This window comes from Vibrio sp. SCP2 (assembly GCF_059295395.1).
In genome coordinates this window covers 461374-519044 of record NZ_JCAFVV010000002.1, presented here as the reverse complement: position 1 = coordinate 519044, position 57671 = coordinate 461374, and the positions used below count along the sequence as shown (strand labels likewise).

At 44.4% G+C, this 57671-nt stretch carries 53 protein-coding genes (2 of these 53 only partly in view); 17 read left to right on the top strand and 36 right to left on the bottom strand.

What is annotated here, in order from left to right:
- The 8 genes from AC5O63_RS10250 to AC5O63_RS10215 form a co-directional block, all read right to left on the bottom strand.
- Positions 1-298: the 5' end (the start) of a 2OG-Fe(II) oxygenase gene (locus AC5O63_RS10250; protein ID WP_494504878.1), read on the bottom strand. The gene continues 305 nt to the left of window position 1, outside the view; the window shows 298 of its 603 coding nt (coding positions 1-298); it begins with the start codon at positions 296-298; the stop codon falls past the left edge of the window.
- A 113-nt stretch (positions 299-411) separates the two neighbouring features.
- Positions 412-750, bottom strand: a complete 339-nt coding sequence (locus AC5O63_RS10245; protein ID WP_494504877.1) for a DOPA 4,5-dioxygenase family protein — start codon at positions 748-750, stop codon at positions 412-414.
- Positions 751-847: 97 nt separating this feature from the next.
- Complete coding sequence (locus tag AC5O63_RS10240; protein ID WP_004746224.1) at positions 848-1486, bottom strand: response regulator; 639 nt, start codon at positions 1484-1486, stop codon at positions 848-850.
- Complete coding sequence (locus AC5O63_RS10235; RefSeq protein WP_494504876.1) at positions 1479-2840, bottom strand: cache domain-containing protein; 1362 nt, start codon at positions 2838-2840, stop codon at positions 1479-1481. Before AC5O63_RS10235 ends, AC5O63_RS10240 begins: the two co-directional genes overlap by 8 nt.
- A gap of 89 nt (positions 2841-2929) precedes the next feature.
- Positions 2930-4213 (bottom strand): TRAP transporter large permease, encoded by a 1284-nt coding sequence (locus AC5O63_RS10230; protein ID WP_494504875.1) that lies wholly within the window; start codon positions 4211-4213, stop codon positions 2930-2932.
- A gap of 12 nt (positions 4214-4225) precedes the next feature.
- Complete coding sequence (locus tag AC5O63_RS10225; RefSeq protein ID WP_004743974.1) at positions 4226-4759, bottom strand: TRAP transporter small permease subunit; 534 nt, start codon at positions 4757-4759, stop codon at positions 4226-4228.
- A gap of 111 nt (positions 4760-4870) precedes the next feature.
- Positions 4871-5959: a TRAP transporter substrate-binding protein gene (locus tag AC5O63_RS10220; protein WP_004749280.1), complete on the bottom strand. Its 1089-nt coding sequence runs from the start codon at positions 5957-5959 to the stop codon at positions 4871-4873.
- Positions 5960-6335: 376 nt separating this feature from the next.
- On the bottom strand, positions 6336-6710 hold the full coding sequence (locus AC5O63_RS10215) for a MarR family transcriptional regulator (protein WP_171321467.1): 375 nt from the start codon (positions 6708-6710) through the stop codon (positions 6336-6338).
- A gap of 221 nt (positions 6711-6931) precedes the next feature.
- On the opposite strand from AC5O63_RS10215, the gene AC5O63_RS10210 reads away from it, so the two are divergent.
- Entirely contained in the window at positions 6932-7600 is a 669-nt protein-coding gene (locus tag AC5O63_RS10210) for a DUF2982 domain-containing protein (protein WP_494504874.1), read from the top strand.
- Positions 7601-7646: 46 nt separating this feature from the next.
- Here AC5O63_RS10210 and AC5O63_RS10205 read toward each other — a convergent pair whose 3' ends face one another.
- The 18 genes from AC5O63_RS10205 to AC5O63_RS10120 all read right to left on the bottom strand — a co-directional run bounded on the left by AC5O63_RS10205 (position 7647) and on the right by AC5O63_RS10120 (position 25746).
- Positions 7647-8303: an MBL fold metallo-hydrolase gene (locus tag AC5O63_RS10205; protein ID WP_004743871.1), complete on the bottom strand. Its 657-nt coding sequence runs from the start codon at positions 8301-8303 to the stop codon at positions 7647-7649.
- A 77-nt stretch (positions 8304-8380) separates the two neighbouring features.
- Positions 8381-8923, bottom strand: a complete 543-nt coding sequence (gene mepK, locus AC5O63_RS10200; protein WP_171321463.1) for a peptidoglycan L,D-endopeptidase MepK — start codon at positions 8921-8923, stop codon at positions 8381-8383.
- Between the two features lie 183 nt (positions 8924-9106).
- Positions 9107-10678, bottom strand: coding sequence for a L,D-transpeptidase family protein (locus AC5O63_RS10195; RefSeq protein WP_494504873.1), 1572 nt, complete (start codon positions 10676-10678; stop codon positions 9107-9109).
- Positions 10679-10786: 108 nt separating this feature from the next.
- Positions 10787-11863 carry a DUF1513 domain-containing protein gene (locus AC5O63_RS10190; protein ID WP_494504872.1) on the bottom strand — a complete coding sequence of 359 codons (1077 nt, stop codon included), beginning with the start codon at positions 11861-11863 and terminating at the stop codon, positions 10787-10789.
- Positions 11853-12884, bottom strand: a complete 1032-nt coding sequence (locus AC5O63_RS10185) for an imelysin family protein (RefSeq protein ID WP_494504871.1) — start codon at positions 12882-12884, stop codon at positions 11853-11855. Before AC5O63_RS10185 ends, AC5O63_RS10190 begins: the two co-directional genes overlap by 11 nt.
- Before the next feature lie 9 nt (positions 12885-12893).
- Positions 12894-14285: a di-heme oxidoreductase family protein gene (locus AC5O63_RS10180; RefSeq protein WP_494504870.1), complete on the bottom strand. Its 1392-nt coding sequence runs from the start codon at positions 14283-14285 to the stop codon at positions 12894-12896.
- A gap of 121 nt (positions 14286-14406) precedes the next feature.
- On the bottom strand, positions 14407-15669 hold the full coding sequence (locus AC5O63_RS10175) for an imelysin family protein (protein WP_494504869.1): 1263 nt from the start codon (positions 15667-15669) through the stop codon (positions 14407-14409).
- 168 nt (positions 15670-15837) lie between these two features.
- Positions 15838-16485 carry a GTP cyclohydrolase II gene (locus AC5O63_RS10170; protein WP_038197419.1) on the bottom strand — a complete coding sequence of 216 codons (648 nt, stop codon included), beginning with the start codon at positions 16483-16485 and terminating at the stop codon, positions 15838-15840.
- Positions 16486-16645: 160 nt separating this feature from the next.
- The gene (locus AC5O63_RS10165) at positions 16646-16819 is read right to left on the bottom strand and encodes a hypothetical protein (protein ID WP_004746185.1); all 174 of its coding nucleotides are present in this window, start codon (positions 16817-16819) and stop codon (positions 16646-16648) included.
- Positions 16820-16996: 177 nt separating this feature from the next.
- Positions 16997-17956 (bottom strand): GGDEF domain-containing protein, encoded by a 960-nt coding sequence (locus AC5O63_RS10160; protein WP_494504868.1) that lies wholly within the window; start codon positions 17954-17956, stop codon positions 16997-16999.
- Positions 17957-18065: 109 nt separating this feature from the next.
- Positions 18066-18539 carry a DUF2947 domain-containing protein gene (locus AC5O63_RS10155; RefSeq protein ID WP_494504867.1) on the bottom strand — a complete coding sequence of 158 codons (474 nt, stop codon included), beginning with the start codon at positions 18537-18539 and terminating at the stop codon, positions 18066-18068.
- Positions 18540-18558: 19 nt separating this feature from the next.
- Positions 18559-19146 carry an HD domain-containing protein gene (locus tag AC5O63_RS10150; protein WP_272785179.1) on the bottom strand — a complete coding sequence of 196 codons (588 nt, stop codon included), beginning with the start codon at positions 19144-19146 and terminating at the stop codon, positions 18559-18561.
- Positions 19147-19148: 2 nt separating this feature from the next.
- Complete coding sequence (gene rimJ / locus AC5O63_RS10145) at positions 19149-19727, bottom strand: ribosomal protein S5-alanine N-acetyltransferase (RefSeq protein WP_494504866.1); 579 nt, start codon at positions 19725-19727, stop codon at positions 19149-19151.
- Positions 19728-21272, bottom strand: coding sequence for a transcriptional regulator TyrR (tyrR, locus tag AC5O63_RS10140; RefSeq protein WP_171321443.1), 1545 nt, complete (start codon positions 21270-21272; stop codon positions 19728-19730).
- Positions 21273-21372: 100 nt separating this feature from the next.
- A complete protein-coding gene (locus AC5O63_RS10135) occupies positions 21373-22422 on the bottom strand; it encodes a YcjF family protein (RefSeq protein WP_494504865.1) in 1050 nt (349 codons plus the stop codon).
- Positions 22419-23795 carry a YcjX family GTP-binding protein gene (locus tag AC5O63_RS10130; protein WP_494504864.1) on the bottom strand — a complete coding sequence of 459 codons (1377 nt, stop codon included), beginning with the start codon at positions 23793-23795 and terminating at the stop codon, positions 22419-22421. The genes AC5O63_RS10135 and AC5O63_RS10130 overlap by 4 nt, the downstream gene beginning before the upstream one ends.
- A gap of 119 nt (positions 23796-23914) precedes the next feature.
- Complete coding sequence (locus AC5O63_RS10125; RefSeq protein ID WP_004746177.1) at positions 23915-24100, bottom strand: hypothetical protein; 186 nt, start codon at positions 24098-24100, stop codon at positions 23915-23917.
- A gap of 122 nt (positions 24101-24222) precedes the next feature.
- Positions 24223-25746: a fumarate hydratase gene (locus tag AC5O63_RS10120; protein ID WP_004746176.1), complete on the bottom strand. Its 1524-nt coding sequence runs from the start codon at positions 25744-25746 to the stop codon at positions 24223-24225.
- A gap of 169 nt (positions 25747-25915) precedes the next feature.
- Between AC5O63_RS10120 and pabB the strand changes: the two genes are divergently transcribed.
- Positions 25916-27280: an aminodeoxychorismate synthase component 1 gene (pabB, locus tag AC5O63_RS10115; RefSeq protein WP_494504863.1), complete on the top strand. Its 1365-nt coding sequence runs from the start codon at positions 25916-25918 to the stop codon at positions 27278-27280.
- Positions 27281-27577: 297 nt separating this feature from the next.
- Here the strand turns inward: pabB and AC5O63_RS10110 are convergent, their stop codons facing one another.
- Positions 27578-29275 (bottom strand): ATP-binding protein, encoded by a 1698-nt coding sequence (locus tag AC5O63_RS10110; protein WP_494504862.1) that lies wholly within the window; start codon positions 29273-29275, stop codon positions 27578-27580.
- Positions 29276-29280: 5 nt separating this feature from the next.
- Positions 29281-29823 carry a heme NO-binding domain-containing protein gene (locus AC5O63_RS10105; RefSeq protein ID WP_494504861.1) on the bottom strand — a complete coding sequence of 181 codons (543 nt, stop codon included), beginning with the start codon at positions 29821-29823 and terminating at the stop codon, positions 29281-29283.
- Between the two features lie 84 nt (positions 29824-29907).
- Here AC5O63_RS10105 and AC5O63_RS10100 point away from each other — a divergent pair, with 84 nt between their 5' ends.
- The 5 genes from AC5O63_RS10100 to AC5O63_RS10080 all read left to right on the top strand — a co-directional run bounded on the left by AC5O63_RS10100 (position 29908) and on the right by AC5O63_RS10080 (position 37312).
- Positions 29908-30516, top strand: coding sequence for a CoA pyrophosphatase (locus AC5O63_RS10100; protein ID WP_494504860.1), 609 nt, complete (start codon positions 29908-29910; stop codon positions 30514-30516).
- Between the two features lie 289 nt (positions 30517-30805).
- The gene (locus tag AC5O63_RS10095; RefSeq protein ID WP_494504859.1) at positions 30806-32059 is read left to right on the top strand and encodes an aromatic amino acid transport family protein; all 1254 of its coding nucleotides are present in this window, start codon (positions 30806-30808) and stop codon (positions 32057-32059) included.
- 94 nt (positions 32060-32153) lie between these two features.
- Positions 32154-33515, top strand: coding sequence for an L-serine ammonia-lyase (locus tag AC5O63_RS10090; protein ID WP_004746169.1), 1362 nt, complete (start codon positions 32154-32156; stop codon positions 33513-33515).
- Between the two features lie 227 nt (positions 33516-33742).
- Positions 33743-35455, top strand: a complete 1713-nt coding sequence (gene tpdA, locus AC5O63_RS10085) for a cyclic di-GMP phosphodiesterase TpdA (RefSeq protein WP_494504858.1) — start codon at positions 33743-33745, stop codon at positions 35453-35455.
- 249 nt (positions 35456-35704) lie between these two features.
- On the top strand, positions 35705-37312 hold the full coding sequence (locus AC5O63_RS10080) for an endonuclease (RefSeq protein WP_494504857.1): 1608 nt from the start codon (positions 35705-35707) through the stop codon (positions 37310-37312).
- A gap of 62 nt (positions 37313-37374) precedes the next feature.
- On the opposite strand, the gene AC5O63_RS10075 is transcribed toward AC5O63_RS10080, so the two are convergent.
- Positions 37375-38529 carry an amino acid permease gene (locus AC5O63_RS10075; protein WP_494504856.1) on the bottom strand — a complete coding sequence of 385 codons (1155 nt, stop codon included), beginning with the start codon at positions 38527-38529 and terminating at the stop codon, positions 37375-37377.
- Positions 38530-38947: 418 nt separating this feature from the next.
- Entirely contained in the window at positions 38948-39574 is a 627-nt protein-coding gene (locus AC5O63_RS10070) for a hypothetical protein (protein ID WP_494504855.1), read from the bottom strand.
- A gap of 613 nt (positions 39575-40187) precedes the next feature.
- On the opposite strand from AC5O63_RS10070, the gene AC5O63_RS10065 reads away from it, so the two are divergent.
- The 3 genes from AC5O63_RS10065 (at position 40188) to AC5O63_RS10055 (ending at position 43703) form a co-directional block, all read left to right on the top strand.
- On the top strand, positions 40188-41801 hold the full coding sequence (locus AC5O63_RS10065; protein WP_494504854.1) for a methyl-accepting chemotaxis protein: 1614 nt from the start codon (positions 40188-40190) through the stop codon (positions 41799-41801).
- A gap of 180 nt (positions 41802-41981) precedes the next feature.
- On the top strand, positions 41982-43382 hold the full coding sequence (gene asnS / locus AC5O63_RS10060) for an asparagine--tRNA ligase (protein WP_494504853.1): 1401 nt from the start codon (positions 41982-41984) through the stop codon (positions 43380-43382).
- A 129-nt stretch (positions 43383-43511) separates the two neighbouring features.
- Positions 43512-43703 (top strand): hypothetical protein, encoded by a 192-nt coding sequence (locus AC5O63_RS10055; RefSeq protein WP_138922207.1) that lies wholly within the window; start codon positions 43512-43514, stop codon positions 43701-43703.
- Positions 43704-43749: 46 nt separating this feature from the next.
- Here the strand turns inward: AC5O63_RS10055 and AC5O63_RS10050 are convergent, their stop codons facing one another.
- Together AC5O63_RS10050 and AC5O63_RS10045 are read right to left on the bottom strand one after the other, a co-directional pair.
- Positions 43750-43959: a hypothetical protein gene (locus AC5O63_RS10050; protein ID WP_004746160.1), complete on the bottom strand. Its 210-nt coding sequence runs from the start codon at positions 43957-43959 to the stop codon at positions 43750-43752.
- 82 nt (positions 43960-44041) lie between these two features.
- Positions 44042-45430, bottom strand: a complete 1389-nt coding sequence (locus AC5O63_RS10045; protein ID WP_494504852.1) for an aminotransferase-like domain-containing protein — start codon at positions 45428-45430, stop codon at positions 44042-44044.
- A 187-nt stretch (positions 45431-45617) separates the two neighbouring features.
- Between AC5O63_RS10045 and AC5O63_RS10040 the strand changes: the two genes are divergently transcribed.
- The 3 genes from AC5O63_RS10040 (at position 45618) to AC5O63_RS10030 (ending at position 49024) form a co-directional block, all read left to right on the top strand.
- Positions 45618-45917 carry a hypothetical protein gene (locus AC5O63_RS10040; RefSeq protein WP_069666559.1) on the top strand — a complete coding sequence of 100 codons (300 nt, stop codon included), beginning with the start codon at positions 45618-45620 and terminating at the stop codon, positions 45915-45917.
- 208 nt (positions 45918-46125) lie between these two features.
- Complete coding sequence (locus tag AC5O63_RS10035; RefSeq protein WP_494504851.1) at positions 46126-47616, top strand: HD-GYP domain-containing protein; 1491 nt, start codon at positions 46126-46128, stop codon at positions 47614-47616.
- Positions 47617-47833: 217 nt separating this feature from the next.
- The gene (locus AC5O63_RS10030; RefSeq protein ID WP_239855686.1) at positions 47834-49024 is read left to right on the top strand and encodes an amino acid aminotransferase; all 1191 of its coding nucleotides are present in this window, start codon (positions 47834-47836) and stop codon (positions 49022-49024) included.
- Positions 49025-49083: 59 nt separating this feature from the next.
- Here the strand turns inward: AC5O63_RS10030 and AC5O63_RS10025 are convergent, their stop codons facing one another.
- The 3 genes from AC5O63_RS10025 to AC5O63_RS10015 form a co-directional block, all read right to left on the bottom strand.
- A complete protein-coding gene (locus AC5O63_RS10025; protein WP_272785198.1) occupies positions 49084-49737 on the bottom strand; it encodes an outer membrane beta-barrel protein in 654 nt (217 codons plus the stop codon).
- 294 nt (positions 49738-50031) lie between these two features.
- Entirely contained in the window at positions 50032-50409 is a 378-nt protein-coding gene (locus AC5O63_RS10020) for a transporter (RefSeq protein WP_494504850.1), read from the bottom strand.
- 215 nt (positions 50410-50624) lie between these two features.
- The gene (locus AC5O63_RS10015; protein WP_494504849.1) at positions 50625-52970 is read right to left on the bottom strand and encodes a helicase-related protein; all 2346 of its coding nucleotides are present in this window, start codon (positions 52968-52970) and stop codon (positions 50625-50627) included.
- A gap of 156 nt (positions 52971-53126) precedes the next feature.
- Between AC5O63_RS10015 and AC5O63_RS10010 the strand changes: the two genes are divergently transcribed.
- The 3 genes from AC5O63_RS10010 to AC5O63_RS10000 all read left to right on the top strand — a co-directional run bounded on the left by AC5O63_RS10010 (position 53127) and on the right by AC5O63_RS10000 (position 56029).
- Positions 53127-54815, top strand: a complete 1689-nt coding sequence (locus AC5O63_RS10010; protein ID WP_171321390.1) for an NAD-dependent malic enzyme — start codon at positions 53127-53129, stop codon at positions 54813-54815.
- Positions 54816-54953: 138 nt separating this feature from the next.
- Positions 54954-55274: a DUF3392 domain-containing protein gene (locus tag AC5O63_RS10005; protein ID WP_494505009.1), complete on the top strand. Its 321-nt coding sequence runs from the start codon at positions 54954-54956 to the stop codon at positions 55272-55274.
- Positions 55247-56029 (top strand): SanA/YdcF family protein, encoded by a 783-nt coding sequence (locus AC5O63_RS10000; RefSeq protein ID WP_494504848.1) that lies wholly within the window; start codon positions 55247-55249, stop codon positions 56027-56029. The genes AC5O63_RS10005 and AC5O63_RS10000 overlap by 28 nt, the downstream gene beginning before the upstream one ends.
- Here the strand turns inward: AC5O63_RS10000 and AC5O63_RS09995 are convergent.
- The gene (locus AC5O63_RS09995) at positions 56010-57290 is read right to left on the bottom strand and encodes a GGDEF domain-containing protein (RefSeq protein WP_494505008.1); all 1281 of its coding nucleotides are present in this window, start codon (positions 57288-57290) and stop codon (positions 56010-56012) included. The two genes, AC5O63_RS10000 and AC5O63_RS09995, sit on opposite strands and share 20 nt — an antisense overlap.
- A 307-nt stretch (positions 57291-57597) precedes the next feature.
- On the opposite strand from AC5O63_RS09995, the gene AC5O63_RS09990 reads away from it, so the two are divergent.
- Positions 57598-57671 carry the 5' portion of a DUF2797 domain-containing protein gene (locus AC5O63_RS09990; protein WP_272785202.1) on the top strand. The gene runs 751 nt beyond the window's last position, so only the first 74 of its 825 coding nucleotides appear in the window; the start codon lies at positions 57598-57600; the stop codon falls past the right edge of the window.

Sequence of the window (57671 nt, the reverse complement as noted above, 5' to 3'; positions counted from 1 at the left end):
TAGCAAAGTGCGCTTCATACTCAAACAAGCCTAAGAAAAAGTGGCGGTTAGCTTCTAGACGGATCTGCTCCATTTTGGACAGAAAGCTAGCTACTGGCGCTCCCATATCAGAGTGTAACCACTGGATTTTATCGCTACGAATGGTGCTTTCTCGTGTCAATTCGTCATTGCGCCCAATCCGCGCCTTGCTCCAGTCTTGAGGAATACAGCCTCGTAGCTCAGCCACTTCTTGGCTTGAAAGAAAGTCGTCCCAAACGTAATAGCCCTGAGTAAACAAGGCGTCAATCAATTGGTTCATAGATGTTGGAGTCCAGTGATTAAATCAATAGACGCCTTATACACAAGCGTGCCAAGAACCAACAAATCAGATTAATTGTCGTAACGACAAACGAAGGCGCGCTGACCTATTCGCTAAAAGCGAGACAAATCAATTTTGACAGGCTCACCAAGCCAATAGGCGTATTCAGTGTGATCTTTGATATCATCGTCAGTGAGCGCATGAACCAATACCGTTAAGCCTTCACGCTTGTTATCTAGCCATGACACCACTGACTCAAATTCACTTGCCGTAAACGTGATTGAAAAGCTCCACATGGTATGAGGGCCAACTAGCTTCTCGTTAAATCTACCTACTGGCAAATCAAACTGACTCAGCGCTTGCTCTCGGATTTGTCGAGCGAACTCGCAAGTCTGTTGATCAAAGTAAACATGAGCATGGTAATTTTGATGAATATTTTTTGGATAAGACACAGGCAGTTAACCTATTGAGTGGATCATGGCGCTATCCTATCACTGTCGCAGATAAGACTCGCGCCTACTTACAATCATTACAAAAGTTAGGTGACTTTTAAGCTACTATCCCCTGCTCGACCGCGTATTTAGCTAACTCTGCGGTACTATGAAGATCAAGTTTATGTTTGATGTTTTGACGGTGAGTTTCAACCGTTCGGTAACTGATATTTAGTAGTGAGGCGATCTTCTTGCTGCTGTTTCCTTCGGCAACAAGTTTAAGTATCGCTTCTTCACGGCGGCTAAGCGGATTAGGCTTTTGTGCAACGGGCACCACTTCCTGAGAGAAAAGCGTTTGCGTTACAGACTCACAAAAATAAGTCGAACCTTGGTAGACCGTCTTAATGGCTTGCACCATGCGTCGCGCGCAAATCTCTTTGAGCATATAGCCCACAGCCCCGACTTGCATCACCTTCATGATGTATTCGCGGTTATCATGCATAGTGAGCATTAACACTTTTACGTCAGGCATGGACTCCTTAATGACGCGAGTCGCATCGATACCGTTCATCATTGGCATACTGACATCCATCAGCACTACATCCGGCTGCAATGACTTAACGACGTCTATCGCTTCTAGGCCATTACTGGCTGAACCAATCACTTCGATCTCAGGCTCTGTTTGAAGTCGCGCGATAAATCCATCTAAGACAACTTGGTGATCATCAACAATCACCACTTTAATTGGTTCATCCATATACTAATCCATCCAATTCCAGTAATACGGTAATCTCTGTACCAAAGCTCGGTTCACTTTCTATTTCAAAGTCACCACCGATAAACTCAACTCGCTCACGCATATTGCGCAGCCCGATACCACTTTTTCGCAGCGATGTGTTTACATCAAAGCCCACGCCATCATCGCGAATAATCAGCTGAAGCATATTACCCATCTGATGCAATATCACGCTTACTGTATTGGCATGGGCGTGTTTTTCGATGTTAGTCAATGATTCTTGAGCAACGCGATACAAAGTGGTCGCTACTTCTGATTTTAGTTTTCCTGGCTGAGTCGTCAAAGAGGCTTCCACCTCAACGCCAGAGTGTGATTTAAAATCTTGCAGTAAGGTATTCATGGCGGCTTGTAAGCCAATGTCATCCAATGCGCTCGGGCGTAGGTTATGAGAAATATGCCTCACTTCATTAATCGCTGTCATCAAGGATTGTTGAGACTTAGCTAAATGCTGTTGCAAAGGTGCGTCCGTTATCTTGCTTGATAGCAGCTCTAAATGGCATTTACTCGACACTAATAACTGATTGATTCCGTCATGCAGTTCGCGTGCTAGATGTTTCTTTTCGTCTTCCTGAAACATCACTGTTTTATGAGCTAACTCTTTTAAACTTCTATCTGCCAGACGATGTTCATGCAGGTTCACCGCTAACGTGATGACTACGATCACGCCAACCGTCACTATCATAATCACGATTACGGAGAAGAAGGTGGTTTCGATGTTTCTATTCACCTCAGACTTGAGGTTGGCGACCTCATAGGTGATGTCTTCAATGTATAAGCCAGTGCCGATCATCCAATTCCATTTATCAAGCCATGCAGCGTAACTTAATTTAGTCACATTTTCCCCAGTAGAGGGTTTCTGCCACAGGTAGCGATGAAACCCACCACCACTTTGCGCTTGATGCAATAGCGCCTCTATCAGCAAGTCGCCATTTTCATCCTGAAGATCAATCAAGTTTCTACCAATTAGGTCAGGCATAATCGGGTGAACTAGGTTGGTTCCTTGCTCGTCATAAGCGAAGAAATAGCCGTCTTTATCTTTGCCGTAACGAAGCTTCGACAACACCGCTTTGACTTGCTGTTTCGCGGTCTCTTCATCAAGGCTCTCATCATTGTAGATGTGTGAAATCGCATCAAATGCCAAATCTACGTGATCTTTGAGTGCCGTTTCCTTAGAGCGAATCAACCCGTCTTCAAAAATTTGAATCTCTTTTTCACCTAAGGTTTTCGCCTGATGAATCGAAATCCAACTTGTTAACGCGGTGACCAGCAGTAAAGGCAGCAGGCTAAGTAGTATTAGTTTGGCTTGTAGAGGCATCCCTTTCCCCCAATGACAACAGAGGCTGCTCACCGAATGGCAAGCAGCCCCACTTTAACAGGAGTTGTTAATATTACGTAACTAAAGGATCACATTCCGTAGAATTCAGGGAACACGAGCAACGAAGTGAGTACCAGAATCTGAATCGCGATAAATGGCATGACGCCACGGTAAATATCTCTCGTCGTCACACCTTTTGGTGCCACCCCTTTCAAATAGAATAAGCTGAAGCCAAATGGTGGGGTCAGGAACGAAGTTTGTAGGTTCATCGCAATCAGAATCGCAAACCACGTCATGTTAATACCCATAATCTCAGCCACTGGAGCAAGTATCGGCACGATGATGAAACAGATCTCGACGAAATCGATAAAGAAACCAAGGATCAGAATCACAAGCATTGTGATAATTAAGAAGCCCCACTTCTCGCCCGGAATCTGTAGCATCCATTCTTCGACTAAGTAGTCACCACCTGTATAGGTAAATGCCATAGAGAAGGCCGTCGCACCCAGTAGAATAGCGAATACCATCGCAGTCACTTTAACCGTCTCTTTTGATGCCTCATACACCATCGACCAACTAAATTGACGGTACAAGATCGCCAGCACAATCGCACCCGCACCACCTAAAGCTGCAGACTCTGTCGGCGTTGCTACACCTGCGAAAATGGAACCCAGTACCACGACAATCAGTGCCAATGGTGGAACAACCGCTTTAAGCGCTGCAATGATTTCTTGCTTACGGCTTAAGTTGCCATCACTTGGCATTGGCTGCGCTGCTTCAGGGTTAAGTTTGGCGTAGATAAGGATATAAACCACATAGGCACCAACCAGAACTAGCCCTGGCCAAACCGCTGCTTGGAATAGGTCACCGACTGGCACACCCAATACATCACCGAGTAAGATAAGGACAATAGAAGGCGGAATTATTTGACCCAAAGTACCTGACGCACAAATAGTGCCGCACGCTAGTCCTTTGTCGTAGTTGTATTTAAGCATCACTGGCAACGAGATTAGCCCCATAGCCACAACCGATGCGCCAACAACGCCAGTCGATGCAGCAAGAAGCGCTCCAACCAAAACCGTTGAAATAGCTAAACCACCTCTAACGCCACCAAACAGCTTGCCCATAGATTCAAGCAACTGTTCAGCCAATCGAGTTTTTTGCAGAACCAAACCCATGAATACAAACAGCGGCACTGCCATGAGTACCGTGTTTTCCATGATGGACTGGATACGGTAAGGCATGAAAGCAAACATATCCATGCCTTCTGCCCAAACACCAAAAATTAACGCGATACCACCGAAGGTAAACGCAACGGGAAAGCCAAGTAGCAGCGCAAACAAGGCGACGAAAAACATTACTATACCGACCATTTTTAGCCTCCTTTATTTGCGTTCTTGCGAGTAGACAAGGTGTGGATTGACGATTCTATTTAACGAGTGCAGCAGTAAGCCGACGCCGCTGATTGCCATAAAGAAGAATGACAGCGGGATCATTGCTTTAATAATCCAGCGGTAAGGTAAGCCACCTGGGTCACCTGAAGTTTCGCCTAATGCATAGCTCTCTTTAGCAAAATCGATCCCGTAGTAAGCCACCAATAAGCAAAACGGTAAAAGAAATATAAGAGTTCCAAGTAAATCGATAATTGCTTGAGCTTTATTCGAGAGACGTTCATAGAAGAGATCGACTCGGACATGGCCGCCTGCTTTTACTGCGTAAGGAACACCAAGTAGGAATACTGCTGAGAACAGATGCCACTCCATTTCCTGAAACGCGATAGAAACGTCGTTAAACACATAACGCATCACAACGTCGTAGACGACATTCGCCAGTAGCAAGATAAATAATATGCTTGATAACCACCCTAGGAAGTCACCAAAGCGATTAAATACTCGCTCGATATAGATTAGGCTTCTCATTCCCTACTCCATGGAATTTTGAATATGCGCCACTATGAATTTGTGGCGCTTTATTAGATAAGTTTTCTTGGGCTTCGAGATAGGTGACAGCGTCACCCATCCTATTTATTGTTATTGAGCTTGGCTGTTCAGGTACGCGCGGTGAGAAATGTCAGTCCACGAACGTACTTGCTTGAGGTAATCAGCTTGAGATTTTTGAATCTCTTTCGCTAACTCGTCTTTCTCCGCATGTTTCGCTAGTAGGCGATCATTTGCTTCACGAAGTGCGTTCATCACTTCTGGCGGGAAGTCCTTAACTTGTACATCAGGGTATTCTGACTTAATAGATACCCAGTTCTTACCACTTTCGTGAGTCGCTTGAGTGTACATATCGTAAGCGGCGGTGCGCATTGCGACACGTAGAATTTCACGAAGATCTTCTGGAAGACGCTCATAGGTACGCTTGTTAACTAGGAACTGCAGCTCTGAACCTGGCTCATGCCAACCTGTGTAGTAGTAAGGTGCAATTTTGTGGAAGCCCATACGAAGGTCAAGGGATGGACCTACCCACTCCAGCGCATCAATCGTACGACGCTCTAGGGAAGTATAAAGCTCACCCGGTGCAATGTTGGTTGGCTTAGCGCCTAGCTCTGCCAAGATCTCTCCCGCGAAACCAGGGATACGCATTTTCAGACCCTGTAAATCTTCAACCGAGTTAATCTCTTTTTGGAACCAACCACCCATCTGGATATCGGTGTTACCACCAGGGAAAGAAAGAAGGTTATGTGGAGAGTAAACCTGCTCCATCAGTTCCATACCACCACCATGATAGAACCATGCATATTGCTCGGCAGGAGTCATACCAAACGGCATAGAAGTAAAGTAAAGCGTGTTCGGTACTTTACCTTTCCAGTAGTAAGAACCAGAGTGGCCAAGGTCGTACTGCCCTGACTTCACCATATCGAAAATACCGAGTGGCGCTTTGTGTTTATTTGCCGAGTCGATACGAATTTGCAATCGACCATTAGACATCTTCTCAGCCATTGCAGCCATGTTCTTAGTTGCATCACCAAATACTGGGAAGTTTGGTCCCCAAGTTTCAGCTAGCTTCAAGCGATACACTTTTTCAGCTGCAGTAGCCGAAGTCGCTGCCATAACCAAAGCAGCCGCCATCGCGGTTCCTTTTAACACTCTTTTTAGAGATTGTTTGATAAGACTCATGTTCACGTCCTTTGTTAACGGGTCATACCTTTTTAGGCATGTTCTATTTCTCATACAGAGTGGTTCATCAATAACCAATATGAAATAGGCGCGAACACGGACTGGTTTTAACAACAAAGCTGACGTATAGACGAAAGAATTACGTAGTAATACGTAGGAAATATGACAACAAGAATCTTATAGCTATATAAATCAGCTAGATAAAATCAACCACCAAGGTTGACGCTTACAGATTATACGTAGTTATGTGCACAGGAAGGAATTGATGAAAAATGTGACAAAAGTATTAAACATAATTTATAGAAATGAAAAAGCCCCGACACTGTCGAGGCTCCGAAGGTGCTAGAATCCAATTAAGTGGATTTGCTAGTGGCAATTAAACTGCTTTATAGATAACTTTGTTGCCAGCTAGTTGCTCTTTAACCACTAGGTTTTCTTCTAGAAGTTTCTTAAGAGCGCCTGTTGCCCAAGATGCTGCTTTAGCGTCTTCTTGACCAGCCGCTAGGCCGATACCTTTCGGGTTGATACCTTCAGCGTTGTTAACAACGATATCTAGAACTTGTTGCTGCTTTGGAGTAAGCGCAACGTCAGTTGTTTTAGCTGCTGCTACAACTTTCTCCGCTGCTGGTTTTACAGCTACTTTCTTCTCAACTGCAGGCTTAGCTTTCTTTGTCGCTTCAACGTTCGCAACTGTCGCTTTAATGCGTTTTTGCAGTTTAAGCTGCACTTTACGCTTATGAGCAAGTCTCATCGAGTATTTCTCCATTTCACTGCATACGGAGCAGTGGTGAAAATTTGAAGCGCGATTTATACCAAAAATTTGCTCGCATTTACAGGGTATGAGCGGCTTTATGCCACAAAAATACGCGATACAGCGACATGCGACTACAATTTAATCAATAACCCAAGTGATCGAATCTTCAACTACTGATTATATAAACAGATGTATTTGTTGTTGTGAGAAAAGCCTGTATGCAAACCGTACACCTAACCAATCAACCCTTTGTTTTTTCATCTATCACAGTGAGATGGCTTAGTGGAATTTTCACGATTGGCTGTCTTTTTTTGCTGCTTTACGCACCAGGTTGGCAACAAGCTTTACTGACCGCCGTCGCGGTCGCGGCACTGATTGGATTTGGCTATGTGCTCATTCTAAAAAGCACCGTCAAGTTCACCCTTACCGCAACCCATTTCCAGCAACACTTGTTTAAAGGAGGCTGGGTCATACAGTGGAGCAACGTGCAAAAAATTGGTATTTGTACCTATGAGCAAGATGGATGGCATCAACCTTTACCTTGGATTGGCATTAAACTCAAACACTACTCACCCTACTTAACCAGTATCTGCCCGCGGATTGCTACGGAAATCTTACTCAGTCAGCGTGCGCTTTTATACCTTGGCGCTCGTCAACATCAGCAAGGTGAGCAATTCGAGGACATCGTGCTCGACTCACACGCCTATCGCAACTCTGACGGAAAAGAATTTAAAGGGCTGTTAGCTATGTTAGCGAACAGAATGAGATATCAGCGAGAGTATTATGACTATGATATTTTTATCTCAGCCAATGATCTTGACCGCTCACCGGAAGAGTTTGTTGGCTTAGTGCGCCGATATCTCGCAGCGGCAGAAACCGTGGTATAAAAAAGGCCACAAAAAGTGGCCTAGTTCGAAGTCTCATTTCTACTGTTTAATACAGAGGCATTTCATCGGCTACAAATGGGTTTGATGCGCGCTCACGACCAAAGGTTGACTCAGGTCCGTGCCCTGGCACGAAGCGAACTTCACTACCTAGTGGCCATAACTTACCTTTAATCGACGCAATCAGAGTATCGAAGTCACCTTTAGGGAAATCAGTACGACCAACAGAGCCGTTAAACAGAACATCACCAACAAAAGCGAGCTTAGATTCCTCACTAAATAAAACCACATGACCTGGCGTGTGACCCGGCGTATGAATAACATCCATAACCTGATTACCAAACGTGACTTGATCGCCATCGTTTAGCCATTGGTTTGGTTCAAAAGCTTCTGTTAGTGGGAAGCCAAACATCTGGCTCTGCCCCTCTAGGCCTTGTAGCCAAAAGTTATCATCCTTATGAGGACCGACGATTTCCACACCACCTAACTCACGAGACAAAGGCTCTGTTCCGCCAACATGGTCGAGGTGACCGTGAGTTAAAACAAGATTAACAACCTTCACACCAAGCTCTTTGATCAGCATTGCTAGCTGTTTAACATCACCACCGGGATCAACGACAATGCCTTCCATGGTTTCATCACACCAAACAATGGAACAGTTCTGAGAAAAAGAAGTAACAGGAACGACTTGGTACTTAAGTGACATAGCTTAACCTTGATATAAATCTAAACTGGCTGAACTATGACACTTGCCCGCCATTTTGACAACTCTGAACAAGAAGTTTACGCCCAGTAGCGAACTGGCCCTGTATCGATGTGAACAAAGTTACTCTTGGGATAATAGCCCACCCCGCCAAACTTAAGCTCACGTGCGACATCTCGAACTTGTTTTAGGTTAACTCCGTCTAGACGAAAATCTATCGCTTGACCTAGCATGTGGTAGCTCTTCTTTGCCACACCGCTCGACTTGCCGCGTAGCGCCTCGTTTGTTGCAGGCGAACGATAACCAGAGATGATCTGTACTTCAGCTTCGACGCCAAGTTCTTTTTGAATTTGGCTGATGTGATCGAACAAGCGCTTGTCCATTGCGTGCACTTCGTTGCGTCTAAAGTCACGGCATAGATGATTTAAACGACCAAGCTCTTTGTCGATATAGTTGCTGCCATCGAAATAACACGTTTCAAGCGCTTCGCGGGTATGTAGGTTGGTTAAGGCTAATGAGCGAGGTTGATCAGGATAAGATGCCCAAGCCACACTTGGTGCGCAACTCGCTACGACTAAACCACTTCCGGCCAGCTTAATAAAATCTCGTCGGGATAATGCCACTTTAAATTTCCTTCACAATCTTGTTGCCCTAACGTGTCAAACGGCGACACTACCGAACTCTATTGTGAAGTGCAAATGCATAAAACATGCTCAAAGTCGCATTGTATTCGCTATTTTTTGCTTAACTATTGAACCTATTAATAAAATTGTTTTTGGAAAATAAACGTAAAGAGTCTGTCAATTCTAGCCCTTTGTGTAACGAAATCTGTCTAGGCGGTAAATATCTTCCCTGTAGTGGACATTCCCTTCCTCATACCATGCCGTTTGATAAATGATATGTACCGGGATACGGCTTTTTAGCGGAATCGATTGATTCGGTATAGGCTCTACTGGCTCACTCTCTTGCGCTATTTCTTCCTCTTCCATGTTTAGTCCTTGAGACTCAAGCAGTGTCACCGCAAAGAGGTCCGCATTCTCTACTCGGATACACCCTGAACTAAATGCCCTTTGCGTTTCATCGAATAACCCTTTGCTCGGTGTATCATGAAGGTAAATGGCACGTCGATTCGGCGTATTGAATTTATACAGCCCCAACGCGTTGGCATTACCCGACAACTGTGTCATTCGATACGGGAACGAACTCGGCCTTAGATTCTCCCAATCAATTTCTTCAGGATTAATCACCTCGCTAGAACCCCATTTAGGCACAATCTTAATATTTTGACGAGTGAGATACTCAACGTCTTCCTTCACTTTTGGAATTATATCTTCCACCATGATTTTCCACGGTACATTCCAGGTTGGATTCAAAATAAGTGAGTCTAATTTTGTATTCATAACAGGTGTCGGTCGACCTTTACGACCCACCACCACTTTCGATTCAAACAGTTGCTCCCCTTGCGCCCAGTACTTCATCTCGAAGCTTGGTACATTCACTACGATGATGGTGTCACGCTGATTTGGCCAGTATCGAATCCGCTCCGCATTGATAGCGAGTGTCGACAAGCGCTTTTCTATGGGTAGGTTTAACCACTTAATCGTCTCAGGGCCAATAATGCCATCTTCCTTTAGGCCATGCAGTCTTTGAAATTGTTTAATGGCGGTCTCTAGTGTGCTATCAAACCAAGTCACATCCTTTCTGACATCGATCAGGTCAACATCGACAACTTCCAATCGTTGAAGCAAAGCCTCTCTATTAGTGAGTTTGTCTCCGACTTGCTTTAACCCTTGTTGCGCGTACAAGGGGGTATCCAGCTTCTGAAACTTGATTAGGTGGAGGTAGGTATCGATCAGATATTGGTAATCAGCAGAGTCAGGGGTGTAACGGTCAATGAGATCGCCTAATGATTGCTGTGCGATTGCGCGATGAGTAGCAATCAGTGAACTGTTTGGTGGCAGTGGTAAGCTATGAGCCATCTTCTTGTCAAAGAACCATTTATTACCGCTGGTTATAGAGTTCTCCGCATAGCTGAGGTAGAGAAGCAATGTGTCCGTTGCCAGTACATCATATTCAAACCAACGGTTACTCTTACGATAGAATTGCAAATAACTAAGTTGACGGGAAAACAGAGAACTAAAACTGGCGTGATGAATGACTTCGAGTTGAAACTCCAGCTTGCTGCTTTGCTGAAGATCAAACCAGATCATCTGAGAATCATTGTTGCGGTATATATCTTCGACGACAGCGGGATATTGAAGTAAGCGATGCAGTTGACTGTCAGGCTCAAGCCAACCGATTTGGTTAAAGTACTGTGTTGCAAAGGTCGTCGAAGGCGCAAGGCACAACACTAACAACCAACAAGTCCATTTTCCCATTGCTTTGCCCTCCGCCATACTCAGAATATAAAGTATGGCAGAGTTCAAGACCGTGAGTATGACTTGTTTTTGAAACTTTTGTCGGTCTCTCTATTTTTGTTCGATTTATTAACTAATTATCGACCAATGATTATCCCACTGGATTCCAGAGCGGACGACCTGCTTATCACCAGGCTGGCGTTGGCTAACGACTCCCCCTGCTCCCGAACTGACCTTAAAGGTCTCGCCTTGCACTACAACACCCGAAGCGTCAGGCAATGGAGAAAGCTCGACTAACTGTTGGGTATGTTTAGACCAAATACCGTAGCAATTACCGCGAGGTGACGTGGCTAGAATCCAGTCTTCTGTTGCGGCGATACTTGCAATGTAATGATTAAAACGTGCCCACTGTTCTGGTTCCGCTTGAAGTGAGACTAACTCACCTCCTTTGGTATGCATCGCAAGTAGAGAAGGATACTCGTCAGGCTCTCCTCGGTATTGCTGACCACACAAAACCGTCTCAGATCCATCATGCGCTAAGTGGCGAATACTCAGCTTATGGTCACTCAAACCCACTTGTTCAACCAACTCTCCATTACGGTCAAGATAACTCAGGCTCGGGGTCATTGAATCTAGGTTGAGTGGCGCTCTTCCATTGGTATGAACACCACCCACCCCTATCACGAGTGAATCATCTGGCATGACAATCACTTCATGAGGCCCTAAACCGAACCCAGTAAACTCCGCAACCTTTTCATACCCTGCTATGACATCATAAACACCAATAATACCTCGGCTTGTCCCCCGCTCACCTTCGGTCGCGTAGAGCCATTTTCCGTCATTGGAGTACACACCATGACCATAATAATGCCGTTTATTATCGGCAGGTCTGAGCTTTATTGACTCCCCTGTCTGATAGTCAAACACTTGGAAATAAGTACCTGGCCTGCGTGCAAAAGCAACGGCATGTCTTAGCGCTGCATTCGAAGCAACACCATGACCACGTTCAGGCAACGGCACTTGACGAATCGGCAACCCATTTTGATCGGCGACGACCGCATTAAAACGGTCGCGGCCGGAGATTGAACAACCAATTAACGTTGGCGTAGCGCTTTGCGTCGACGTCGAAACACAGCCAGCCAACGGATAAGCCGCCCCCAAAAGAGCGGCTTTTAGTAGTGAACGTCTTGTGTTATCAGTCACCATCGGTTGCGTTAAACCCTATAATGACGCCCAATTCAATCGCGACTTCCTCATGGATCAAATACTTAAGCTGTTCTAGCTTGTTATACTGTGAGTAAACCTTCTGGTAGCCCTGTTTGGTTTGCAACATATCGAACAGACTTTCGTCGCTTGGCCAAGTTTCAACTGTCATCGAAAACTGATTGGAAATGCTGTCTGCTAGCGTCGCTTTGCCTTTTTCACGCAACAACGCGTCTAAACCCTTTCCATTGGCAAAATAGAGTGCTTGCATCGCTTCAACATTTGCCTTCAAGTTTTGCATGGAAGTTTCTGAACGCCATGACTCAGCAAAGTACGGACGTGGCTTGCCAAAATTAGCCAGCGGACGGCTCATCTTTTTCATGCTGTATTCAAGCTGATTCGATAGCAGTGCGATATACTCCGATTCCCACTGTTTCTCATCAAGACCGACCCAAGGGTTCGTTACCCACGCTTGGGCGATTTTTCCCGCATTCAACTCAATGTTAGCGCTAATAGCTTGGGCCGTTTCACACGTCTGTGGATTCCCCGTCAGGTTTGATGCTTTGTCATACAGCAACCACTCAATAGAGCCCAAACCTTGAACTGTCACACTCTGAAGAGCAATATCTTGCTGAGTCCAAGCCTTAGGTTGCTTGATCAGGCTGCTCATCTTGCGACCTGTGGTGTTTTTCTTATCTGGCCAAAATTGAATATTCCAACTTTGCGCCAAAGCCGATTCTGGCCCACGTTCCTGCCCTTGCAACGCCATCCACGCAAGCATGGTTTGATGCCACTGCTCTTTAACCATGTTCAGATCAGAATTAGAAGCGCAGTAGCCTGAAACAGACCGTGCCAACTTAGCTGATTCATTCTTAAAGGCGTACGCTGATGTAAATTCTACTTCATACACACCTTGGCTAAGATGATTGGTGATTTGTGGCTGTGCGTCTTCTGGTTGTGAAGTTTGACAACCACTCATAGCGATTACAGCCGCGGCTGCTAATACATAATGCTTTTGTTTCATCATTGAATCCTATAAAGAGTTGAGGAAAGCAATCAGTGCATCTCTCTCTTTCTGGTTAAACTTCAACACTTTCTGTTTTGCCATTTCTGCTTCACCGCCATGCCAAAGCACAGCTTCCATTAGGTTGCGCGCTCGACCATCGTGCAAGAAATAGGTGTGGTCATTGACTTCTTTAGTGTAACCAATACCCCATAGTGGCTGAGTTCGCCACTCTTGACCATTAGCAAGATATTCCGGGCGGTTATCCGCTAAGCCCGGCCCCATATCGTGCAGCAACATATCTGAGTAAGGATGAATGGTTTGATTAGACAATGCAGGTAAGCCTTCGCGATTGCCAGTTTTCACATTGGTTTTATGGCAGCTATCACAGCCAACTTTAGCAAACAGTTCTTGGCCAAGCTTCACCTCTGGTTTGTCGACATTACGACGAATTGGCACAGCTAAGTGCTGAGAATAAAACTCGACAAAATCAAGAATATTGTCGCTAACTTCAGGTGAACCACCATTAGGGAGATCATCACAGATAGTCTGTTTAGAGGTACAGTTTTCGTTGGGGAACAAGTTACTGGTTAGGCCTACATCCCCATTAAATGCTGCGGCATTTTGCTGCATTAGGTTTGGTTGTCCCGCTTTCCAGCCAAAACGGCCAATGGCAAAATCATTAGCACGTACATCCCAAACAACATTGACCTTGCCTGAAATTCCGTCGCCATTCTTGTCTTGTTCGTCTGCCCAAGCTTTCAATGTTTCATCTGGAATGCTTTCAAGAAGACCTAAACCTATCATAGGTGGTGCAACGCGAGCCGACATCTGCGTATCCGGATGCATCTCTCCGTAGCCAAGGTTCGTAATCGCTAGGTCAGGTTTACGTAGCGTGACCACAGTTCCATCAGCAAATGTCACCGGGACATCAGTATAGGAAATTTCGATCGTACCTTCTGGAGTTTGATCTTGCAGTGCAAAATCTTGTAGCTGACCACCATAGGTCGGCTCAGGAATGACGCCATCTTTGATAAAGGCTTCCTTTTGTTCTGGCGTCATGGCTGGAATGCTTAAACGCACCAACATGGAAACCGCGTGAATGTCGCCTTCTTCTGGTGGATGTCCGCGACCATCTTTGATGTGACAGTTTTGACAACCGTTGGTATTAAAAAGAGGCCCTAAACCATCACGCGCATCCGTCGATGCTGGAGCCTGTACCCAAGGGTTACGGAAGAAGCTATTACCTACACTAAAATCCAAACGCTTAGACATAGGTAGATTTCCAGCAGGAAGAGAGAAAGCGTTCGCGCCCTCTTTTTTGACGGATGTGCCGCCACCCGATTTAACATCATAGGCAATGGCAGAAGAGGCGCTAATAGCGAGAAGGCTTGCTAGGACAGTTTTCGTGTACAACTTCATACGAGGACTCTCAAAAAAGGGAATAACCCGACATTTTAAATGGGAATAATTCTCAAAAACACCGCTAATAAGAAACGGCAAAAGGGCTCAATTGAGCCCTTTGTTTTTTGTTCGTTCTGGATTAGAACTCGTGGTCAGCTGTATCTGGATTTAAGCTGTTAATACCAACAATTTTAGCTGCACGCTCAATCTGAGCTGTTTGAGCAACTAAAGACATAATCGTTTCATTCACAAGTGCGTTACCTTGCGTGTTACCCGCTGCGATAAGTTGGTCGAAGTGCTGACCTTTCTTCTCAGCTGAAGTCACAAGTTGGCCTACTTGAGCACGTGTTACATCAAACTGCTTTTGAATCTCTTTTGCCGCTTGCTTGTCTTTTTGTGCCACAAGATCGTTGATGCTTGGGCCAGAAAGTAGCGTACCATCTTCACGTTTGTAGATACCTGTATAAACGTTGTAGATGCCTTGCTCGTTGTAGTAGTGAGAGTTATGAGTGTTGTCAGAGAAACAATCGTGCTCATCTTCTGTTGAGTTTGCTTCTAGAGCAACCTTCATACGTTCGCCCGCAAGCTCACCTAGAGATAGAGAACCCATGCCAAATAGCATCTTACGAAGACCATTGTCTGCCGATTCGTTTAGAAGCTCTTCACGGTAGTTACCTTTAATATCAGAAGACCACTGCTTTTCCATCCACTCTAGATCTTGTACTAGAAGCTCTGCTGCCGCTTTAAGGAACTCGCCACGACGGTCACAGTTGTTATTTGTACACTCTGCACCAACAACAAAGTCCGTGTACGCACGTTGGCCTGCACCAGCATTAGTACCGTTTAGATCTTGACCCCATAGTAGAAATTCAATCGCGTGGTAACCTGAAGCAACGTTCGCTTCTGAACCACCCACTTCGTTTAGGTCTGCGATTAGCTCAGGAGTGATTTTCGCAACATCTAGCGTTGAAGCGCCAATGGTTAGCTTTTGGTTAGCAACGATGTTTGCATTTGCGCCTTCGTTACCAAGTTCATATTGGTAATCTGAAGATACGTAATCAATTAGACCTTCATCTAGAGGCCATGCGTTTAGTTGGCCTTCCCAATCATCTACGATCGCGTTACCAAAACGGAATACTTCAGACTGTTGGTAAGGAACGCGAGATGCAAGCCATACTTGCTTCACTTGTTCAAACTTTGCTGCTGTTGGGTTAGCTAGGAATGACTCTACAGATTTATCCAGAGCCTTAGCTGTTGTAAGGGCGTCAGCAAAAACTGCGTGAGCAACATCAGCATAGTGCTCAACCACTTGTTCTTTGGTTACATTTGCCGCGAAAGCTGAGCCGCTAGCGATAAGTAGTGAAGCTGCTACCGATTGAGCTAATAGAGATTTTACATTCATTGAAAAAGCATCCTTGTTGAGCTTAATAATTATTCTTTATTATTAGTGCTAATTATTCTCATTTGCACTATTAATTCCGAATAATACAAACTTACAATTTTTTTGCAAGCAGGAAACAAAAAAGCCTCACAAAAGTGAGGCTTTTATCAACATAGGTAGCTCAATGGCTTACACGTCAAGATTATGCTTTCCGTGTGATATTTTCGCTTTAAGGTAGTTCTCGTTGCCATCTTTGACGTGGGCTAGAGTATTGACAACCTCTTCAATCTGTATGCCGTGTTCTTTAAGGTCGCGAATCTTTTTCGGGTTATTTGTTACTAAGCGAATCTTATCGACACCTAAGGCTTTTAACATCTGCGCCGCTTCCGTGAAGTCACGCAGATCATCGCCAAAACCTAGATGGTTGTTTGCTTCATAAGTGTTCATACCTTCACTTTGCAGCTTGTAGGCGTCAATCTTATTATAAAGACCAATGCCGCGACCTTCTTGTCGTAGGTACAAAATGATACCGCCAGATTCGCCCATACGATTGATGGTTTCATCTAGCTGCTCGCCACAATCACAGCGAGATGAGTGGAATACATCCCCAGTGAGACATTCAGAATGCATGCGGACAAGTGGTGTCGCTTGGGTTTGATCCGCTTGTTTGAAGATAACGGCAACATGCTCTTTATCAGTCTTCAAACCGTGAAAGGAAAGTAGCTCCGCATCAATGTTACTCTTTGTACCTACTTTGAAGTCGACTCTGGCTCTTACTTCCGCCATATTTTTACTCACTTGAATCTCTGTCTTTATTATATCTGTCGCTGCATTCATAAAATGCTCCGCTATGAACTTAACTATGGGGACTATTACTCATCTTTTCAATGATTAGATCACAAAATGTTATAATATAACATTTTAACACTGAGGCAATAAAAAACCTCGAGAACTTAGTTATCGAGGTTACTGAATCTTATCTTACTAGGTTAAGCAATTAGTCTTGTTGGTTTTTCCACACGGAAAGCGCTATCCAACATGCTTCCAATTCTCTTAGTTCTTCATCAGTAAGCAAAGACAAGGTTGGCTTTGTTTGCGGAAGTGCATACGCCTGCACGGCGCTGAGATGTGCATAAAAATCGTCACGAAGTTGAGATACGTTTAAAGCCACTGCTTTTCCCTAAGACTCTAGTGTTTTAAAAATAAGTGTTAGAAGCATTTATCAAACTAATGATAACAAAATACACATTTGTCGCAAAAAATAGACACATTATTGGGCTAAAAGTCACATAAATACTATGGTTTTAATCTTTACTTTTCTTAAAGTTAGTATGATCAAATTGATCATTCAGAAGAGTTCGATGTCATCTTGACGATCATGACTGTTAACAAGAAACTTCGCATCAAAGAAATGCACTCGGTTTCGACCATTATCTTTGGCGTAGTACAAAGCTTTATCCGCATGATCCAATATGGTTGGTAAATATTCTTGGGGCGTTATGCCACATACACCACAGCTGAAAGTTAAGTTAATCACTTGGGGAAAACGAAATGCCTCAATATGACGACGAAAACCTTCCAATGTGGAGAGGCAATCTTCTTGTGTTTGTTGGGGCAACAATACAACGAACTCCTCTCCGCCAAAACGAAATAGTTGTTCATGGCAGGTAAAGTAGTTGCTCATTTGCTGAGCAAACATCAGTAAAACTTCATCACCAATCATATGACCAAAGCGATCGTTAACGTCTTTAAAGTGATCTAAATCGATGATGGCAACCCATGCTGTAATTTCAACGGGCGTATCCGGCATCACATTAAAGCTGCGTGCCAAACGTTCTTCTAATGTCCTTCGGTTTAACAGCCCCGTCAGCTTATCTCGCTCGCTATCGTGCAGTACGACAAGATAATTGCGATAGATTTTCGCGAAGCCATCAATGAGCAGTTCATAGTTTGTTGGGCATTCATGCAGTACAACCACAAGTTCAGCTGAACTGTCTTCAGAAACCGGCACCGGGTGAGTAGAAACATAACGATCAAGCGCATTTCTAGCAACGGTTGCGGTTTGATTGAGGTGGTTTCTACTTCCACTGTAAAAAGAAACAAAGTCATAAACCCAATCAAATTCATTTTCAGCCCCTAAGCGGGTCACTTTCGCTACTGTGCGTGCTGTATCATTGATGAAATAAGTTAATTCGATGGACTCGGCGGGGATCATTTCAAAGAGTGTGGCAACAAGACAATGGCCTAAAGATACAGAGTTCCTCTGCTCAGTAATTTCTATAACGGATTGGATTATTTTGTCTTCCATGACTTATCCCGCTTCATCACGTTCATAAGGAAAGTATAGACAGCAAGGTAAAATATGATACAGATCTCATAAAAAAGAGCGGCAATGCCGCTCTCTAATGTTTTAGAAGTTAGTTTCTAAAGCCTAGTTTGACTGTACCTTTTGTATCAAACCACAGCGCTTCTTTTCGGCGACGCCCGATTAAGATCGGCCCATCATCGTAGAATAAGAAGTTTTTCCAATGCTTTTTAAACACAGACCATTTCGTTTCGATGACGTTGTACTTTTCGTAGCAAAAATACACGGTCACATCATCTTGCCAATCAATAAACTCTGTCAGCTCAGGAGGCATCGCTTCATCATCCGCTTCCCAAGCCACCATCCAGTCAACTTCCTGTTTCCAGTTAGACTCTTTCATCGGCCAGTCACTCGAACTTAAACGATCGGCGTCCGGGCTTTGCGCACTAATGTTCTCTTTCCACAATTGAGATGCACGTGCCTGTGTCATTGGCTTGATCGCCGCCAAATCCTCTTCTGGCACTGGCATAGATTGATGGGTGAAAATCCATTTTCTTTGGTATTCATCCAAAGTTAGGTAAGACATTAATTTTCCTCTTAAAGCATTACGCTTTTAGCCAACCTTTATTTGTGGCGTCGTCGATAATTTGTTGCGCTTTGTCCCACAGTGCCTGCGAGCCAAATTCAATCTTTTGGTTAATGGTCAAAGCTTGGTGCCTTGTGACACCATGCTCTTGCCAACTTTGCCCTTGATTGTGGTAGTTGAGCAGCATAGGAATGATTCTATCCAAGGCTTTTGCAAACTTTGCATCGGCGGATTGCGCAGATTCAAACTCTAACCACAATTGTAATAGCGACTGCCCCTGCTCTTCGGGTAGCATGCCAAACAGGCGGTGAGCAGCATCGAGTTCTTTTTGCTCTTGTTCAGCGGTTGCAGCAACATCATAAACAAAGGTATCACCCGCATCAATTTCTACAACGTCATGGAGTAGCAGCATCTTCACTACCCGGGCGATATCAACGGGCTCATTAGCATGCTCTTCCATTAATATTGCCATTAAAGCAACATGCCAACTGTGCTCGGCACTGTTTTCTAAACGTCCTTCGGCACTTTTTACCCGCGTACGTCTTAACACCGATTTGAGTTGGTCAAGCTCCATAAGCAAAGCTAGCTGCTTTTCTAATCTCTCCACGTTTACACATCCTTCCAATTTGGGTTAATGAGCGACGTTAGATTATGATCTTCCCATTTTCCATTGATAAGTAAGTAATCTTTGGCAAAGCCGTCTTTGGTAAAACCGACACGTTCAAGAACGGCCTCACTGCGATGATTGCGCGGCATATAACTCGCCATTACGCGATGGATATTCTGCACCTTAAACATGTAGTCCACAGCAAGCTTAAGGGCGCGTGTCATCGCTCCCCTGCCTTGTGCATTCGCTGCCAAGGAATAGCCAACGTTACAAGCATGAAAGGGAAAACGAGAGATGTTGCTAAACGACACCGTCCCCAACATTTCATTGCTCTCTTTGTCGATGATCAACAGATAGTAACCAAGTCCCATTCTGTGTAGCTCATTGAGCTTAATCAGTTTCTGTGTCCAGCCTGATAACGTAAAAAAGCCCTCTTCACGCTTCGGTTCCCACTCTTTAAGGTGCTGTCGGTTAGCAATAAAATACTCAGAGATTAAGTAACCATCAGTTGGCTCCGCGGTGCGAAGTACAATGTCGTCATCCACTTCATAAACTGACGTGGGAGTGCTAATTCTTTCCATTTAGTTTTTTCTAATTCCATATTCACGCAGCTTATTCGCCACGGATGTGTGAGACACGTTAAGGCGCTTAGCTAACTTACGACTTGATGGGAAAGATTGATAAAGACGTTCAAGTATCTGAGATTCGTACTCTTTCATAATTTCGTCTAACGAACCATCTAAATTCAAGGTTGGTGCATTTGAAGGTGCACTTTCAAGTTGCGGTAAGTGGAACAAATCCGCGGTCAGGGTATCGGATTCCACCTCTGTTAACGCGCGCAGCACCATGTTCTCTAACTGACGCATATTACCCGGCCACTGATAGCTCACCAACTGATCAACCAAAGTCTCATCAATTGAAGGTTTATTGATGCCAAGCTGCTTAACGTACTTCGCCACAAACAATTCCAGTAGCGGCGCTATGTCATTCGAACGCTCTCTTAACGGTGGAATTAACAAGGTCAGTACATTTAAGCGGTAGAACAGGTCTTCGCGGAACGAACCTGATTCGGCTAAATCCGCTAACTGATGACGTGTTGACGCAATGACGCGCACATCAACATGAATTTCATCTTCTTCACCCACACGGCGGAACGTGCCATCTTGGAGTAGACGAAGTAACTTGATTTGCAGGTGCGGGCTCATCTCACCGATTTCGTCGAGAAATACCGTTCCCCCATTCGCCTGCTCAAAGATCCCTTTGTGGCCTTGCTCGTGGTTAAACGAACCTGGAGCGTGACCAAATAACTCGGTTTCAGCAACACCATCTGGCATTGAAGCACAGCTCAATACTAGGAAAGGATTCGCAGCTCGATGGGAACGGTTGTGACACGCTCTAGCAAGCATCTCTTTGCCCGTCCCAGTTTCACCTTGAATGAGCAGGGGTTGATCAAGCATAGAGAGTTTCTTCGCTTGACTGATCAGTGCTTTGTGACGGTTAGAGACGCCAACAAAATGTTCAAACCCGAGGTTATTGTGTAGAGGAAGTGAGTCGTCAAACAGCGGTTTTTCTTGAGTAGAGCGAATGATCATTACCGCACTTGCCAGCACAGACTCATTGGTCTCATCCGAAATGTATACCGGCATGATTTCCATCGTGTAATCTAGCCCGCTGATCACGATCTCTTCTCGCTGACGCGCGATATTGCCTTCAGCCCACTTGGCAAAATTAAAATTAGGCAATAAGTTGGTGATGAGGTGGCCAATCATTTCGCTTTCTTCACAACCAAACAGCGACAGTGCTGCATGGTTTGCCATATCAACATTACCTTTTAGGTCAATGGCTAATACCGGCTCTGGAAGGTTATTAAGAAGAGAGATCAGTTCATTATTGTGACGTTCAATTGGCATGAACTGGATCTTGCGAACGTCTTTAACACCCGAAATACGGCGAATCTCTGCCATCAATTCACTAAAAGTATCGAAATCAATATCAGGGCAGTTTAAGTAGATAATCCCAGAGACATCAATTTCGATGCCTCGAAGATCAAGGTTTTTAGAAGCAAGAATATCGAGTAACTCACGAGTCAGACCAAGTCTGTCTTCACAGATAACTTCAAGACGCACGGATAAGTCCTTAAATAAGGTGTCACGAAAAGTTGACAGTAGTTTCCCTTAAGCCTAGATCCTCGTCAAGTAAACAGATATTACCTGCTTCACATTCGCACTATTTGATTGTTATTGCGACGACTTTTTCTACAATCCGCTTGCGTATTGCCCCCAGTTTAACTTGTCTCTCTTTATGCCAAGGAATTGGGCGAAGCAGCGCCATAGCCTTTAGACCTAACCTTGCAGTCAAAATACCTACACCTAACCCCTGCCCTGCACGAGCTGAAACCTTTCCAGCCAGATCCATAGACATCAGATCCATACTGGCATCAACCGCAAGTTCGCTCGCACCAGCGGCCGCCATATTGACCAATGTTGCTTTAAATAAATTCAGGCGCGACCAATAACCGAGTTCGACACCGTACACTTCGGCTAAATTATCGATCATTTTGAAATTTCGCCAAGCAACTAGCATCATGTCAGCCACTGCAAGTGGGCTAATAGCGACCAGAGCGGCGGATTCCGTTGCATGTTGAGAAACGATTTTTGTTGCGACTTTATCTTGCTCAGCAACAACCATAGCGTCATACATATCGAGGATTTCTGCGTCGCTGTGTGACGTATTGATACTGTTCACCCAACGGTCATAGCTCGGTGATTCTCGCTTAATACCAGACTGCTTTGCTACCGATTCACAAAAAGCTTTGCCTTGCCCTACACTGTCTGAATGGATGAGCGCTTCACTTTGTTCCTGAACACTGAAGTGATTACGGAGCCTGCGTAGTTTGAACAATTCTTTGCCAATCGCACCAACACCAAGTAATGAAACCGTCGCGATAAAACCTGACCAACCCAAGGCGAGCCAGTCTGCGCTTTGAACCGCCGTAACAACATTTTCTACCGCTTGCCAACCGACCAAACCCGCAAATGTACCGACCAGAGTTGTCGCTAGCCATTTAGAACCTGATTTTGGTCTTATGACCTGCTCTAGCTCAGCTTCTGCAGCGGTATCTTCCTGCTCATTATCGATTTCAACAGGCACGAATTGCTCGGACTGCTGAAAGTGCATATGTGCCGTTAGATCCGGTTGTACGTCTTCTTGCTCGCTGTGCAAAGCATCATCGAAGACCTGCTTTTGTTTAAACTGCGCTTTATCACTGTTTGTCATTTCAGCTTATCTCCAATTAAGTATTCAAGTGCTTTATCCATACGAATATGCGGCAAAGGCTCATCCGGTGAAGATTGTTGGGGTCTAAAGGCAGTAAACTCGAAGCCTTTCTCATGCCAGTAGTCTTGAGCGGGCAGCTTTTTGGGTACTTCACCGGGAAACACTGTAAGTGCTTGCTCATCCATAGTGACCCCTTGAATCGCAGGGTAAGATTGGTCGCCCTTACTAATAAAGCCTGCTTGCGTTGCCTGTATCGATGCCATGGTCATGCAGTTCATTTCAATATTTTCGTACGACGCGGTTTGCCATGCCGGATGCACCATCTGCTGGAGCAAAGAAACCAAATTGGTGTGCTGCTCCGGCGTTACATGGTCAGCTTTAGTTGCGGCAAACAATATCTTATCGATTCGAGGAGCAAACAAGCGCTTCAAGATATTGCTTCGACCATAGCGGAAACTGTGCATGATCTGTTCTAGGGCATGACGCATATCGTGGAATGATTCATAGCCCGCATTAAGCGGTTGTAAACAGTCCACCAGCACGATTTGACGGTCAAAAGTCGAAAAGTGATGTTTGTAGAACGCCTTAACTACTTTCTGCTGGTACTCTTGATAGCGTGCTTTGAGCATGGCTAAGTTAGAGCCTTTCTCTGCTTTGCTTTGTTGTTCAAACTGGCAAGGGAAAAACTGCAGCACCGGGGCACCTTCTAAATCTCCGGGCAAGACAAACCGCCCCGGCTGCACCCAGTGCAAGCCTTGCTCTTTGCAGTTATGAAGAAACTCAGTGTAAAGCTCAGATATTTCCGCAAGAAGGTTTTCATCTAACTCCGCAGTTAAATCAATCTGTTCGAGCCGTTCTAGCCAAGGCTGAGCCAGTTCTTTTCGCTTACCTTTCAAAGCCTCGAACTGACTTTGCGACCACTGATGAAAGTCCATATCAAGCAGAGGTAAATCAAGTAACCACTCACCTGGGTAATCGATAATATCGATGTGCAAAGTAGATGTGCTGCCAAACAACTTTTTGGTCTTTTTCTGCGGACGATATTTTATCGCCAGTCGGATCTCACTCACGTCGCGAGTGGGTTCCGGCCAAATCGGCGGTTCTAAATGTACATGCTGCATTGCCTCGTCATAGGCAAAACGCGGAACAAGCATATTGGTTTGCGGCTCACGCTTGGCGCCGACTAATCTTTTGTCTCGTGCTGCGGAAAATAACGGTAGATTTTCATGAGTTGAAGTATGGAGAAGCTGATTAACGAGCGAGCTAATAAATGCGGTTTTACCCGCTCTAGAAAGACCTGTCACGGCAATACGAACATGGGCGTCCATAGTACGGCTAAGTAAATCATTAACTTCTTGAGTAATTTGCTTCATTCACGTTCTCTTTGTTTCAATCACACTGTTAGCTTAGCGGCTCTAATCTTAATCCTAGATGAACAAAAAAGCCCCTGATAAAAATCAGAGGCTTAGTGTATCAGCGAAAACGATAAACGTTAGTCGTCCTCGATCAATTTGTAGATGACAAACAGAGCGATTTCTAACAGCACAAACAGAGCACAGCTAATGGTGACATACTTTTCATCGAAGATACTGATGCCATGGAGAATAAGGTCATATCCGACGAAAGCACCAATAACCACCGCGATGATGATCTGTAAGATTTGAATAAAGCGTGGCATTTTTACTCCTGACTTAGGGTTACAACTCTAAACTATATAGACAAAAGGTGCAGCATTCGCTCCACCTTTGTCAAATTTTCACTAATTAAATCAGTGATTTCTCACAAGCTAAACAGTGACAATTAAGCTTGGTCTTCCATTTCTTGGATTTTTACTTTCCAAGTGTCTGGACCAATCTGGTGAGCGTTTGCACCGTTTGAGTCAACCGCGACAGTCACAGGCATATCTTCTACTTCAAATTCGTAGATCGCCTCCATGCCTAGGTCTTCAAATGCAACCACGCGTGCTTTCTTAATCGCTTTAGCAACCAAGTAAGCCGCGCCGCCTACCGCCATTAGGTACACCGCTTTATGCTTTTTAATCGACTCTACTGTTGCAGGTCCGCGCTCAGCTTTACCAATCATGCCCATGATACCAGTCTCTTCTAGCATCATATCGGTAAACTTATCCATACGCGTAGAAGTCGTAGGGCCAGCAGGACCAACGGCTTCATCACCCACAGCATCAACTGGACCTACGTAGTAGATAAATTTGCCTTTGAAGTCGACGCCTTCAGGCAAGCCTTCACCACTTTGCAGCATGCCTTGAATGCGTTTATGCGCCGCATCACGACCTGTTAGGATTTTGCCTGACAGTAGAACGGTTTCACCTGTTTTCCACTTTTCTACTTCTTCTTGAGTCACTTCATCTAGATTAACACGGCGAGTATTCGCACCAGCTTCCCAAGTGATATCCGGCCACTCTTCAAGCTTAGGTGGTTGAAGATCAGCTGGGCCAGTACCATCAAGCGTGAAATGTACGTGACGCGTCGCGGCACAGTTTGGAATCAAGCACACTGGCTTAGAAGCGGCGTGAGTTGGTGCTGTTTTAATTTTAACATCTACTACAGTAGTCAAACCGCCCAGACCTTGAGCACCAATACCAAGCTTATTAACGCGATTGAAAATATCGAGGCGAAGCTCTTCTTCTGCATTTTGTGGACCACGGTCAATCAGCTCTTGAATGTCGATGTGCTCCATCAGAGACTCTTTCGCCAGTACCGCCGCTTTTTCTGCTGTACCACCAATACCGATACCCAGCATACCTGGCGGACACCAACCTGCGCCCATTGTTGGTAGTGTTTTCTCTACCCACTCAGCGATATCATCCGATGGGTTAAGCATCACCATCTTGGTCTTGTTTTCTGAGCCGCCGCCTTTCGCCGCAATTTGAATTTCAACCTTGTTGCCCGGCACCATATTGATGTGAACAACGGCAGGCGTGTTGTCTTTAGTGTTGATTCGCTTACCTGCTGGATCCATAAGAACCGAGGCACGTAGCGGGTTGTCTGGGTTGTTGTATGCTTGACGCACACCTTCATCAACCATTTGCTGGACTGTCAGCTCCGTTGAGTCCCACTGAACACCCATGCCCACATTCACAAAGCAGGTCACAATACCAGTGTCCTGACAAATTGGGCGGTGGCCTTCTGCAGACATACGAGAGTTAATTAGGATTTGAGCAATGGCATCTTTCGCCGCTTGACTCTCTTCACGGTTATAGGCTTTTTCTAGGGCTTGGACAAAGTCTAATGGATGGTAATAAGAAATGTACTGGAGTGCATCAGCAACACTGCTGATCACATCCTGCTGGCGAATTACGGTCATTGCATGCCTCGTTATATTTTTGCTTCCTTTTTATGGTCGAACACAAACGTTTGCTTGTTGATTTTATATTTGCAAAACACTGGTGTAGCGACCTTTGTGGTCATTATGATACTCTTGCTTTCCTCAACACGCCACGTAATCAACGATCTCTTTGTCACAAATTAAACAAATGAATAACATCAAGCCAAATCGCTTAGAAATCAAACCGATTCCTTATCAGTTAGACCTTGCAGCTCAACACTTTGCTAACATTCACCAGCAACCTTGGGCCATGTTATTGCGCTCTCCTTCCAGAACGCACGTTGATGGCCGATTTGATATCCTAGTGGCAGAGCCAAAAGCAACGATTACCACCCTTGGTGACGAGAGCTATATCGTTACTGAAGGTGTGAAGGAAACTTCAAGCGACAACCCATTTGAACTGCTTAAGCGAGTGCAAGCTCAAGTTTTGCCTGATCTCGACTATTGTGGTGAGCTGCCTTTTATTGGCGGGGCTTTGGGCTATTTTTCGTATGATTTAGGCCGCCGAGTTGAGCGAATGCCATCTGTTGCCAAACAAGATCTCGTCACCCCTGACATGGCGATTGGTCTCTATGATTGGGCATTGATTGTCGACCATAAAGAGAAATCCGCTTATGTCGTCGGCTCTGACACCGAAGAGAAATGGCAATGGCTGACCGCCCAGCAAGAGAATAAAGTTGAAGCGTTTGCACTGAGTGGTGGTTGGCAATCTAATATGACCAAAGAGTCATACAGCAGCAAGTTTGCTCAAGTTCAAGAGTACCTTCGCTCTGGAGACTGTTACCAGATTAACTTGGCACAAAGATTCAGCGCGCCTTACCAAGGTTGTGAGTGGCAAGCTTATCAAAAGCTTGAAGGTGTAAACCAAGGTCCATTTTCTGCTTTCGTTAGAACGGAGTACGGCGCGATTTTGAGTGTCTCCCCTGAACGTTTCTTACAGGTGAAAGACAATGAAATTGAGACAAAGCCTATTAAAGGAACTCGCCCACGCTCTGCTGATCCACAGGCAGACCGAAATGCGGCTTATGAACTTGCTAACGCAGAAAAAGATCAAGCCGAAAATCTGATGATTGTTGATCTACTAAGAAACGATGTTGGCCGAGTTGCGAAACCTGGCAGCGTACACGTACCCAAACTTTTTGATATAGAGAGCTTTCCTGCGGTACACCACTTAGTCAGTACTATTCGTGCCAAGCTCGATGACCAATATTGCGCAGCGGACTTATTGAAAGCCTCTTTCCCGGGTGGCTCAATCACAGGGGCACCTAAGATTCGCGCAATGGAAATTATTGAAGAGCTAGAGCCCCACCGTCGAAGCGCTTACTGTGGCAGTATTGGCTATATAAGCCGACATGGCCGTATGGACACCAGTATTACGATTCGTACGCTAGTCGCTGAAAATGGGAACATCCACGTATGGGCGGGAGGCGGTCTAGTTGCTGATAGCCAGTGTGAAGCGGAGTACCAAGAGACGCTCGATAAGTTAAGTAAGATCCTGCCGATCTTAGAGTAAACAATAGTAAGGGGCACAAGCTGACTGCTTGTAGCGCTTTCTGTAAGGAGAGAGTCGCATGGGCAGCCTTACCGTAGACGTAGCAGTGAGAACCCCTTCAACACCAAAGCCTGAGAATTAACAGCCCATGCAACAATTCGAAATGCTGCTCTTAGCTTAACCTAACCCACTTTGCGGAAGAGGCTACAAGCTAAAAGATATGGAAATGTTATAACATAACAAAAGTAAAGAAAAGCAATTCTTGCGCCCCTATCTTATAGAGGCAGACTAAAGCATCGTGCGCAATTTAGGTGGAAATTAGCTCCATTTTTCGAGCATCAGTTTCAGATCTTTGGCCGTATAGGGCTTAGTTAAAATATCATCCATACCACACTGGATGCATTTCTCACGCTCTTCGAGTGTGGTTCCCGCCGTTAGAGCAATTATTGGTAAGGTATACGCCTGTTCTCTTAAGTAAGCGGTAGCCTCAAAGCCATCCATCTCGGGCATACGGCAATCCATAAAGACAAGGTCATAGTTAGCAGAATTAAACGCCTTGATCGCCTCAAGGCCATTGTTTGCCATATCAGGAGTAATTGAGAGCTTCTTTAACATTTGATTGATGATGACTTGGTTCATACGAATATCATCAACCACGAGAATAGATAGCTCCTCTAGCGGCTTAAATTGGGGTTTCTGTTCTGTTTTACCAGCGCTCACCGTCCACTCAGCGGTTTGTTTAAGCGGCAAAAGCACTTCAAACGTACTTCCTTTTCCGATTTCACTAGAGAGCGATATTTCGCCAGACATCAACTCGACAAGATTTTTGCAGATCGCGAGACCTAACCCTGTCCCTTCAAAATTTCGCTTCGCGGTTCTATCAGCCTGAACAAAAGGTGTGAACAATTGCGCTTGCGACTCTTCACTGATCCCTATCCCAGTGTCGGAGACAGCGAAGATCAAGTTTTCGTTTTCCCATTTAACTTTGACTATCACCTTTCCGTGCGAGGTAAACTTAATCGCATTGCCCACCAAATTGATCAGAATCTGGCTAATGCGTTCAAAGTCACCAATCAGAGCCGTTGGAATCGTGTTTTGTTCAATGATCTCAAAGCCGATTCCCTTCTCTAGTGCTTTCGTTTCAAAGATGCCTAACACCATTTCACGCATTTCCGACCATAAGAATTGCGATGGAATCAACTGCATCATCCCTGCACTCATTTTACTAAAGTCGAGGATGTCGTTGATGATATGGCGAAGCAGGTCGCCTGAATGCGAAAGATTACTTAGCAAGGTTTGTTGCTCTTCATCTAACTGAGTTCCGGCTAAGAGTTCAGCACTGCCTAATAAACCATTGAGAGGCGTTCGGAGTTCGTGGTTGATCATGGCAACAAACTCTTTGGTCGATCGTTCTGACTCTTCAGCCCTTGCTCTCGCTTCTTGGTTGCTTGTCACAATCAGTTGACGACTGATCGCGCTGCATAATAGCTCTGCGACCAACAATAACTGATTAACGACAAACTCTCGGTCGATATCTTCACTAGTCAAGTCAACGGTCAGTTCACCGACAATTTTATGTTCCACTTCGATCGGTAACTTCAGTGAGTTGCTGTGCCAAATAGCATAGGGTTTCACTAAGCTTAAATCTTTCTCTTCCGCCGAACCAAATACGTTACCAATAACAGAATTCATCAGCCCGGGCTCAATGTACAAACCTACGCCAGATAATGCCGAAGAAGCCGTAAGTCTTTCGAGTAAATTAGCAATCAAGCCATCATCAAGGGTTCGGCTTAAAAATGCCCTGCCGAAGTGGATCAATGCTTCACTAATATGCTGTTCGAATTCAAGCTTGTGCAAATCACTGTGGGTTTGCTTTTTGAGCTGCGTTAATACCAACTTCAAATGCTGGTTGGACTCGTACAGCTCTAAACTTTTTTGTTCCAATAACGCTTCGGCTTGTTTACGAGCAGCTATTTCTCTGGCTAGCTTTCTTTCTAAAGGGGTGTCCTTATCCATTTAGGCTATCCTACTACACTCACCTTGAACCGAACTTGACTGCCATCTTCAGTCAAATTTTCCATCGTCGTTGCTATTTTCTCATCGAAAAACTCACCACAACCTTCGATTAAACCTAAACAGACATGAGACATACAACGGGCGCTATGATAGTCAAAGACCATCTCGCTTTCCGCCTCAGAGATAAATATGAAGGAAGGAGGGTTAGCTTCGGGATAAAGTTTTTTAACTTCGATATGGATATAGTCTTCGACCAATTTAATAAATTGAAACGTCGACTTGCACTCTTGTAAGCTATTATTATCAGGTAAGGTGTTATAAAGGTTATTATAAACTGACTGACCAAAAACTCGTTGAAGATCTTCTGGTGAGATACCCGTACGAACGCTGAGCTGCATGATGAGCTTGACCAAGTTACGATGGTCATAGCTGCCCACAGAAGTGTAGACGCCATCATCACCCACAGCGGAAAGCAAGCTATCAAGTTCTTCTAAACCAAATTTTTGTTCAACCAAGTCCATAAACTCAGTAAAGATAATACCTTTCATTAATTACGCCATCCTTGCGCTAATGGGTGTAGTAGAAAGCATGAGCCATATTGAAGGCTTTTTCAAATATCAAAAGGAGCTAACGTGTTGTCTGAGCTAAATAAAAATCACTTGATCCAGCGATTTCAAATGCACCAAACCGTTGACTATCACCAAGAAGCTCTCAACCGTGTCTCACACCTCAATCAAACCCACTTACGTAAAGCCTCTGTGTTGGTTGGTTTTGTCGAACGCGAAAACGGCATTAATGTTCTTTTCACTCGCCGAGCCAAGCACCTGAAACATCACCCCGGTCAGGTCAGCTTTCCAGGTGGGAAATTCGAATCTAGTGATATCGACTTATCCCACACAGCGTTACGAGAGACTTATGAAGAAGTAGGAATAGAGCAAAGCCAAATTAAAATATTTGGTCAAATGCCAGAACTGGTAACAATAAGTCGATTTACAGTCACCCCTTTCTTAGGATTCATTTCTTCAGATTATCAAACACGCATTGACAAAAATGAAGTCGATGAAGTTTTTGAAGTGCCTGCTACAGTAGTTTTAGATAGAGAAAAATTACACAGTCAGCAATTTCGAGTTAACAATTTTTCACATCGAGTGTTTGGGCTTTCCTACAATTCTCATTTTATCTGGGGTATGACCGCGCAAATCATACAAGCGATGCAAAATCACATTATGAATCCGCATTAATAACTCTGGTAAATGAAACAAATCTATTCACATTAGTTAAATTGTTTATCAATAACGGAAACGTTTTCTGAGACATACATTAAACAAATTCATAACAACATTAGATTTACTAATGCATCGCATTAGCATAAATCACTAGTAGCACATCATTTTCGTGAGCAAAAACCTGTTTTTGACATATCATATTATAACTTGAATCAATTCATGATTTAGATCTAGTTTTCGTGCAAGGTTTTTATGCAAAATTGCCCCCGACTTATTTCCTGTTCCCAAAAATGAGTATCACAAAATGAATACTACAACTACTGCGGCTTCGACCGCACAATCGTCTAGTAAGTTTACTTACAAAGACTTCACTTGGTGTCTATCACTTTTCGGTACCGCTGTAGGTGCTGGCGTACTTTTCCTTCCTATTAAAGCAGGTGCGGGTGGTTTTTGGCCATTAGTTATCCTTGCTCTAATCGCAGCACCAATGACTTGGTTCGCTCACAAATCTCTTGCTCGTTTCGTACTTTCTGCGAAAAACCCTGAAGCTGATATCACTGACACCGTTGAAGAACACTTTGGTAAGACTGGCGCAAACCTTATTACTTTTGCCTACTTCTTCGCTATCTACCCAATCGTTCTTATCTACGGTGTTGGTATCACAAACACGGTTGACTCTTTCCTAGTTAACCAAATGGGTATGGAATCTATCCCACGTTGGTTGCTATCTGGCGCGCTGATCGCTGCAATGACTGCGGGCGTAGTGTTTGGTAAAGAGCTAATGCTGAAAGCGACATCTGCACTGGTATACCCACTAGTGTTCATCCTACTTGCGCTTTCTTTCTACCTAATTCCAGATTGGAACAGCTCAATGGTAGAAGTGGCACCAGACTGGTCTTCTATGCCATCAGTTGTTTGGCTAGCAATTCCAATCATCGTATTCTCTTTCAACCACAGCCCAGTAATCTCTCAGTTCTCTAAAGAGCAACGTCGTGTTCACGGTGAAAATGCAGTTCAGAAAACTGACACTATCACTGGCGGCGCAGCGATGATGCTAATGGGTTTTGTAATGTTCTTCGTATTCTCAGTTGTTCTATCTCTGTCTCCAGAGCAACTAGCAATGGCGCAAGAGCAAAACATCTCAGTTCTTTCTTACCTAGCGAACGTTCACGAATCACCACTTATCTCTTACATGGGTCCACTAGTGGCATTCGCAGCGATCACATCTAGCTACTTCGGTCACTTCCTAGGTGCACACGAAGGTCTAGTAGGTCTAATCAAGTCTCGCTCTGAAACGCCAGTAAGCAAGATTGAAAAAGGTTCTCTACTGTTCATCGTTATCACTACTTGGATCGTGGCTATCGTTAACCCAAGCATCCTAGGTATGATTGAAACAATGGGTGCGCCTATGATTGCGGCAATCCTATTCCTAATGCCAGTATTCGCAATGCAGAAAGTGCCAGCGATGGCGAAGTACAAAACTTCTGCACCTGTACAGATTTTCACAGCAATCTGTGGTATTGCGGCAATTACTTCTGTAATCTACGGCGCTCTTTAATCCAAGGCTTTATAAAGTCTGATTAAACCAAGAATATAACGATAATAAATAAGCCTCCCCACCCCTTGGGAGGCTTTGTTCTGAGGTAATCGATATGATTAGTGTTTTTGACATCTATAAGATCGGCGTTGGTCCTTCTAGCTCACACACTGTAGGCCCAATGAAAGCAGGTAAAGAATTTATTGATGATTTACGCTCAATGGGAAAATTGCGCGACATCACTAAAATTACCGTCGACGTTTATGGATCACTATCACTGACAGGGAAAGGTCACCACACCGATATTGCTATCATCATGGGTCTTGCAGGCAATACCCCTGAGAAAGTTGATATTGACTCTATTCCGGGCTTTATCGCTCGCGTAGAAGAAACTGAGCGCCTTCCTGTTGGCATGCACTGTCACACAGTATCGTTCCCTAAAGAGGGTGGTATGAACTTTCATACTACTAACCTTGAGCTTCACGAAAATGGCATGCAAATTCATGCTTGGATCGGTGAAGAGAAGATTTACTCTAAGACTTATTACTCTATCGGCGGTGGTTTCATCGTTGATGAAGAGAACTTCGGTAAAGAAGAAGAAAACCCAGTAAAAGCTCCTTACGAGTTCACTACGGCTGAAGAGCTAGTGAATCAGTGTAAGGAAAGCGGTCTTTCTATCAGCACGCTGGTAATGAAAAACCAAGCTGCACTTCATTCTGACGAAGAGTCTCGCACTTATTTTGCTAACATCTGGAAAACCATGCGTGAATGTATGGATCGCGGTATGAATACGGAAGGTATTTTGCCTGGTCCTCTACGTGTGCCTCGCCGTGCAGCAGCACTACGCCAGCAGCTTCTAACATCAGAGAAAACAACGAACGATCCTATGTCTGTTGTAGACTGGGTAAACATGTTCGCTTTCGCTGTTAACGAAGAAAACGCTGCGGGTGGCCGTGTGGTGACAGCGCCAACTAACGGCGCTTGTGGCATTATTCCAGCGGTATTGGCTTACTACGACAAGTTCATTCAAACAGTCACAGAGAAAGACTACATCCGTTACTTTGCAGCTTCTGGTGCAATCGGTGGTCTATACAAGCGTAACGCTTCTATCTCTGGTGCTGAAGTTGGCTGTCAGGGTGAAGTTGGTGTGGCATGTTCTATGGCGGCAGCGGGTCTTGCTGAGCTTATGGGTGGTAGCCCAGAGCAAGTATGTATGGCAGCCGAAATCGCAATGGAGCACAACCTAGGTCTGACTTGTGACCCAGTTGCAGGTCAAGTTCAGGTACCATGTATCGAACGTAACGGTATCGCTGCTGTTAAGGCAATCAACTCGACTCGTATGGCTCTACGCCGCTCTTCAGCGCCAACAGTTTCTCTGGATAAAGTAATTGAAACTATGCTAGAGACGGGCAAAGACATGAACGCTAAATACCGTGAAACATCTCAAGGTGGTCTAGCAGTTAAAGTCATCTGCTAATCGCGCTAAACCTTATAGAATAAAGCCTGAGCTATCGCTCGGGCTTTTTTATTATCACTCCAAATAACACCATTCACGAAATAAATACATCGTTTGGTTTAGTTTATAAAAAAATATAAATATGTCGCTATATCCAAATACTTTGGATATGCTCGCATTTAATCACATCCAAACGCTTCATTTATTGATAACTTCATCCCCTTTTCAACTCAGGGGTTATTATTCGAATGATTAGGTTTGAACTTGGAAGTCAAATCTGTGTGTGCCTGTCGGAAGACGAACTCTTAATCGAGATCGATCACCAACGACATGCATCCCTTTCCATTACTGACAACGAATATCTAATATTAAGCACTATATCCGCATACGGAACATTAAACTCACCAATCTGCCAACGAGCTATCGAGAATAAGCTCACGCAAAATCATCAGGTAACATTGCCGGAAAACGGCTTTAAGAATGTTATCGCCTCATTGCGTAAAAAATTTAAAAAGCTGATCAAGCCTCATCTGGAAACAAGAAAAAACATCATAGAAAACATCCATCGGGTCGGATATTTCGTTCCTTTCGAAAGTCACGACAACCAGAAAAATGGAGCCGACCAACAAAAAAGAGTCAATAAAGTCGCTAAGCATGCCGTCGTCACTGCGCTTAAATATTGTCTAACCAATCGAAAACTCTATTTCGATCTCGGGCTTGTTTTAATGCTATCGAGTCTTGGTTTCGTCTTTATTTGCTACATCACTATTAATGCCCTTATTAAGCAAAGCTACTTCAATGACGTTAACGACTTCACAGATGCTCTCGCTGAACAAAGCTGTTTTACAGATCAAACAACACTGAGCTCTATGTTCGATCAAGTAGAGCTAGTTGAATCGAGCATGATGATTGATAGATACAATACTCGCTGCTTAGTGACGCCAGAACATGTTATGCCTGTAAGCAAACAACAATATGATCAATGGCTTGAGAACAGCAACTACATCATGCATGAGTTCGAAAAGAAAGGAACGACTATGGTGGTGCGAGTAAAGAACATTAACCTATCTCGAAGTATAGAGGGCCATCTATCAAGTTTCTTTCTTAAAGGCATTAAGATCTGCACCAACACCGGTACATCACTCAAGGTGGGTAAAACAGATGGGCGACCATCAATAAGCAAGGAAACAGATGCAGGCTATACGGAGCTTTTTTACATATCCAACCCTATACGTAATATCCTGCTGTTTACCGTGTTAATGGTCATAATGCTGCGCTACAAAAACCTGATTGCAATTAGCCAGTATTTCCTAGGTATTAGGCGATTTAGCATGAAACTAGAACCTATTTATGACACTGAAGGACACGTACATCTGCACTATGAAGCCCTTTCCCGTTTCACGACTTCGAATACACAGAAGTTTATTGAAACGCTGATAGCAAGAGACTTACTGCTCACTCACACATTGTTGGTTATCAAGACCTTGTATGCCGAAGAAACTAACTTGCTTGCTCCAGTCAGTGTCAATGTTTGCCCTTCTCTATTGAAAGGCGACAATTTTCGCTCGCTATACCAATGTTTAAGCCAATACGATTGCCATTATCTAACCATCGAGATCACTGAAAACGCTTCGATGTATTATACCGAAGAGATTTACCACAATATCCGTCTGATCAAATCTCTTGGGTGTAAAATTAGCATTGATGATTTCGGGACTGGAAACAACAACGTCGAATTGATCGGAAAAATTAAGCCTGATTACCTCAAAATTGACCGAGACTTTGTTATTGGCATGCGCCAAGACGAAAAGAAAATTGAAACGGTTCGTCAACTCATTGCTATGGGTAAAGCCTACCAATGTACAATCATTGTTGAAGGTGTTGAAACGGCGGAATGTGCGCACCTGCTAACAAAGCTTGGAGCCAAAATACATCAGGGCTTTTATTACGCTCTCGCCTAAATCTCAAAACAAAGGTGGCTTAGCCACCTTTATTCTCTGCATATATTCCGCCAAAGACTCGCCTTTCCAATTTAAACCCAGCAGATATCAGTTGACGTTTATATCACCCCAATCTGTTGTTTGTGAGATATTCAGCATAATTTTGCAAAATCAAATCATTCAAACAAATAAAAATGCGACACAACTTAAACTTATTGACATAGTAAATACCTATCTTAGTTGTGATTTTTTAATCCAATGAGAAAACCTATGACAATAAAAATGAATAAACTCACCCTAGTCGCATTGATGTGTTCCCCTATGGCTTTAGCACAAATACAAAATGGCGACTTTGAACAGTGGAATGGAAACACACCCGCTAACTGGACAACTATCGACTCTGGTATATCTGTTGCCCCATCGAGTGTCCAGATAAAGAGTGGTGGTTTATCCGCTCTTATCACCATCAATACGGGTACTCAGAGCAACACCGACTTTTTGCAAACAATCTCTGTAGAGCAAGGCAAAACGTACCCAATCTCGGCCGCTATCTTTCATACAGAAGGCAAGGTGAAAGCGAGGCTTATCGTAGACGGATACCAGAATTATTCAGATCCATCCAAAACAAACCAGTGGCAAGATCTCACCTATACGTATACTGCCGCCACTAGTAAAGATATTCAGGTTGGACTCAGATTTTACGATGTATCTGGTTTTGATGGTTCAGAAGCAGTGTACGTTGATAATTTCCAACCAACAAACTCCACTACCCCTCAGCCATCGACGTGTGATAAGACTAATCTCATCCTTTCGTTGACTACTGACCAATATGGTTCAGAGACGTCTTGGAATATCAAAAACAGTGGCTCGACCGTTGTCGCTTCCGGAGAGGGTTACAGTAACTCTACCACCTATACCAAGGATATTTGTCTCGACGATGGCAGCTATCAGTTCACAATTCTAGACAGTTACGGAGATGGGATTTGCTGTAACTCTGGTAATGGCGCTTACTCTTTAAAAAATGGTCAAGAAGTCATCGCGTCCGGAGGTCAATTCCAAAACAGCCAAACCACTAACTTTACTCTTGGCAGTACTACCCCACCGCCAACCAGCGACTACTATAAGTCTGCACAAGGGAAATCCGGATTTGAGCTAAAAACCGCGTTGTATAACATCATCAAGGATCACAACAGTCGCGGCTATTCCGCCATTTGGACTCTAGTTAAAGACGCCGACATCGATAACTACTACGAGAAAGATGGTTCAATTCTCGACGTCTATTCTGAAAAGCCAGAAACATCGGACTCCATCAACTTCACTAAAGTGACTGACCAGTGCGGGCAATATAGTAAGGAGGGCGATTGCTATAACCGAGAACACTCTTTCCCTAAAAGCTGGTTTGGTGGCAAGGTAGAACCAATGAACTCCGATGCCCATCACCTGTTCGCTACCGACGGATACGTTAATGCGAAGCGCAGTAATTGGCCGTTTGGTGAGGTGACAAGTACCACTTATGTCTCAAGCAATGGTTCAAAACTTGGCAGTGCAAGCAGTTCATTAGGTTACAACGGTACGGTATTTGAACCTATAGATGAATTCAAAGGGGACTTTGCTCGTGCGTATTTCTATATGGCGACTCGCTACGAAAATGTGATTGGAAGCTGGCAAAACAACAGCACTAATTCAGACGCAGTGCTCACCGGTACCAGCACGACTGTATTTGAACCTTGGCTTCTTTCAATGCTAAAGCGTTGGCACAAAGAAGATCCTGTCAGTACAAAGGAAGTAAATCGCAATCAGGCGGTATTTGAGTTCCAAGGAAATCGAAACCCATTTATCGACCATCCAGAGTTTGTCGCGCAGATATGGGGAAATTAATATAAGTATAAAAAATAGGCGCTATTCACTAGCGCCTATTTTTCATTGTGCCAACAACATCGCTATATCATTTGCGACACAAGCAAGAACCCACCAAAAGCCAGTCCAAATATCATCATGGCACTACCGCCTTCAGCAGCATAACGCTCACTTAAGGTGTTCGCTTTTCTTAGTTTGTACACCATAGCAAGAGGGACAAAAACAGCCAGAAATACCAAGATAATTCCCGCGTAGGCCAGAACAGATAGGAACTGATCAGCAGCCATGATTGCGCCGATTAATGGCAACACGAAGGTCAGCACATAAGTCACGACACGATTTTGTTTAAAGGTATCGCTGTTTTGGTGGAATAGTGACATTGCAACACCGAAGAAAGATGTCAGCAACGCTAAACCTGTAAATAGAGACAACACAGTACCAATCCAAGGTGCGTCATGCTCAAAGCCTGCCATTAGTTCAGAGACGCTAGCGAACTCTTTTAGCTGCTCTGGAGGCAAGTTCCCAACAACAGCAAACAACCAACACAGGTAGCAAAACAGTGGAATTAGAGAACCGAGGATGACCATGTTTCTTAACTGCTTGTCCGTCGCTTCATTGTTGTAAGTCACCAAACTTGGGATCACAACCATAAAGCCAAAACTGGTAAACAGTACAGCACTGGTTTGAATCAAACCAACATGATCGTTGTTGCTCACTTGCGCAAGATTTTGCGTCGAAAACTCAGGCAGCAGCACTAGTAACGTAACGGCTAAGCTTGCGATCATAATAAAGAAAAGCGCTCGGTTAAGCTTATCAATTACGCCTGTACCACAGGCAACAATCGCACCAGCAATCAGAGTAAACAGAATCTGACTTTGAGTGAAGCTAATCGATAAACCAAGTGCGGAAAGGCCCTGAGATAATAAGTCTGCTGCGCCAAGAATGTATGCCATCAACAGGCAGATGAGCAGAGCATAAAGCAGACCATTGGAGATAAATTGTCCGCCTTTGCCTAATGTTTTGCGAGCTATCGAGTTAAGTCCTAACCCGCCACCAGATTTGATGGTTGCTTCGAGCAAAAGTAGTGCTGAATATGTGGTACCAAACCAAATCAGTACCATTAAAAGGGTCCCGTACAATAAGCCAAATTGGGCTAATACCATAGGAATTGCAAGCATACCAGCGCCTAGCGCTGTACCAGAAATAATGAGCGCGCTGCCCAGAAGTTTTGTATTCATTTTCTCTAAAACCGTAAATATTATTTAAATTTTGAAGTTATGCGCTTAGTGCGCAGACGTACTGAGATAAGGAAGAGTCAATACGAAAAATAAAATCGAGAAAATGAATAAGGCTGCAAGAGGGTGTTGCAAAAGCGGAAAAGTGCCACAGAAGAAAAAAGAGAGGTTGGATTGCTAGAAGCGTTATGAGGCGACCCTTCAGTTGGCTCCAGAATCGGGGTAGTAATCTTGAAGATCATTAAGATGTCCTAAGTAAAAGACAATCCGTTGGAAAAAGCATAGCAAATCCTGCGCTATGTTATCTCGAACTGAGATAACCTCATCTTATAGGCTGAGACTATGATTGCAATGGGTTAGATTTTAACTGGTCAAATAACAACCGGCCCCATCCTACAAAATGACTGCGACAAGAAAGTCTTTACTCTTCTGTTGGTGCCACCCTGCCCTTAATTTCATTGCCTGCATCTCGAATCAAATCAATCGGCGACATAATTACACCTTTCACCGCTCCCTGCGTAGCTTGTTGAGCAATATCTTGGCTTTTCTCAACAATCTGATCCGCTTTAACTAAAATTGGGGGAATTTCTTTGCGCAGAGCTTGAGATTCCGCCACCACAAGAGGGACAGTCTCTTGTCGGTAACCTTCACTCTCTACCAGTACTTTGGGGATTACGTTAATTCGATACTGTTTGGTTTCATCAATGACCGCGGGGATGACAGACTGGCGATACAAACTCACTTCTTCAACAATCGACGGAATTTTTGCGTCAATAGAAGCAGCGGTTTTATTGGTTGCGTTTACTGCTGCGGTGACATCATCAATACTTTTCAATGCATTCGGAACAAGCTGCTCGAGCGTATCTGCGATGGCTAACCACTCATTTATCTGCAGGTTGTCTGAAAGCGCGCTGATGTCCGCAATGACTTGAGGGTAAGTTTCAACAATTTCACCGATCTTGGTGGTCATGCTATGAATGGTATAGCCTAAATAGAAGATTGAAAGCGCCAATACAAGTTGAATCGCCGAACCGATTTTTGATGCCATATGCCTATCTCCACCTGTTATTTGTTCGAGCTTGCACCCAGAAACCTTGCCTCTTTAGACCCCTAGTAGTTTGCTTCTCGAGTCAACTAAAACAGAACCATTAGCAGATTAAACCAGAGGCACACAACAAACCAATATAATCGGTTACGACCCCTGAAGAGCCGTCAAAGTGAATTTTACCTGTTTCAATCAACACTGAGCAAAACACTAATTTAACAACTCCATCATCTTGAAGGAAAATAAATATTCACAATCAACGAAATAACCATCGTCTAGTAGCGCTTCTCACCTCGTCAATCTTTGTGCGTATTTTCTTCTTTGCCAGCCCGTGCTTTACCTAAGTTGTATCCCATCAATAGACTCTACATGAGCAAAATTATTCCTTGACCACTACAGCTTATAAGCCTCTATATTTAAACAAGTTATCATCAAGCCTCAAGCACGTCGATTTTACGTCACTACGTCAAAGATTTGATTACACGTACCTTACATCACATTTACAATACCCTCACAGAGAGTGCGGTCACAGTATAAAATTTGACGCCTTTCTTCCTATTTGCATATAGGAGAATATGTTGATGTCTATTCCAATATTATAAATTTATATCCAATAATGCGCCTAACTATTACTACAAAGTTGCTCATTACATTGTTAACGGTTTTTGGCTTAGTCCTTGTAGCGTCAACAACATACCAATACTTGCAGCAACGCGAATTAATAAACTCCGTCTTGAGCGAACAACTCCACGACAAGGCAAGTAACTATTTTGACAGCCTAAACATGATGATGCTGACGGGTACCATGGCTCAAAAAGAAACTTTGAGGCAAAAAGCCCTCGCTCAAGATGGGATTGAACAAGTCAAAGTTCTCCGAGCAGACGCGGTCAGTAAGCTATACGGACCTGGGCAAGAAAACCAAAACCCTGTCGATGACATCGATAAACGTGCTCTTGCTGGTGAAATGATCATTGAACCTATCAATGCTGATTGGGGCAAAGGTATCGTGGTCGCTCTGCCGATGAAATCAAGCGAAAACTATCGTGGAACTAACTGTGTCGCTTGTCATATGGCACCAGAAGGCGAAGTATTAGGTGCAATACGCCTAGAGTACAACTTATCCCATGTTAACCAACTCATTAGCCAACGCGCCTTTATCGCTTTGGCTATCATGTCTGCATTCGGCTTTGTCGGCTTTTTAGTCACAATGGGCTTAATTAGAAAGATCATTGTTCGTCCAATTCAAAAGACTTCCGGTTTTATGCAAAGCGTCAGTGAGACAAAAGATCTTTCTCAACGGCTCGTAACAAAACAAACTGATGAGATCGGTCAGCTATCAGGTGCCATCAACTCATTTATGGATACCGTTAACCATAGCCTTGAGCAGGTTCAGTCGACTTCTCACAAAGTCGCTGCAAGTGCCAGTGAACTGACGCAAGTCGCACAAGTCACTGACTCTGCAGCAAGTAACCAGCAAGCGGAAACCGCTGAAGTTCACGGCAACATTGAACAGATGCAGTCGCAACAAGTACAAGTAGAATCCGCAACGGAAGAAGCCTCAACTCTGATCAAACACACCACTCATATTGCCGAGCAAAGTGCCCGTCAGGCGCATGGCGCGAGTGACGAGATTAAGAGCTTAGTGACCGATATTGAACAAGTAAAAGAAAGCATTGTTGAACTTAACGATCAAACTGCTGAAGTATCGAGCATCTTGGAAGTGATTAAAGGCGTTGCTGAGCAAACCAACCTCCTCGCCCTAAATGCCGCTATCGAAGCAGCGCGTGCGGGTGAACAGGGCCGCGGGTTTGCCGTAGTCGCAGACGAAGTGCGCAACCTTGCAAGTCGCACCGCTGAAGCAACCGGCAGTATCGAAAACATCATCGCCCAGTTCCAAAAAGACAGCGAAGCGTCACTCTCTTCCGTCGATACCGTTTGTGGCACAGCGCATCAACGTTCAAATGAAATTGAGCTTCTTTCTCAAGCGATGAATGAAGTAGTAGATGAGATGAAACAAGCGCTTGCTCATGCAAACAGTATTCAGCAACAATCGACTAGCACGGCGCACTTAAGTCATGAGGTCCAAAGTAAAGTTCAAGTGATAAACCAACATGCGAACCAAACCACCGAGTCAGCGGCGCAAACAAGAGACATCAGTATGAATCTTGAGCAACTTTCAGAACATCTAGAGCAGTTGTTGGCTCAATTTACCCTTTCAACAAAGAAATAGGCAGATAATGGGTATTTTTGTTCGACTAAATGACAATAAAGGTTGAAGCATAATATTTGAAAGGTAATATGTTCCATTGAATCTATAGAATTCTATCCAACCCAATGTTTGCTCATTATTTATTCGGTGAGTATTACGACATTGGGTTGAATTTTTACCTCAATGGAGAATATTGAAAACATGACTTACGCGCCTGTATCAGACGTTTTGAAAGGTCAGCTAGCAGTAGACAGTGAAGTAACTGTTCGTGGCTGGATCCGTTCACGTCGTGATTCCAAAGCTGGAATCTCTTTCCTTGCCATTTATGACGGCTCTTGTTTCGACCCGATTCAGGCCGTGGTCCCTAATAATCTTAATAATTACGAAGACGAAGTACTAAAGCTGACTACTGGCTGCTCTGTTGAAGTAACGGGTAAGATTGTTGAGTCTCCTGCGAAGGGTCAAGACTTCGAGCTTGCTGCAACTGACGTTAAAGTTGTAGGTTGGGTTGAAGATGCAGAAACTTACCCAATGGCAAAAACACGTCACTCTATCGAATACTTACGTGAAGTAGCGCACCTACGTCCACGCACTAACGTAATCGGTGCGGTAGCACGTGTACGTAACTGTCTATCTCAAGCGATTCACCGCTTCTACCACGAGCAAGGTTACTTTTGGGTATCTGCTCCACTAATCACAGCTTCTGACGCAGAGGGCGCTGGTGAAATGTTCCGCGTTTCTACGCTAGACATGGAAAACCTACCTCGCACAGAAGAAGGCAAAGTGGATTACAACGAAGACTTCTTCGGTAAAGAAACCTTCCTTACTGTATCTGGTCAGCTAAACGGTGAAGCTTACGCTTGTGCACTAAGCAAAGTTTACACATTTGGCCCAACATTCCGCGCTGAAAACTCAAACACTAGCCGCCACCTAGCGGAGTTTTGGATGGTTGAGCCTGAAGTTGCGTTCGCAGACCTAGAAGATATCGCTAAGCTTTCTGAAGATATGTTGAAGTACGTATTTAAAGCAGCACTTGAAGAATGTCGTGATGACCTTGAATTCTTTGCTCAACGTATCGACAAAGAAGCAATCACGCGTCTAGAACAGTTTGTTTCTTCTGACTTTGCTCAAGTTGACTACACGGATGCAATTCAGATCCTTCTAGATTCTGGTCGCGAGTTCGAATTCCCTGTTGAGTGGGGTATCGATATGTCTTCTGAGCACGAGCGTTACCTTGCAGAAGAGCACTTCAAAGCGCCAGTTATCGTTAAGAACTACCCGAAAGACATCAAAGCGTTCTACATGCGCCTGAATGACGACGGTAAAACAGTTGCTGCGATGGACGTTCTAGCACCTGGTATCGGTGAGATTATCGGTGGTTCTCAACGTGAAGAGCGTCTAGATGTACTAGACGAGCGCATGCGTGAAATCGGTATCGACCCAGAACACATGAACTGGTACCGCGACCTACGCCGTTACGGCACAGTACCTCACGCAGGCTTCGGTCTAGGTTTTGAGCGTCTAGTCTCTTACGTAACAGGTATGGGCAACGTTCGTGACGTTATTCCATTCCCACGTACACCACGCTCTGCAAACTTCTAAATCGAAGTTAAGAACAGCAAAAGCCTTCGAACTCGGAGGCTTTTTTGTATCTATAAAATACGCAAACCTTCCCTACTTGAATCATAATTAATACTGTGACGCAGTATGATCACAGTGAGGAAGATTGTTATGAGAGTATTCAGACTCGATGACTTGTCTTATAACGGAAGACACGAACATTCAATGGATTGGGATCATCCCTCTGGAAGCCAACCTTATTATTGGCACCCTGACTGGCTACAAAATGCCGAGGACCTAATGGGAATCTATCCTAGCGACTCAGATCCTTCTGTTAGCCATCCGGACAATGTCAGAAACTAACGGCCAAAAAGAGGGCTAACCATTTTTGGGTTAGCCCTTTCACAACTCACTCTATGCTATCGGTTTTGGCTGCGTATCGAATTCCATATAAACAGATGGCAAACATAACAAATGGTATGGCTGCTGCCGTGTATTCAGTCCACGCTAAAGTGGCAAAAGACTTCGCCAAAATTAGGTGACCAAACACCAGTAGACTCGCGCAAATTATCGCGACAAACACCAAACGGTACTCATGTTTATAACGTCGTTTTTCCATAACTAACCCCTCGCAATAGCAATGGGGTTATTTCACCACAGTTTGCTTCAGGCCTAACGGTACAGTTGAACCGAAAAACGCCCTAGCAGTTAACTAACTGCCCTATTTTTTTGAGCGCGCTCTCAACCTTATCAGTCAGTTCGAAGGAGATGTTGATACGCATGCAGTTCTGAAATTGAGTGTTGGCGGCAAACAGATTGCCATACGCGATTGAGATGTCGGATTTCTTCAATTCTTGGTAGATAAGGTAAGTATCAATCACCGACTCAAACTCAAGCCAGAGAAAATACCCCCCTTCGGGCTTCTGCACGGCAACAACACCCGGTAAACACCTATTTATCCAGCTAAGATATTCTTTCTGCCTAGCATGCAATTGCTTACGAAGTTTTCGTAAGTGATTGTCATAACTTTCGAATTGGAGGTAATGAGCAACACCTTGCTGGATAGGAGAACTCGCAGATAACGTTGAGGTAAGCTGTTGCTTTTGCAACCTATCACTCAGAGTTCTATTCACCACCCACCCTATTCGGTAACCAGGGCAGAGCGATTTGGACAGTGAACCACAAAGCAACACTTGGTCTTGCTCATCCCAATATTTGAGCGGGTACGGTTTACGCTCCTCGAAATGCAACTCTGCATAGACATCGTCTTCAATCAGGTAGACACCATATTGATTAGCCAGCTCTACCACCGATCGTTTGGACGCATCGCTTAATGAGGCACCGGTCGGGTTTTGATAGTTCGCCATTAGCCAACAGGCTTTCACATCATTTTGGCTAAATGCCTGCTCAAGCTGTGGTAGTTCTATCCCAGTTGATGGATTGACGGGCACTTGAATCACGTTGAGCTTCAACCGCTCTACCGCTTGTAAAGCGCCATAGAAGGTAGGCGTTTCAATCACAACCGTATCGCCTGGCTCACAAACAACCTGCAAGCTAAGATTCAGCGCCTCCATGGCTCCCGAAGTCAACACGATATCTTCATGGGACACCGCAACACCATGGGTTATGTAGCGCTGAGCTATCATTCTCCTTAACGCTTCATTACCCGGTGGCAAATTTTGTATCACACTTTCTGCTGGGACTTTTCTACCCGCACTGGCTAAATGGCGGTTGAGCGATTGAAGAGGAAACAAATCAGGTGTGGGAAATGCGGAGCCAAATGCGACCGCGGCTTGATTATTACTTTTTAGAAACTCGTAGAGCTCGTCATTGTATTCACTTCGAACAGTCGGCTGAGATCTTTCTCGTTGACCATTTTCTATCGCTGAAGTAACAAAGTAGCCAGACTGCGGTTTCGCCTTGATCCACCCTTCTGATTCAAGCAGTTGATACGCTTGTAACACGGTCGCCGAACTGACCGAAAAGCTTTTGCTTGCTGCACGAAGGGACGGGATTTTTTCCCCGGAACGCCACGTGTTATCGATTATCTGTTGCTTTAATTTTTCTGCTAATTGCTGGTAGCGATTCATAGTTCCCTCATCATTGCCCAGCAAAGATACCATAGTCAGAAGAATCATGGGCTTACAAGCTTCGCACTCTAAGGCTTTGTTTTTAACGAACCCTGTTTGTAGAGTTTAATCACATTAAATATTAAAAACTCTGTTACATTTATCAGGTAATAGTGATCCAAACAACCTTACATAAGGGATGATAATAATGAAAAAATACGATTCGTCACATATCGAGTACAAAGGCGAAAGCAACGGTGTACATAGTTGGACAACACCTTCTGGCCAACCGTATTACTGGCACCCTGATTGGCTACACATTGCGGAAGATGCGACTGGCTCACACCCAAAGCAAGACATTGAAGTGACAGATGGTGAACAAGCGACTGAGAAGCACGCTGCGAAAGCGATTCTCTCCTACCTAAACAAGTGGGCAGCAGACAAACTGGGCAAAAATCCGGACATCGAAACAAACGCTATTGAATCTCAGATGAACCTCAAAAAGTAAACCTCAGTGCGCACCTTAAAGGGTGCGCGCTTGCTTCTTACCCGCTCTCATCCTAAACCTAGTACTAAAGTTGCAAAAATGTATCAATAGACGAAACAAATCGATAGAATGCTCGGTCATTTATAAGATAGACAAATCTATTACTCCGTTTTCATATTTGTCTATAGGCTAGTTTTCGTCATATTGATAATGATATAAAGGCTTTGACATGGTTAACTCACATTACAATGCATCTTTGACCCTAAAGCTGTATGCACTTGCAGCTGTGGTTTTCGGTCTTTATGGTGGGCGCGTCTGTCCGATGTTGGAAACGCTGACATCCACAGAGCTATTTACACATGTAGCAATCACATTCGGTGCTGTTTATCTGTTACGTCATTTTGTCCTTCACCAGCACACACTTGTTAAAGAACAAAAGCACGCGCAGTTAGATACCACTCTCATGTTTTTTGGCAGCTTAATACTTGCCACCTTCTACAACGTCTATTATGATTTTCCTCTCGACAGCAATCTTAAAGTTCTGTTTGGAATGAGCTTGTTCGGTTTCTTTACCGGAATACTGCTGCAACTAGACTCAAAGATCACTTGTTTCGATAGCTTAAACAGCGCTGAACGTTACCAATTCGAACTCAGTGGTGAACGACAATCTATGGTCAAGCAGATGATTTTTCTCATTAGCCTGCTGTTAATCACATTGACTTCGATGCTCGCCATGGTTGCCGTAAAAGACATCTTTTGGCTTGAGCATAACCCCGAACGAATCCTAGACGGCACTGGAAAAATCAGCGTCATAAAAGAGTTTATTTATATCTCTATTGTGCTTGGCGCTTATGTCATCGCTATCATGGTTCAATGGAGCAAGTTAATGCGAAAAGTGTTGAGTGCTCAAGAATGCTCTCTAATAGAGGTCGCTAACGGAAACATTTCTAAACGTGTTCCTATCTTCGAACACGACGAGTTGGGCTCAATGGCTTCACTGACCAACCAAATGCTAGATAGCTTAGAGTCGTCGCAAGATGAAGTAAAAACTACGCGCGACGTCGCCATTGTCAGCCTATCAGCACTCGCTGAATCACGCGACAATGAAACGGGTGCCCATATTCTTCGCACACAAGAGTATGTCCGAGCGCTGGCAAAACATCTGTCTCAGTTCGAGGAACATAAACCTTTACTGAATGAAAATTATATCGAGCTTCTCTACAAATCCGCTCCACTGCATGATGTAGGTAAAGTCGGTATCCCTGACAATATCCTTCTCAAGCCGGGTAAACTCACTGATGAAGAGTTTGAAATAATGAAGCGTCATCCCGAAATCGGAGCCAAAGCCCTCTCAATGGCGGAAGGACAGCTTGGTAGCAACTCATTCCTACAGCTCGCTAAAGAGATCTCCTTAACTCACCATGAGAAATGGAACGGTAGTGGTTACCCTAACGGGCTTAAAGGGGAAGAAATACCGCTTTCAGGGCGATTGATGGCACTAGCGGATGTTTATGACGCACTCATTTCTGAACGTGTATACAAAAAAGCGTTTAGTCATGAGAAAGCAAAGTCAATAATACTTGAAGGTAATGAAGTTCATTTCGACCCTCAAATCGTTGAGGCTTTCCTGGCGATTGAAGACGAGTTCGTCGCAATAGCCAATAAATATCGAGAGCTAGAAGCTAAGGAAAACGAGCTAGAGCAATTGATGCACGCATAGTCAGTACTAGACCTCTTCATTTTTCTGCATTTAAAGTCCCTTTACTTCGAAAATAGAGGGACTTTTCATATTAAAAACTTGGCTTAAACAAAATCCTCACCAAATTACGACGCTTTTTTAAATTTTCTTCACTTTCGCTGTTGTTTCACTCTACGTAGAAAGGTATAAATAACCGAGTTACTTATACCTATCCCTTCGATAAACATGGATGACCATTATGTTTGAAAAAGTAGTCGCTGCTCCCGCAGACCCTATTCTTGGCCTAACTGAAGAATTTAAGAAAGATGCTCGTGCTGAAAAGATTAACCTTGGCGTGGGTATCTACAAAAATGAACAAGGTGAAACCCCTGTTCTAGCAACCGTTAAAAAAGCGGAAGCGGCACTTATTGAAACAGAAAAGACCAAGTCTTACCTAACTATCGAAGGTACTGCTGAGTACGCTTTAGCAGTTCAAAAACTTCTTTTTGGCAATGACGCTGAAATCGTTGCTAACAAGCGTGGTAAAACGGCGCAAGCTCCTGGTGGTACTGGTGCACTTCGCGTCGCTGGTGAGTTTATTAAACGCCAACTGGGTGAAGTAAAGATTTGGATCAGTAACCCAACTTGGGCTAACCACAACGGTGTGTTTGCCGCAGCAGGTATCGAGACTGCGCAGTACAGCTACTACAATGCTGAAACTAAAGACAAAGATTTCGCTTCTATGGTTGCCGATCTAGAGCAAGCATCTGAAGGCGATGTCGTTCTTCTTCACGGCTGCTGCCATAACCCAACAGGTATCGACCCAACAGCAGAAGAGTGGGAAACATTGGCTAAACTTGTTGCAGACAAAAAACTTCTTCCACTTTTCGACTTTGCTTACCAAGGTTTTGCTAAAGGCGTTGAAGAAGATGCAGCGGGTCTTCGTATCTTTGCTCAGTACAACAAAGAGATTCTAGTCGCGAGCTCTTTCTCAAAGAACTTCGGCCTATACAACGAGCGCGTAGGTGCATTCACACTTGTCGCAGAGTCAGAAGAAGTGGCAACGACAGCCTTCTCGCAAGTTAAAGCAATCATTCGCTCAATCTACTCTAACCCACCAGCACACGGCAGCGCAGTCGTAACTCACATCCTGAACAATGCCGATCTACGTGCAGAGTGGGAAGCTGAAGTGAAAGAGATGCGTGATCGTATTCAGGAAATGCGTGAACTGTTCGTGGCAACACTTAAAGAACAAGGCGTTGATGCTGACTTTAGCTTTATCGAACGTCAAAATGGCATGTTCTCATTCTCTGGCCTGACTAAAGAGCAAGTTACTCGTCTTAAAGAGGAATTCGCAATTTACATCGTAGGTTCTGGTCGCATCAGCGTAGCGGGTATGACGAAAGCTAACATGCTTCCACTTTGTAAAGGTATTGCAGCGGTTCTATAACAGCTTACTTTCAAATACGAAAAAGCCAGCTATATAGCTGGCTTTTTACTTCTATTGATTTAGAAAAGGTATCTGAGAGATATGCCTCCCTCATTGGTGGTTGCACTACCTTTGATTCTTGCGGTTTCAAAGTCGCCGTCACGATGGGTATAAAAAGCACCTACCGTAAATCGCTCTGCGAATTTATAGTCAGCTCTTACGTTAAACAGCGTTTCTTCTAGCAAGTCTGTGTAGTTAAACTCACCTCGTCCTGCCAACTCCCATTTCTCAGTCAGCGCATACTTAAGCTCTAAACTCGCACCAATCGAAGGTTTGCTATCGCTAAACAACTTTTCTTCGGTACTATCAAGAGTTTGTTTTGCCCACAAATAGCCTACTTTCGCTGTCGCGATAACATCTAGCTTTTCCATAACAGGGTAACGATAAGCAACGCCTGGTAACAAAGTATAGAGCTCTGTTGTAACATCTTTCGGATGTATAAACCTTGCAGAGTAGTCGAGCGTAAATAGAATGTTATCGCTCCATACATAGTTACCACCCACCGCTAGAGCAGTCGCATTGTTATCACTGCCCAAACTTTCATTTAGCGACCCGGAGCTTAAATCTGCGTAGAGGAAATCATAGTTTAGTTCGTTTATTTTATTGGGTTCTGCGGCATGCACCGAGCTAGCAAAGAGTAAAGGGGCTAATATCCAACGGTACTTCAATTCCATTATGACCTCTTAAGTCCATATACTGCACAAATTAACGGCGTCAAACTTTCCTATATCGAGGCAAGAATAGCGGCCAGTTTCCCTTACCAGAATCCACGTCAGATACTGGATATGTGATTTATATTGATAAGAAAATATAGAACAAGTAACCGTCAAGTTACTGAATAAATTGTGAGAATTATGATCTTGTACGAATTCAAATGCTCAGATAGCGAAAAAGATCTCATGTGAGATCTTTTTCCGATAAGTATGGGCAATAGAGACTAGTGATGGTTTGTTGAAAAAATAGTCTTACTACAGTCTGATAATTAGCTCGTCTTGGGACAAGAGCGTGATATCTGCTTTGGATTTGGTTTTAAGTCGTTCGAGCAGCTCTACATCCAACTCGTAAGGCATAACGAGCTTGAGCTCTTCTACCCCTTCACTCTTTGCTAACTGAAGCAGCGTAGCAATATTTGATTCATCACTACGATTCGCCGATAGCGATTTCATAGCTTGATCCCACAAGCGATCTTCAACCGATAGCGTATCTTTTATCGTATTCTTCCAAGCAAGGCTGAATATCGGAGCAAACGTGCTCATCGCTTCCAAGAAAGTCCATTTCTTACTACAAGAAGCACCGAGAAAAGAAGTATAGTCGAATACAACACTTGTCTTGCCTAGATGTTCCATATCATCCCCCGTAATATCGGCAACACAGTGTACTCAATATCCTAGATCAAACTGGTTATAGCAATAGGATATAAAACAATCGTCTTTTATACCCTAATTCTGTTTTAAAAAGCTATATAAAAACCAATGCGGTAACAAAATGTGTACAATAAAATGATATAAGGAACCGGTTGCTTAATATTTTAGATACCAAATAATATCTTGTTCCCTAAACACTATTTTATATCAACAATCTTGCTCGCTTTTTTGTACTGAATTCTCCATCCTTTCCAGCTCGGTAGCTCCCAACGTTTTGGATACCCTTTACGCAGTCCATCGCGGTGTATGACATAAATCAGCTTTTTCTTAGCGTGGTATTCAACATCGAGATTAAGATCACCCAATGCGAGTTCAAAAGGATACGCACTGGCGAAGTCCTCGTACTCCCAATAAGGAATTCCTTCAAAGACAAAATCATCGGCGCTAAACAGCTCAAGTTCACTGATATCATCCAGCTCAAGTAAAGTAAGCTGCTCTGTAAACCAACTTTCAAAGTTTAGCTCATCAAGGTTAGCATCCGAACTCCCAAGTCCTAGCGTGAGATACAGTTTCCAGTGCTCAATTTGCTTGTGACGAGTTTCTGCAAACCCAGGTAGTAATTGATTAGCAACGACGGCTTCAAGCATGGGCTGAATGGCAAGTTCACCTTGAGCTATTTCATGTCGAGTGGCAATGACCCTTCCCGCATAGTTCAATCTCATCTCGACCATTGGTTGTGCATCAACCGTTATCACCTCTCCCTGTTGCCACTCACCTAGGCCAATCTCACTGAGCGCGTTAAGTGTAATGGGCATAGTAAAGGTGGCTAAATTGAGGGTTTGCTTCACGCCTCTGCCCGGCAAGCTATGAGTATCGAGGACAAGGGCGGCTTCGTTTTTAGATGGGAAACGGCTCTCTCGACCCAAAACAACTTCCATCTCACCATTACCCATTGCTTCTTTTCGCTTCAATCTGCGCACAAAAACGAGTTCAGGATGCAAGCGAGCAATTGCCTCAACCAGTTCTTGATGTGAATAACGAGAAGCTACACTGAGCTGAGGTAATTCAAATACTTCTCTCATTTGAGCTGAAAGTACTCTTGCTTCCTTTGCAACATCTGTGTCTACCTTGATCCCAGAGAACTGCTCTCCTCTAAGAATTCCGATAGCAAGTTGACCATCACAGCCCCAAGGCTCTTCTTTCTCTAACTTTTCTCTTTCTTCTTCTTTGCTAGACAGGCGGTACAAGTTGGCTGGTGTAGCCATTACAGAAGTGAGATCAACCATCGCCTCTTGGAGAGGTTTAGAAGGCATTCGAGTGACTAAGTCGGCGTATAAAGCGTCAATAGGTAAAGGGTAAATCCGCTGACCATGTTCGGTGGCAGTACCAACATCATTGATTGCCCCCATCGCAGTGAGTATTTCATTCGCTTGTTTGAGGGAGCGCTCAGGCAATAGTTCCAAGAAATTTAGCTGCGCTAACGCCTTACCACAACTTGCTGACGCTAGCATGGCTTCGGTTAATGACTCTCGATGCATCTCCGGCGGCGTTACATCTGATAAAGCGGCGTGTTCACCATATAAGCGGATACAGATACCATCCATAACTCGCCCCGCGCGCCCACTGCGCTGCTTTACACTTGCTTTAGAGATATGCTTTAAACTTAGAGCGGTTCGCCCATTACGCTGTTCTGTTCTTCGCTCTAATCCTGAATCAATGACCGCGACGATATTGGGGATAGTCAGTGACGTCTCCGCAACATTGGTTGCTAAGACCACTTTTTTATAGGCTTGAGTATTAAGTGCGACTTCTCGCTGCTCATCGGTCACCGAGGCATGAAGTGGAACAGCAACTAAACCTTCAATGCCCGCCAGCATACTCTGACATTGACTGATCTCTTTTCTACCCGGCAGAAACACTAGAATGTCACCTTCAATATCGCTGAGCGCCAGCACTTCTTGCTTAACTTTTTCATCAAGGCTTCTCGCATCAGGAAGCTGCCTTGAGTCGCCTGCTCGATACCCTATTGAGACATCGAAGTTACGCCCCTCGGCATACATACGCTTCGCACCAATGTAAGTGGCCAGCTTTTCACCCTCTATGGTTGCGGAAGTGACGACCAATCTATGCGTCTGGCTATCTTTAAGCAAAGCGACCAACAAATCGGTATCCCAGCGTCGCTCATGAAATTCATCGACGATAACCGTATCAAAGCCCTCAAGCTTGTTCTCAGAAAACCAACGCAACGCGACTCCAGGCGTCACAAAGACGACTTGCGTGTTTTCATCAAAGCGGCTTTCCAGCTTAATCGCATAACCGACTGACTGCCCTAAAGGTTGATTGCTTTGTTCGGAGAGAAACTGAGCCAATGAGGTACAAGCGATGCGTCTTGGCTCAATCACCAAAACCCTACCTTGCTGCGCCGCCCAAATGGGTAAACGTGTCGACTTACCCGATCCCGTCTCTGCTTCTACGATGAGATGATGAGCGGAAAGCTGGGATAAAAATTCGGTTTTCAGGGTATCTATGGGTAGGCTGGTCATGATTTACGCGTGGGTAGTGCTAAAGCATGAAATTATATACGCAATCTTTGCCAGAATGCAGGAATATTCAGTTTACAATACGACAACGAATCCCTATCATTTTTATGTTCCTGTTCCCAAAGGTCTGTTGACCCTAACACCCTACTAAGGCATGTGATGAATAACGATAAACGCCCTCTATATATCCAATATGCAGGCCCTGCGCTTCTCAGTACTCCTCTTCTTAACAAAGGCAGTGCTTTCTCAGCTGAGGAAAGAAGCTCATTCAACCTTGAAGGTCTGCTACCAGAAAACACTGAAACTATTCAGGAACAAGTGGAACGAGCTTACCAACAATATCGTAACTTCGAAAGCGATATGGATAAGCACATCTACCTACGCAACATCCAAGACACAAACGAAACACTTTTCTACCGCCTTGTTCAGAACCACATCTCTGAGATGATGCCAATCATCTATACGCCGACCGTTGGTGCAGCATGTGAAAACTTCTCGAACATCTACCGCCGTGGCCGTGGCCTTTTTGTCTCTTACGCTAACCGCGATCGCATTGATGATATTTTGAACAACGCTTCAAGTCACAACGTGAAGGTTATCGTAGTGACAGACGGTGAACGTATTCTTGGTTTAGGCGACCAAGGTATCGGCGGTATGGGTATTCCGATCGGTAAACTGGCGCTTTACACCGCTTGTGGTGGTATTAGCCCGGCTTACACGCTACCAATCGTACTCGATGTGGGTACGAATAACCCGCAACGTCTTGCTGACCCAATGTACATGGGCTGGCGCCACCCTCGTATTACTGGTGCAGAGTACGATGCGTTCTTAGAAGAATTCATGCAGGCTGTTCAACGCCGTTGGCCTGACGCGCTCATTCAGTTCGAGGACTTCGCACAGAAAAACGCGATGCCGCTACTAGAGCGTTATAAAGATCGTTTCTGTTGCTTCAATGATGACATTCAAGGCACTGCAGCTGTGACTGTTGGCTCATTACTGGCGGCTTGTCAGGCTGCAGGAAGTAAGCTTTCTGAACAGCGTGTCACCTTCTTAGGTGCGGGCTCTGCTGGCTGTGGTATTGCTGAGGCCATCATTGCTCAAATGGTTTCGGAAGGCATTAGTGATGCGCAAGCTCGTTCGCAAGTCTTCATGGTTGACCGTTGGGGTCTACTGCAAGAAGGCATGCCTAACCTGCTCGACTTCCAACAACGTTTGGTACAGAAGCATTCAAACACAGCAGATTGGGAAGCAGAAGGTAACGGCTACTCACTTCTTGACGTCATGCGCAATGCTAAACCTACGGTTCTTGTTGGCGTATCTGGTGCTCCGGGTCTATTTAGCGAAGACGTGATTAAAGAGATGCACAAACACTGCGCTCGTCCAATCGTCTTCCCGCTATCTAACCCAACAAGCCGTGTGGAAGCGACACCTAACGACATTATTCGTTGGACGAACGGTGAAGCACTGGTTGCGACAGGTAGTCCATTCGATCCTGTGGTACATGACGGTAAGACCTACCCTATCGCGCAATGTAACAATAGTTACATCTTCCCAGGTATCGGTTTAGGTGTATTGGCGGTTCAAGCTAAACGCGTGACTGACGAGATGCTTATGGAATCAAGCCGCGCTCTTGCAACCTGTTCTCCACTAGCGATTAATGGTCAAGGTGCTCTTTTACCGCCACTAGAAGCGATTCATTCTGTTTCTAAGAAGATTGCTTTTGCGGTTGCTAAAAAAGCCATTGAGCAAGGCGTCGCACTTGAGATCACAGACGAAGCCCTAGAAGAAGCGATTGATGCTTCCTTCTGGCAACCGGTTTATCGCCGTTACAAGCGCACCGCTTTCTAAACGCACTGTTTATTCAAAACCCAGCACACGCTGGGTTTTTTATTCCTGCCACAAAGATCTCATGACGACAGACTGCACTGCCTTACACGTCAGGTTCATGATATCGTTACTCAATCAATGACATTCACATTAGTTTTCATGGAATACCTAGACCTTTTGGGTGGATACCTACGCCCCTATCTGACAGAAATTTCGACAGCTTTAATCGCATGCGTTTTGGTCATGGCAGGTGGAGAAATTAACGCATTACTGAGGAGATTATTAAGAAACACCAACTTTGCCCTCAGAACTGTAGCGTTTGTCTTGATTAACGCATTTGGTTACGGCTTAATCATAGTCAAAGCAACACCTTACCTATCTCGGACACTGCACGGCCTAGAGGCTGGCATTATGTTTTCCATCGTATTGTTTTGCTTTATTTTTATAGGTCTATGGGCGCAGCGGAATCGACAAATTTAGTGCGAAGATTATTTCACCACGAAACCAGACAACAAACTTGGCTTAAGCTGGCGCTAAGAGCGTTAGCGTGGCTGCCAGTCGCGTTAGCGATCCTTGCCGTGTCTTTATTCGCAATTGATCGATGGGTCTCTTACCAAGCCAGAGACCAGCTATTTACCGACACCGAACAGATCGAGTCTTTTGATGTTGCGGTTGTTCTGGGAACCAGCAAGTATTTAGGCAAAATTCTCAATGAGTATTACACCCATCGTATCGACGCGGCGATAGAACTGTATCAGCAAGGCAAGGTGGACAACTTTCTTCTGAGTGGCGATAACGCGCACCGCTCTTACAATGAACCTTGGACGATGAAACGTGACTTGCTTAAGGCAGAGGTACCCGAAGAGAGTATTTTTTTGGATTACGCAGGATTTCGCACTCTAGATTCTGTTGTTAGAGCAAAAGAAATTTTTGATACCAATAACTTCCTAATCATTTCTCAAAAGTTTCATTGCGAGAGAGCGATATTTATCGCCAATTCACACAATATTGATGCGAAATGTTTTGCGGTTGCAGGGCCTTCGAAACACTCTGGATTTCAGGTCAGAATGAGAGAAGTATTTGCGCGCGCAAAAGCGGTTCTGGACATCTATATTACCAATGCGAAACCAAAGTTTCTCGGTCCTAAGGAACCTATCTTGATCGAACAACTTCCTGAACCCGAAGCAAAACCAGAGTTAGCCGAACAACCTTTGATTAGTCAGTCTGAGAGCTAACCACAACCTGGTTTCTTCCTTGTCGCTTCGCCAAATACAAAGCTTCATCGGCACGAGTGATCATTGCGTTAGTGCGCTCCCTAGAGCGAGAAGCAACCCCTATACTGGTTGTCAGCGGGTCCCCATGTACCCAGATATGGGATTCAATTCGATGTCGGATTCGTTCCGCGAGCTCAGATGCCTCTTCCAAATTCAATCCAGGGCAAAAAACCACGAACTCTTCTCCCCCCCAACGGACGAGGCGTTCACTTGGACTAAGCATACTTAATATCACCATAGTGAACTCACGCAGAATATCGTCACCCATCGCGTGTCCATATTTGTCATTGACGTCCTTAAAGTGGTCAATATCAAGGTATAGCGCCGCTAATGCCTTCTCGCGTCCTAATTTTCCTTCAAAATGCTTCTCTAGCCACTCCCGAATGGAGTGACGATTCATAGCCCCTGTCAGTGCGTCGCGATTTGCCAATTCTGCAAAGTGGATATTCTGCTCTTGTAACTCTTTGTTTAGTTTGCGAAGGTGTTCCTGTCTAAAATGAGACTGAAGAATCAGGTGGTGGCTACGTTTTATCTCCACAATACTGTATACAAGCGCTAGCGAAACCCAAAATACCAGCAAGGCCAACATGAGTGTTTCACCATCAATATAGTTACCGATGAATTCGATACTCTTGATAGTCATCTTATACTCACCATTAAAGTGACCAGAGCCTGTCGCTAACTCCAATTTGGTCACATTTGTAAACTCTGGCGCTGAATGTGCAATTGGTATCTCGTTATCAGCCAGCCACCATGTCAGTACCTGTAAGTTAGCGATAGGTATATCTACCACACCTTCTCCAACACCAGGGGAGTATGCCAGTCCATTGTATTTTTGCGTGTATTCATCTTCAGCAGAAGAGTAAGCCGGATTAAAGTTGCGAAGGTAGAAGCGTAGTGTGGGTTCAACCGTACTATCAAGCTGCTCAAAGTCGATATTCAACCTAACCGTATGGTAGTTTTTTAGGTTGATACCTTGTTGCATGGTTTCACCAAGCTGTATAGCAACACCGCAGTAAGGCCAAGGGTAGGCATCCGATTTATCTAACTGGCAATTTAGCACTACTTCAGACTCAGATGACTCCAAACTAGCAGTACTGACTCCCCCTAACGCTTGGTCATCGGTGGGCAAAAAGACAAACTGACCGGGGAAGATTTTAAAGACATGACCACCTCCATGCATCCAATATAACTGCACGACCAATATGGTCACAACGACCATGAAAAAGGTGACCTTATGAACAATTTTCAATACTAGAATCCAACCATTGATGCGCTGCTAAACAGCAAACAGAACCCAATCCCAATTAATAGTACGATGTTGGTTCCATTTTATCGCGTTTTACTTATGTTCTAGCAGATAAATATTAGATCTGACTCATAAACTTGATGCTTATTGACTTAAATATAAGCAAACTATTCTCTTACACTTTCATTATCGTCTACTGCTCAAGTTTTGCTTGTTATTAGTGCTACAATAACGATCTAAAAACAAGAGGGTTAACCCTCACTAAAATAAGAGCACTGTCATGTCTTTATTAGCCAAAGGTACGCTGAGTAAAATGCGCGCCTCTCTCGAAAATACCGTTCATTATCGACTTCC

Coding starts and splice junctions, on each gene's coding strand:
- AC5O63_RS10240 (WP_004746224.1), bottom strand. CDS start 1,486: ATGGATGAACCAATTAAAGTGGTGATTGTTGATGATCACCAAGTTGTC.
- AC5O63_RS10235 (WP_494504876.1), bottom strand. CDS start 2,840: ATGCCTCTACAAGCCAAACTAATACTACTTAGCCTGCTGCCTTTACTG.
- AC5O63_RS10230 (WP_494504875.1), bottom strand. CDS start 4,213: ATGGTCGGTATAGTAATGTTTTTCGTCGCCTTGTTTGCGCTGCTACTT.
- AC5O63_RS10225 (WP_004743974.1), bottom strand. CDS start 4,759: ATGAGAAGCCTAATCTATATCGAGCGAGTATTTAATCGCTTTGGTGAC.
- AC5O63_RS10220 (WP_004749280.1), bottom strand. CDS start 5,959: ATGAGTCTTATCAAACAATCTCTAAAAAGAGTGTTAAAAGGAACCGCG.
- AC5O63_RS10215 (WP_171321467.1), bottom strand. CDS start 6,710: ATGAGACTTGCTCATAAGCGTAAAGTGCAGCTTAAACTGCAAAAACGC.
- AC5O63_RS10210 (WP_494504874.1), top strand. CDS start 6,932: ATGCAAACCGTACACCTAACCAATCAACCCTTTGTTTTTTCATCTATC.
- AC5O63_RS10205 (WP_004743871.1), bottom strand. CDS start 8,303: ATGTCACTTAAGTACCAAGTCGTTCCTGTTACTTCTTTTTCTCAGAAC.
- AC5O63_RS10195 (WP_494504873.1), bottom strand. CDS start 10,678: ATGGGAAAATGGACTTGTTGGTTGTTAGTGTTGTGCCTTGCGCCTTCG.
- AC5O63_RS10190 (WP_494504872.1), bottom strand. CDS start 11,863: ATGGTGACTGATAACACAAGACGTTCACTACTAAAAGCCGCTCTTTTG.
- AC5O63_RS10185 (WP_494504871.1), bottom strand. CDS start 12,884: ATGAAACAAAAGCATTATGTATTAGCAGCCGCGGCTGTAATCGCTATG.
- AC5O63_RS10180 (WP_494504870.1), bottom strand. CDS start 14,285: ATGAAGTTGTACACGAAAACTGTCCTAGCAAGCCTTCTCGCTATTAGC.
- AC5O63_RS10175 (WP_494504869.1), bottom strand. CDS start 15,669: ATGAATGTAAAATCTCTATTAGCTCAATCGGTAGCAGCTTCACTACTT.
- AC5O63_RS10170 (WP_038197419.1), bottom strand. CDS start 16,485: ATGAATGCAGCGACAGATATAATAAAGACAGAGATTCAAGTGAGTAAA.
- AC5O63_RS10160 (WP_494504868.1), bottom strand. CDS start 17,956: ATGGAAGACAAAATAATCCAATCCGTTATAGAAATTACTGAGCAGAGG.
- AC5O63_RS10155 (WP_494504867.1), bottom strand. CDS start 18,539: ATGTCTTACCTAACTTTGGATGAATACCAAAGAAAATGGATTTTCACC.
- rimJ (WP_494504866.1), bottom strand. CDS start 19,727: ATGGAAAGAATTAGCACTCCCACGTCAGTTTATGAAGTGGATGACGAC.
- AC5O63_RS10135 (WP_494504865.1), bottom strand. CDS start 22,422: ATGACAAACAGTGATAAAGCGCAGTTTAAACAAAAGCAGGTCTTCGAT.
- AC5O63_RS10130 (WP_494504864.1), bottom strand. CDS start 23,795: ATGAAGCAAATTACTCAAGAAGTTAATGATTTACTTAGCCGTACTATG.
- AC5O63_RS10125 (WP_004746177.1), bottom strand. CDS start 24,100: ATGCCACGCTTTATTCAAATCTTACAGATCATCATCGCGGTGGTTATT.
- AC5O63_RS10120 (WP_004746176.1), bottom strand. CDS start 25,746: ATGACCGTAATTCGCCAGCAGGATGTGATCAGCAGTGTTGCTGATGCA.
- pabB (WP_494504863.1), top strand. CDS start 25,916: ATGAATAACATCAAGCCAAATCGCTTAGAAATCAAACCGATTCCTTAT.
- AC5O63_RS10110 (WP_494504862.1), bottom strand. CDS start 29,275: ATGGATAAGGACACCCCTTTAGAAAGAAAGCTAGCCAGAGAAATAGCT.
- AC5O63_RS10105 (WP_494504861.1), bottom strand. CDS start 29,823: ATGAAAGGTATTATCTTTACTGAGTTTATGGACTTGGTTGAACAAAAA.
- AC5O63_RS10095 (WP_494504859.1), top strand. CDS start 30,806: ATGAATACTACAACTACTGCGGCTTCGACCGCACAATCGTCTAGTAAG.
- AC5O63_RS10090 (WP_004746169.1), top strand. CDS start 32,154: ATGATTAGTGTTTTTGACATCTATAAGATCGGCGTTGGTCCTTCTAGC.
- tpdA (WP_494504858.1), top strand. CDS start 33,743: ATGATTAGGTTTGAACTTGGAAGTCAAATCTGTGTGTGCCTGTCGGAA.
- AC5O63_RS10080 (WP_494504857.1), top strand. CDS start 35,705: ATGACAATAAAAATGAATAAACTCACCCTAGTCGCATTGATGTGTTCC.
- AC5O63_RS10075 (WP_494504856.1), bottom strand. CDS start 38,529: ATGAATACAAAACTTCTGGGCAGCGCGCTCATTATTTCTGGTACAGCG.
- AC5O63_RS10070 (WP_494504855.1), bottom strand. CDS start 39,574: ATGGCATCAAAAATCGGTTCGGCGATTCAACTTGTATTGGCGCTTTCA.
- AC5O63_RS10065 (WP_494504854.1), top strand. CDS start 40,188: ATGCGCCTAACTATTACTACAAAGTTGCTCATTACATTGTTAACGGTT.
- asnS (WP_494504853.1), top strand. CDS start 41,982: ATGACTTACGCGCCTGTATCAGACGTTTTGAAAGGTCAGCTAGCAGTA.
- AC5O63_RS10055 (WP_138922207.1), top strand. CDS start 43,512: ATGAGAGTATTCAGACTCGATGACTTGTCTTATAACGGAAGACACGAA.
- AC5O63_RS10050 (WP_004746160.1), bottom strand. CDS start 43,959: ATGGAAAAACGACGTTATAAACATGAGTACCGTTTGGTGTTTGTCGCG.
- AC5O63_RS10045 (WP_494504852.1), bottom strand. CDS start 45,430: ATGAATCGCTACCAGCAATTAGCAGAAAAATTAAAGCAACAGATAATC.
- AC5O63_RS10040 (WP_069666559.1), top strand. CDS start 45,618: ATGAAAAAATACGATTCGTCACATATCGAGTACAAAGGCGAAAGCAAC.
- AC5O63_RS10035 (WP_494504851.1), top strand. CDS start 46,126: ATGGTTAACTCACATTACAATGCATCTTTGACCCTAAAGCTGTATGCA.
- AC5O63_RS10030 (WP_239855686.1), top strand. CDS start 47,834: ATGTTTGAAAAAGTAGTCGCTGCTCCCGCAGACCCTATTCTTGGCCTA.
- AC5O63_RS10025 (WP_272785198.1), bottom strand. CDS start 49,737: ATGGAATTGAAGTACCGTTGGATATTAGCCCCTTTACTCTTTGCTAGC.
- AC5O63_RS10020 (WP_494504850.1), bottom strand. CDS start 50,409: ATGGAACATCTAGGCAAGACAAGTGTTGTATTCGACTATACTTCTTTT.
- AC5O63_RS10015 (WP_494504849.1), bottom strand. CDS start 52,970: ATGACCAGCCTACCCATAGATACCCTGAAAACCGAATTTTTATCCCAG.
- AC5O63_RS10010 (WP_171321390.1), top strand. CDS start 53,127: ATGAATAACGATAAACGCCCTCTATATATCCAATATGCAGGCCCTGCG.
- AC5O63_RS10005 (WP_494505009.1), top strand. CDS start 54,954: ATGGAATACCTAGACCTTTTGGGTGGATACCTACGCCCCTATCTGACA.
- AC5O63_RS10000 (WP_494504848.1), top strand. CDS start 55,247: ATGGGCGCAGCGGAATCGACAAATTTAGTGCGAAGATTATTTCACCAC.
- AC5O63_RS09995 (WP_494505008.1), bottom strand. CDS start 57,290: ATGGTCGTTGTGACCATATTGGTCGTGCAGTTATATTGGATGCATGGA.